This window comes from Companilactobacillus hulinensis (assembly GCF_003946555.1).
In the GTDB taxonomy this organism is placed as follows: Bacteria; Bacillota; Bacilli; order Lactobacillales; family Lactobacillaceae; genus Companilactobacillus; species Companilactobacillus hulinensis.
This window is the reverse complement of sequence record NZ_RHOO01000012.1, coordinates 1-57,671: the sequence shown is the minus strand read 5'-3', so window position 1 is coordinate 57,671 and position 57,671 is coordinate 1. Positions and strand designations below refer to the sequence as shown.

Here is a 57,671-nt window from a genome sequence, read left to right as displayed (position 1 = left end):
GCTTTTTGGATAATAACCAACTGATCCTAGATAAATAGCGTCGATAGCACCTTGGATCATATCTTTGTTGTTATTCTTGATTTCAATTTTGCCTATTTGATCGATATTGATCTTGCTGAATAGTCTCAAAAAATAAACTATTCGTTCCGGTATATGTAATCTGTGAATATCATCATCAAAATGATTGGAACAAATAATTCCACCTAAAACAACCGAAAAATCAAATCGACCTTCAGTTTCACCACCGACAACACATGAATCCATATTGGGCTGGACCCCGAATACTTGTAAAAGATGCATTTGCATAATATCAATCACAATTTGAGGATCATAACCATTCTCTATATATAGCAAAGCCTTAAACATGTCCTTATACCATTGGTCTGGTAATGGGGCATCCATAAAAGCGTTATGAAGTAAGTCAAAGAGAAAAGTTGCATAAGCATTTAATTCAATATCTTGAATAATCTCATCAAATTGTTTGATATCACTAGCTGAATTCAAATAAGACAATCCTTCATCTTTAACAACTCCCGTATAACTACCATACGAAAAGGTAATCACGGAACCAGAGATTTTCGACTTAGATCCCTGTGTTCCACGAACAAGAAAGGTTCTAAATCCATATTCCTTAGTAAGAATCGTAACCAGTGCATCTTTTTCACGATAGCGTTGTCTACGAACAACGATCCCAAAAAAACTAGTTGCTGCTTGATGCATTATTACTTAAGGTCCTTAACCGAATATCCAGCTTGATTCAAGAATAATGGATCATCACGCCAGTTCTTTTTAACTCTGACCCAAAGCTTAAGATTGATCTTCTCACCTAATAAATGTTCAATCTTAATACGTGAGCCGATACCGATATTCTTCAACATGCTTCCACCTTTACCAATGACGATTGGCTTTTGGCTCTCACGTTCAACATAGATACTTGCTTCAACTTGGAGTTTACCGGCAGCTGTACGTTGATTCATTGATTCAACAATAACAGCAATTGAATGAGGAATCTCATCACGTGTATCTTCGAGAATCTTCTCACGGATCAATTCACCGACAATGAAGTATTCAGGGTGGTCTGTAATTTGATCATCGTCATAATATTGTGGTCCAACTGGCAATGCCTTAGTCAATGAATCAATTAATTCATCAACGTTATTACCATTTGTAGCACTGATAGGAACGACTTCATCAAATTCCATTAATTGTGAATATTCACTGATTTGTGGTGCCATTTCATCCGGATTGATCATATCGATCTTATTCAGAATCAAGAATACTGGTGCTTTGACTTTCTTCAATTCTTCAATAATGAATTTATCTCCAGGTCCAGCAGCTTGTCCAGCTTCTGTCATGAAAAGAACCGCGTCAACTTCTTTAAGGGCTGAAGTAGCGGCTGAATCCATATATTGATCCAGGCCATTATGTGGTTTATGAATTCCTGGTGTATCCAAGAAAATGATTTGTCGTTCATCATCTGTATAGATACCTTGTATTTTATTTCTAGTTGTCTGTGCCTTAGGTGATGTGATGGCAATTTGTTCTTTGATGATACGATTCATAAATGTTGATTTACCAACATTTGGGCGTCCTACGATTGCTACGAATCCTGAGCGAAAGTTTTTATTATCCATATTTAATCCATATCCTTATCACTGAATGCCAGTGGCAAAATTTCTTTAAATGTAAACTCTTTATATTGATTAGTATTATTAGCTAAGAATACTGGTGTATCAGCCTTCATGAATTCACTCATGACTTGTCGGCAAGCACCACAGGGTTTCGACATTTCTGAAGTTCCATTAACGATAACGATGGCTTTGATTTCTTTGACACCTTCAGAGACGGCTTTAAATATTGCTGTTCTCTCGGCACAATTAGTCAAACCATATGAGGCATTTTCAATATTGACTCCGGAATATATTTTCCCGTCATCACATAAAATTGCGGCACCAACAGTGTAATTTGAATAAGGTGCATATGCATGATCCATTGCTTTAAACGCTATATCAAACAAATTCTGTTCGTTAATTTCCACTGGTTCAGTCTCCTATTTAGTTACTATTTTAATTGTTATTTTTTTAATCCATAAGCACTGAGAATTTTTTCTTGTAAACCAATCATTACTTTTTCATCCTCAGGCTTAATGTGATCGTATCCATTCAAATGAAGAATACCATGCACAATTGTGTAACCAAGTTCACGATCAAATGAATGCTCGTAATCTTTAGCATGTTCATCAACTATTTCAACACTGATGAATAAATCACCAAGATCCAATGGCAAATCTGGAATTTGTTGTTCCAAATAATCCAGTGAATCTTCACCATCGTTAATAGCAAAACTAATAACATCAGTTGCTCGATCAGTATCACGGTATTCTTTATTAATTTCATGAATCTTGTCTTTTGTAACAAAATGAATCGATAACTGTGTGTCGTCCTTTAACTCTAACTTATCAAAAGTGAACTTCACAATATCATTGACCCAATCAACACGCTCCTGATCAATTAAATTATCATCATTATAAATTTCTAAATCCATGTTTATCCCCATTACTTTTCAATTTTATCAGAATCATCATATGCATCGATAATTTCAGCAACTACCGGATGTCTAACAACATCAGCTGATGTGAAATCAACGAATTTGATATGTGGCAAGTTTTGTAATATCTTTTCAGCTTGAACCAGACCACTGCGTGCATTACGTGGCAAGTCAATTTGCGAAATATCACCATTTACGATCATTTTAGAATCAAATCCTAAACGAGTTAGGAACATCTTCATTTGTTCCCTAGTCGTATTCTGTGCCTCATCTAGTATAACAAATGATTCGTCTAATGTACGCCCTCTCATGTAAGCTAGAGGAGCAATTTCGATAACCCCACGTTCCAATAAGCGACCAGTGTGATCTGCTCCTATAATGGCATACAAAGCATCATAGATAGGTCGTAAGTATGGATCAACCTTTTCTTTTAAGTCTCCGGGCAAGAATCCCAGACTTTCACCTGCTTCAACAGCCGGTCTTGTCAGTACAATCCGCTTGACTGTACCCTTTTTTAGAGCAGCTACTGCCATGACAACAGCTAAGTAAGTCTTACCAGTACCAGCTGGTCCAATTCCAAATGTAATATCATTGTGATTAATGGCGTTGATATACTGTCTCTGACCAAAATTTCTTACTCTTACGGGTTTGCCGCTAAAATCCCTGATCAGTTCAGTCTTATACAAATCTTCAAAGTAATCTAGGGTTCCACGCTCTACCATCTTCATACCACTGACAATATCCGCTGAACCCAAACCAATTCCACTCTCAATTAACTTAATTAGCTTGGTGATCAATGTATAAGCCTTACTTACATCATCATGATCACCTGTAATATCCAGCCGTTCACCGAAAGCGTGAATTTTTACATTCATACCTTCTTCAAGTAATTTCAAGTTGCTATCATTGACTCCAAATAGACTGACCGCATCTTGTGGACTCTTTATTTGAATACTCTTCTTAAATTGCTCTTCATTTTCTGCCAATAAATACAACTCCTCCTATTATTACTTTGAATGATAGCACACGAATGTAAATTTTTCGTAAAAAAAAAGCTAAAACATAAAATGTTTTAACTTTCAGTCAACTATTAACGACGTTTCTTATTACGTTTACGAGCAGCCTCTGATTTTAACTTTCTCTTAACACTAGGCTTTTCGTAGAACTCGCGTTTTCTATATTCTTGAAGTGTACCACTTTTTGAGACAGAACGTTTAAAACGACGAAGAGCATCATCGAGCGACTCATTTTCATGAACGACAGTTTTTGACATATGATATCCCTCCTTCCGCTTTGAACGTAACTGCTCTATTTCTTTCACAGCTCATATGTTATTATAACAAAAAGAGTCCATTGTTCAAACATTTTTCTATATTTTTTTTAGGAGGAATTTTTATGAGCCAAAAATTGAATGTTTTTGTACTGTCAGATTCCGCTGGAGAGACTGCTGTACGAGTGGCTAAGGCAGCTTTTGCACAATTTCCGATGTTCGATACAGTTTATACAAAATATCCGTTTGTAAAGAATGATAATCACCTCAAAGAGATACTTTCGAAGGCAAATGAGAAAAAAGCAGTCGTATTGCACACCATCGTCTCTAAAGAACTCTGCGACATTATCAATACATATTGTCAGGATAACGGTATAACTTATTATGACATATTGAATCCTATAATAGGAACTTTTGGTCAAATCGTAAATGAGAAACCGATGCGTAAAAAAGGTTTGATACATAATCTTGATGATGAATACTTCGATATGATCTCAGCTATGGAGTTCACCGTTTCAAACGATGATGGTCGTAATCCTAAAGGGCTATTAGAAGCCGATTTAGTACTATTAGGAATTTCTAGAACATCCAAAACTCCATTATCACTATATTTAGCTAACAGAAATATTCGCGTTGCTAACCTACCTATTGGTCCAAAAACACAACTTCCTGATGAACTTTGGCAAGTTGACAAGTCTAGAATAATTGGACTAACAAATGATATGAATGTACTAATGAAGATTCGTCGTCAAAGAATGATTGCTTATGGATTGAATCCAGATACAACTTACTCAGACGAAAATGAAATTCAAAAAGAACTAGATTACTCAAATGATGTATATGCAAAACTAGGATGTCCAGTTATTAATACTGCCGACCGTTCAATTGAAGAGACAGCGGCATTAATTATGGAAAATCTACAAATCAATGGTTACAAAAAAGGCTAGTCCACGTGGGCTAGTCTTTTCGTTTACTTATTTTCAGCAATTAATTTAGTCTTCATATCAGGATCGAACTTTTGAGCACGCAACATGTCGATTTCAGCCTTAAATGGAGCAATGCCCTTCTTATCGTTCTCATCCCTCTTAACATAAGGTGTTTCCATAATTTTAGGGATAGATTCCAACTGTGGATGATGTGCGACATAATTCAAGGCATCGAATCCAATCGTACCGAATCCAATATCATCGTGTCTATCCTTGTGAGAACCACGTTCATTCTTCGAGTCATTTAGATGAATAACCGATAATTTATCCAAACCAACAATGTGATCAAATTCATTGAGTACACCGTCAAAATCATTTTTAACATCATATCCGGCATCACTCATGTGACAAGTATCCATTGTGACAGATAATTTGTCGTTATTTTGACAATGATCAAAGATATAAGCCAATTGTTCAAAGTTGATGCCTACTTCAGTACCTTTTCCTGCCATGGTCTCAATTGCGACACTGACTTTTTGATCAGGTAGAATAGCCTTGTCTAGTGACTGGGCAATCTGTTGCAAAGCTACTTCAGGGCCTTGTTTCAAGTGTGCTCCTGGGTGAAAACTGATGGCTTCAATACCTAATGCATCAGCACGTTCAAATTCATCGTGCATAAACGAAATTCCAAATGGCAATTTTTCAGGTTTAACCGTGTTACCAAGATTGACAATATATGGAGCATGACCGATAACATGATCAATCCCATACAATTTGAGTAAACGTTTACCTTCATCAATATTCATCTCAGAAATATCTTTACGGCGAGTATTCTGTGGAGCACCTGTAAAAATCATCATGGCATTTGCGCCATAACTATGTGCTTCTTTAGCAGAGCCAGCCAACATATCTGGAGCTTTCATTGCAACGTGTGATCCGATTATCATTGTTTTCTCCTCACTTAAATCAAATTAAAAAAACAGAACTGCTTTTATCTCTCACTACATATTATCTCAAACAATCATATGTTTGAAACAATATATTTGATAGTGTGAAAACAAAGCGTTCTGTTTTACGTTTAATATATATGTTTTTGATAGAAACGACCCAAAATCTTAACAGTATCCGTAACACTCACAAATGCATGCGGATCTGAAGAACTCATCGCTGTTTCGAGGTCATGCAATTCTGAACGAGAAATAACTGTGAATAAAATAGTTTTTTCCTCGTGTTTGTATGCACCTTCAACGTCATGAACAATGGTAATACCACGGCGCATCTCATTTTGAATCTCTTTAATAACGTTCTTAGGTTTAGATGTAACGATCATAACTTGGAGCTTTTGATCCTTGTTATAGATCATATCAATAACCTGACCATTAATAAAAATACTGATAGCACTGTACAGAGCATGAACCCAGCCAAATAACAGTCCAGCACACGAGACAATAAATACGTTAAAGATAATATTTATCGTTCCGACACTTTTACCAGTCTTTTTTCTTAAAATAATACCAACAATATCAATACCACCGGTTGAAATACCGTTACGCAGTGCCATACCTGTACCAAATCCATTAGCGACAGCACCAAAAATGGCACAAACTAGCGGATCAGCAGTTATTTTTGCTGTAGGAAAAATATGCATCATGATTGACGCAAATGCGACAGCAATAACTGTAAATACAGTAAAGTTATGATCGATTTTCTTCCAGGCCAGAATAAATAGCGGTGCGTTGAACGCAAAGTACATTATTGAGGTCGAAATATGAAACGGAAACCAACGCTGAGTAATTGTTGAAACCAGCTGAGCGGCACCAGTTACACCTGAACCATAGATCCCTCCAGGTGTCCAAAACATATTAACCGCGATAGACACGGCAATTGAATATAGAAATGCAACTGATATTTTGGATAAGTTTTGATGCCTTTCAATTAACTTATCTAATTCATCCATCTAAAATTTCTCCTAATCGAGCTACAGAGGTATACTCCTCATTCGCCTTCTAATATAAGATATAACCTAAACAATCTTAGCACAAATGAATATTTTTTCAGCCTATTTCCAATGTTTTTCGATAAAATCTCCCCTGCCACCGCTTTCTTCTAATTCATAGCGAGCAGGATTCTTCTCGTAAAATTGTTGATGATACTCGTCTGCAGGATAAAATGGTTCAACTGGCAGAATTTCTGTCACTATTGGATCATCGAATTTTTCCGCATCAGACAAGGCTTTCTTGGACTCTTCAGCAATACTTTTCTCTTCATTACTTCCATAATAAATAACTGGGCGATAATTATCTCCACGATCTTGGAATTGACCTCCAGCATCAGTTGGATCGGTAACTTGCCAATATGTGTCTACAAGTTGTCTATATGAAACAACATCGGCATCATAAGTTATTTCAACTGCTTCAGTATGTCCAGTAGTTCCCGTACATACTTGTTCATAGGTAGGATTAACAACATGACCGCCGGTAAAGCCTGATTCTACAGAGATAATTCCGGGTTGTTCATCAAATGGTTTGACCATGCACCAAAAACAACCTCCAGCAAATACAGCTTTCTTCTCATTCATTATTTATCGCCCTCCTCAACATATTTTTTATAATCTGAATAACCTTTTTGATCCATTTCCTCAAATGGGATAAACTTCAAAGCTGCAGAATTAATACAATATCTTAAACCACCAGTTTCCTTTGGACCATCGTTGAAGACATGCCCCAAATGTGAACCTGCGGCTTCACTGGTAACTTCTGTACGTTCATGACCAGTTCTCATGTCGGTACTTTCCTTCAATTCAGCAATTGGTTGACTGAATGATGGCCATCCACAACCAGCATCATATTTATGTGCAGATGAAAACAATGGCTCACCACTTGCAATATCTACATAAATACCTTTTTTATAAAAGTCATCATACTTACCACTAAAAGGCATCTCTGTGCCTCTATCTTGAGTTACATGTAGTTCTTCCTCATTAAGTCCCTTAAGACTTTTCTTATAATCATTTGCCAAATTAAACAACTCCTTTGCGTATGCTTATAAGTATACGCAAATAAAGTGCCATTTCTAGAATAATGCTCATATTTATTAAGACTTTATTAATAAAAAATGTGCTTAAATGCTGGATTACTTGATATTTTTCTAATAATCATCTTATCAGGTTCAAGAAACAGTTATATCTGCTATATTTAAGTTAGTAATTGGGGGAAGTAAAAATGAAAGTATATTTAATTAGACATTCAGAACCAGATTTTTCACAAGTCGATCAAGCCGGATACACTGGACTAGCAAGAGACTTAACACGCCTTACGCCATATGGAATCAAATTAGCTGACAAGACGGCACAAAATCCTATCTTTAACGACGTACAAATGATGCTGATATCGCCATACACACGTACAATGCAGACAGCACAAGAAATATTGAAATATAATAAAATTCCAACACAAGTGGAATTGTTGTTACACGAATGGCGACCGGATAAATCTGGTAAACAAGATGTTTCTAAAGAACAACTAGCACTTGCTTATAATGACTATCTGGATGGAACTCACAAATCTGATTTGGATTTTGAAACTAAAGACGAAGTAGTCAATCGGGTCAAATCTGTCTTGGACAGATACAAAGATAAATATTCATGTATTGCCTGTGTAACGCATGGTGGAGTTATGACACAGTTTACAGGAGACAGACAAACACCATTTTGTGGAATTTATAGTATTGACTACTAATCCCGCCTACGGTTGGAAGTGACGAGTCCGCTAGGGGACCGATTTAAGCCTGAGATACGGTCTTAAATCTCGATTTTGAACTCCGCAAAACAAGCGGATTTCAAAAATCGTCCTGTGCTGTAAGGCCGGAAAATCACCGACCAACAGAACTATCACAGCCGACTCGTCACTTCCACCTCCGGCTAATTTACTTCTAAACTACTTTATATATCGGTCATTAATGGCAATTTTCACATTATGGTATTTATACAATTCTTACTATCAATAAATCCAGCAGTATAAAATTATCAAGTTTACTATTCAGCTGAAGGTAAAAAAATAATTTATCAGCCGTGAAAGTACTATAGGAACGGTGGTTTACCGTTCTTATAGTACTGGACGAGCTTGGAGATTTGCGAAAGCAAAGCTTCAAGTCGAGTCTCCAGACCGCCTTTCGGCTGGAGACGGTCCCACGGCAGATGAATTATTTTTTTACCGGAAGTGAGAAGCAACCAAACAACCGAAAAAAAGCCCCCACAAGAAACTAATCTTGTGAGAGCCAATTTTTATCTAGTCTTTTGAAACACTCTTACTTACTTCAATACCAAGATCAACAAGTTGATTGTCAGCAACTTCTCTTGGTGCATGTGTCATTGGTTCTGTGGCATTTGAATTCTTAGGGAATGCAATCACATCACGGATATTATCTTTGCCAGCCAATAGCATAGCAAATCTATCCAAACCAATAGCCAAACCACCGTGTGGTGGGCAACCATATTGTAAAGCATCTAACAAGAAACCAAATTGTTCATAAGCCTTTTCTTTGGTGAACTCCAAAGCTTTAAGCATCTTCTCTTGAATCTTATAATCATGAATACGGATTGAACCTCCACCCAATTCATAACCATTAAGAACGATATCGTAACTTTGAGCATATGCTTTATGTGGATCTTCATCCAAATAATGTACATCCTCTTCATTAGGCATTGTGAATGGGTGGTGAGCGGCAGTCCAACGTTGGATACCTTCGTCATACTCAAACAATGGCCAGTTAACAACCCACGTGAAGGCAAATTCATTAGGATCATATAGATTTAAGTGCTTAGCGATGTCGGTACGTAAGTATCCTAGTGCATCAGCAACAATCTTTTTCTTGTCTGCAACAAACAATACTAAGTCATTGTTTTCAAGACCAAGACGTTCAACTAAGGCATCGTGTTGTGCAGTGATGAATTTAGCAACTGGTCCAGTGATCTTGTCATCATTGTACTTAAGCCATGCAAGACCTTTAGCACCAAAGCGCTTGATGTATTCTTGATATTCTTCAATGTTCTTTCTTGAATACTTGTCAGCATTATTCTTAACAACAATAGCCTTAACTTGGCCACCATTATCGATAGTACCTTTGAAGACTTTGAACTCAGTATCTTTGAAGACATCGTTCAAGTCTTGTAATTCCATTCCAAAACGAATATCAGGTTTATCAGAACCATAGCGAGCCATGGCGTCATCCCAATCAATTCTTGGGAATGGCAATTTAACATCGATACCCTTTTCGTCTTTCATAACACGGGCAATAAGTCCTTCTGTCACTGTTTGAATCTCTTCAGCTGACATAAAACTCATTTCCAAATCGATCTGAGTGAATTCTGGTTGACGGTCTCCACGAAGATCTTCATCACGGAAACAGTGAGCTAATTGATAATAACGGTCGAATCCACCGACCATCAACAATTGCTTAAATAATTGTGGTGATTGTGGTAAAGCAAAGAAATGTCCAGGATATACACGTGAAGGAACAAGATAATCACGAGCACCTTCTGGTGTTGATGGAGTCAAATTAGGTGTTTCAATATCAATGAATCCATTGTCATACAAATATTCGTGAACTGAATGCTTGATTTGAGCACGTGTACGAATAGCCTTTTGCATCTCAGGTCTACGCAAGTCAAGGTAACGATACTTTAACTTAGTCTCTTCTGAAGCATCGACATCATCAACAATTTCAAATGGTGGTGTAATTGACTTGTTTAATAATTCAACTGTCTCAACAACAACTTCAACTTTACCAGTTGGGATATTCTCATTAATAGCCTTTTCGTCACGAAGTCTAACTGTACCAGTAACGTTGATAACATACTCTGAACGTAATGATTCAGCGACTTCCAAAACATCCTTATGTTCAGTATTAAAAACTAGTTGTACAAAACCCTTGTAATCTCTTAGGTCGATAAAAATCAAACCACCAAGATCACGACGTTTTTGAACCCAACCATCTAAAGAAACTTTCTTGCCGACATGTTCTTCGGTAATGCTGCCGCAATAATCTGTTCTTTCTTCCATGTTTTATCCCTCTATCTTCTTTAATTCTTCTGCTAAATTATCTAATGAAACACTGATCTGATTACCAGTAGCCATATTCTTAACACTTGCAGTATTATTTTCCAACTCAGAATCACCAATAGTTACGGTGTACTTAGCATTCAAGTGATTAGCTGTCTTGAATTGTGCCTTCGTCTTTCTTTGTAAATAATCCTTCTCAGCTGAGAAGCCAGCACGACGGATATCTGAAAGAATTTTAACTGAGGCACGTTCAGCCTTTTCACCAATAGTTACGATATATACATCCAAGTTATCCTCAACATGAATATCTTCATCTTTTAGCAATAACATCAAACGTTCCATACCAAGTCCAAAGCCAATTCCAGGTTCTGGCTTGCCACCAAGTTCTTCAACTAAACCATTGTAACGACCACCAGCCAAGACAGTGATTTCTTTGTTACCAAATGCAGGATCAGTAACCATGAATTCAAAGATCGTATGGTTGTAATAATCAAGACCACGTACCATTGTTGGATCGACCACGTAATTAATATCAAGATCATCTAACAATGACTTTAAATATTCAAAACGTTCCTTAGAAGCATCATTCAAATAATCCAGAATTGATGGAGCATTTGCAACTAGCTTCTTATCGTTCTCGTCCTTACTATCAAGAATTCTTAAAGGATTCTTTTCTAGACGGGTCTTGGAATCATCACTTAATTGATCCTTGAATGGTGTGAAGTAATCTACTAAGGCTTGGTGATAATTCTTACGTGATTCAGGATCACCCAAAGTATTGATAGCTACCTTCAAGTTGTGTACACCAAGTTCATTCAAGAAATTCAATCCAACTGAGATGATCTCAACATCTAATTCAGGTGAATCTGAACCAAATGCTTCAAGACCAATTTGATGGAATTGACGTTGACGACCTGATTGAGGGCGTTCATATCTGAACATAGGTCCCTTGTACCAAACCTTATAAGGACGTTGGTATTCTGGTCCATAAAGCTTGTTTTCAACATACGCACGAACTACACCCGCTGTACCTTCTGGACGAAGTGCAATATGTCTGTCACCTTTATCTTTAAAGTCATACATTTCCTTTGAAACAATATCTGATGTATCACCAGATGATCGTTGGAAAACTTCGTATGATTCAAATATTGGTGTTCTGATCTCTGAAAAACGATAGCGACTAAAAACATTCTTGGCAACTGATTCTACATATTGCCACTTTTCCGATTCTCCGGGTAATATGTCAGCTGTACCCTTTGGTTTTTGATAACGCATAAAATCCTCCTTAGCGGTGAACACGAATACATATAAAAAAATACACCCTTGCCTAAATAAGACAAAGGGTGCATTTGCACGGTACCACCTAGTTAATTGCTACAGTTAACGCCTGCCAAACGATTGATGGAACGTCACTCAAATGAATTGCATACCTGATCTCAGCATCCAGGTTCTCTGTAGAGCAATTACTTATTTGATTAAGAACATATGTATAAATTAATCAAAAATCCCCTTGTTGTCAAGTCTATTAGCCTCTTGAAAGTGATTTCAGGAGATAATTTGTTAGATAACAGACAATTATTATAATAGGAAATACTTCTATCGGAAGTAATAGCAAAAGTAATCCTGCGACTACTCCTGGTTGTCTCATAATAGAAGTTAAACTAGCTGCGATCGTTACTGACACCAAAATGGCGGGAGTGAATGGCAAAATTGCTGACAAAGCAAATCCTGTTGCAGCACTAGAAAATATTGCAGGAAAAATCATTCCTCCACGCCATCCCAATGAAAAACACAAATTTGTGATTATAGCTTTCCCAATTCCAATCATAATCAAGAACCAAACCGATTGATCCATGGCTATTCTTGAAAACCCTAACAAGTTAGCCTCGCCAGAAAATTGATAATATGGCGATATCATACCGGCGCCACCAATGATCAATCCACCAACAATTGCCCACAGAACAGTTCTTTTGCTATTCCTAGTTAATTGCTTGCTCCACTTGCCAAGATTTTCAAAGAGCTTACCGAACAATATTCCAACTACCAATGCAACAGGAATCAATGCGAACCCTTGCCAGGTCCAAGCAATATTTTGGCGAAAATGAATTCCGAAGGTACTTTCATGTGGGAAAATCCTGTTCATGAATCCAAATCCGATCACTCCAGAAATAACGGTAATCGTGTATACAAAGATTTTTCTTCCTCGAACTCGAAAATCTCTAGTTGGTGCATCAAACGCCTTCCCAATTCCAGCAAATGGGGCGTAAAATACAGTTGATAGGATTGCACCGATTCCCATATTGACCAGTTCTTCACGTCGTTTGAGTGTTAACTTCATTCTATCTCCGACCCAATTGATCAATCCACCAAGAATACCTGACAATGCTGCTTCAGGACCCACACTACCACCAAATGACAACACAGTGATTGCATTGAAAAAGTTTTTTGAAATCTCATGAGTATATCTAATTTTGCCGGTAGTCTTATATTCACCGATAACCTGATTCATTGTTCTTGGATAACCAGGCATTCTACGTTGCTGAAATCCGATGATCAATCCGCCAACGATACAAATTATTAGTGGATAAAAAATCGTTTGGATATTTAACATGTTTGGAACGGTCTTCCAAATCAAATTAATCAGAAAGTTAACCAAAATAAGATAACCACCTGCCACTATGCCTACTAAAAAACCTAATAAAATACTATATAATAGAAAAACTAAATCAAATTTCTTCAATTTTTAACCATTTGCCCTCTAATATTTATGAAATATTACTCAATTTGTCATAATAATCAATATTATTACCTATAAATGTCAAGTTTCTGTGAATTTTTCACTTTCTTACTTTTAAGTTTAACTTTTTTTCAGTAAGATATACATATACGATAATCATTATAGCGACAACAAAGGAATCCTTTAAATGAAAAAGATAATAACTTTTTTAATTAAAAATAAGCTATTTGTTGCCATTGTTTTTTTAATTGCCTTATCGAGTTGGTCGACCGTAGCTTTGGCAAACGCTAATTCAATTGTTGTCGAGTCCGACTCAGTCAATGTTCGTATTGGTCCGGGACTATCCTACTCCAATATGGGTCAGGTAAAAAAAGGTGACAAATTAGCTATTTTAGCTGAAAAAAACAAATGGTACCAAGTTCGTCTTTCCGGAGATAAAATCGGTTGGGTTGCCAGCTGGTTAATTGACAATACTGAAGTCAGCTCCGCTACTAATAAAATCGGAATAGTCAAAGTACCCAATACCACCGTCTTCCAAAAGGATGATGCCAATAGTAATGTTCTAGGGACTATCGAACAGTCTCAAAAAGTTACTATTATGTATCAAGAACAAGAATGGTCACAGATTCTGTACAAAGGAACTGCCGGTTGGGTCAAGAGTCAATTCATTCAAGGTACGAATGAGACTTCTGGATCAAGTACCTCATCCAATTCCAATAATAGTGATATTAAAACTGTGACAGTTACCCAATCCAATACCAAACTGAGAATCGAACCAAACAGCAGCAGTCGAATTGTTAAAACTGCTAATGTCGGTAAGAAGTTCGACTACTTAAGCAAGAGTGGTAACTGGTACAAAGTTAGAGATAGTGATGGTTCAGTTGGATACGTTGCAAGTTACGTTGTAACTATCTCAGGTACTAAGAGTGCTGTTAAGTCAGCTGCTACGAATATCTCTGAAGCCACTATCGTCATTGACCCAGGTCACGGTGGTGATGACGTAGGTGCTGAATCAAAGAAGAAGACATACGAGAAGAACTTCACTTTGGCTTATACCAAAGCAATCAAAGCAGACCTTGAAAAGACTGGTGCCCGTGTTGTTCTTACAAGATCTGGTGATGATTCCAAATCACTTGGAGAACGTGCACGTCTTTCAAGTAAGATTGAAGCTGATGCATTTATTAGTCTTCACTTCGATTCAAGTGCTGATGCTAACGTTGGTACCGGTGTTACTACCTACTACTATGGCAAGAACAAAGATGGCACATTAGCCACTGATATCAACAAGCAGTTGAAGACACTTGCAATCAACAATCGTGGTACTCAACAAAAAGACTTGTATGTATTGCATTACAACAGTCAGCCATCGATCCTGATTGAATTAGGATATATTAATTCATCAACCGATTATGGTTATATCAAGTCTAATGCATACAAATCACAAGTTGCTCAAGCTGTAACAAATGGCTTAAAAGAATACTTCAAATAAAAGAACATGACAGAAGATCATTAAAGGAGCTGTAATCCAAAATCGGATTACAGCTCCTTTTTGAGTTAAGCGAGAAGAGTTATGTTCTGTCACTCGTCTACGCCTTTAAATGGTCTTTGATAAGACCCAATCTTTTACATCCCCATGGCTCAAATTAACTTTTTTAACCGAGCGTACTGAGAAATTATTTTTCTTATAAAATTTTACATTCTTCTGAGTATTGGTTTCCAAAATAATATTCCGATAACCTACTCGTTTCAAGTAAGGACTAATGTGGTTATTCAACATCTTGCTCCCGATACCTTGACCTCGTAATGATTTGTCAACAGCCAAATACTCAACTACACATTTTTTCTGACCTTCAACTTTATCAAACAAATCCTCAAATTTAAAAATATCGAATGCACTAATAGCATTGAATCCAACTTTAATTATTTGACCTAATATCTTCAAACCATCAACTGAAAAATAGTCCCAAGTATTGATTTGTCTACCACGATTGAATTGAATCAGTGCAACGGCCCTAGGTTTACCCTTACCATCGGCACCAACATAAACCAATCCTTTTTTCATAAAAACATCAACTTCCAACTCAAAATACTTTCGTAATAATCTATCAAACTTTGCGCTTGAACGGAATTCTTGTCGGAACATCTTCTGAGTTGTGATGTATTCCTTGAATGACTCTGTTAGTAATCTTATTATCTGGGGTTTATCACTATTCAACCCACTTCTAAAATCCAAAAAAATAGCCTCCCTTAAACATTCATGTACTAATGGTAGTCAATAAACTACATATTGTCCAATAGTATATGTAGATAACATAATTTAAAGAAATGCTTTTGAAAACTAAATTATATTGTTTAGTTCCTGTAAACTTTTGATTTGATGATCAACCTTAAAGTCAATCGTCTGATTGCTGATAAGAATCGTTTTGGCCCCAACTGTATTACCAAAATCAATATCGATCTTACGATCACCGATCACCCACAGATCATTAGTATCAAGTGAATGCTTTTCAATCAAGTATGTCAACATCTCAGGATCAGGCTTACGTACGTGACCATCTTCGGCACTAACCATCTCAACAAAGTAATCCGCAATACCTAATCGTTTGGCAACCTCAAAGATTGACGTATCACGATGTGTCACAATAAACTGTTGATATCCTTGTATCTTACAATACTCCAGTGCAATCTTCGCATGTGGCATCAACTTGATCTGATCATGGTATGACTTCTCATATAACTTATACGTCTTATAAAAAGTCTTTACCTTATCCTCATTTCCATCGACCAAATCACTGGCCAACTTTCTAACCGAAGTCTTTAGAGCCTCAGTATAGATGGAATCTTTTGAAATGCTTATATCAAAATTCTCTTTGAGGGACTTTTGTGTGGCCATAACTATTCCTGGATAACTATTAGCTAATGTTCCATCAAAATCCCAAATTATACTTCTCATTATATTTTATCGCTCCATTATTATCGTTACAGGACCATCATTAGTCAGCGCAACCTGCATATCAGCACCAAACTCACCTGTTTCTACGTGTAAATCATGATTCCTTAACTCATTATTAAATTGTTCATACTTCGACTTAGAGGTTTCAAAGTTACCAGCACCTGTAAAACTTGGGCGATTGCCCTTCTTCGTATCAGCGTACAGAGTAAACTGTGAAATTGACAAGATTTGCCCATCAATATCTTTGATAGATAAATTCATCTTGTCCTCTTCATCAGAGAAGACCCGCATATTAGCAATTTTTCGAGCCATATATTCAATTGTTTCATCGTTATCTTCATCCGCAAATGCTACCAACAAACAAAATCCTTGATCAATTTGACCAAGGATTTTGTTGTCTACACTAACTTTTGCTTCAGAGACACGTTGGATAACTACTTTCATTTTATTCAACCGTCCTTTTAATTTCGTAAACATCAGGAACATTCTTCAACTTCGAGATAATCTGATCCAAGTGTTCCTTATTATTGACCCCAACACTCACGTGAATAATCGCCATTTTTTCCTTATCAAGACGACCATTAACATTGATCAATGAATTAGTATTGGAATTGATAACTTGTAAGACTTCATTCAACAAACCATTTCTATTGAAGGCATAAATATCAAGTTCAGCCGTATAACGCTTCTCACGAGTAACATTGTTCCAACTAACTTCGATGAAACGCTTCTTAGCCTCTTCGCTCTGAACATTGGGACAATCAGCACGATGAATCGTTAATCCACGTCCTTTAGTAATATATCCAACGATATCATCACCAGGAATCGGATTACAGCACTTTGCCAAACGAATTAATAGATTATCAATTCCCTGAACTGAAATACTTGTATTAGCGTTTGTTTGTTCCTTTTTAAGCTGAGCACTCTCATTCGGCTTAGGAGCAGGTTTTTCATCAGTATTAGTGATGATTTTCTCCTCATTTTCCTTCTTCTCAGCTTCTTTTTTGTTATCTGGATCTTCACTCAATAATTTATGGATAACATTAATTGGAGATAGTTCCCCATAACCGACAGCGTTAAACAATTCTTCTGGATCAGTAAAATTAAATATCTTAATTGCGAGTTCCAGATGTTTCTTATCAAGATACTTTTTACTTGATAATGAACGATTCTTTAATTCTGTTTCTAACAACTCATGACCAATTCTAATATTCTCTTCACGGTCTTTAACTCTGAAGTAACGTTTGATCTTATTACGGGCTCTAGATGTATAAACCATCTGGACCCAGTCACGACTAGGTGTTGAATTGTCATTTGTTAGCATTTCGACAATATCACCATTCTTCAACTGATAATTCAATGGCACCATTCTACCGTTGACCTTTGCGCCAACTGAATGACTACCAACTTCAGTGTGAACTTGATATGCGAAGTCCAAAGGAATGGAACCCTTTGGCAACTCGCGGACTTCTCCTTGAGGTGTGAAGATATAAACTCTGTCATTAAAGATCTCACCCTTAACAGATTTCATAAAGTCAGCTGCATTATCAGAATTCTCCTGTAATTCTAGAATTTCACGGAAGACGTCGATCTTCTGTTCATTTTCATCCAGTTTAACACCTTCAAAATTACCTTCTTTGTATGCCCAGTGCGCAGCAACACCATATTCAGCAATCTCGTGCATCTTATGAGTTCTGATCTGTACTTCAAGTGGTTGACCACCAGGACCGATAATTGTTGTGTGCAATGATTGATAGCCGTTGGCCTTTGGTACCGCAATATAATCCTTGAAACGACCAGGAATTGGCTTCCACTTAGAGTGAATTGAACCAAGTACTGCATAACAATCCTTAACTGAATCCACGACGATTCGAATTGCTAACAGGTCATACAATTCAGAGAATTGTTTGTGTTTATCACGCATTTTCTTATAAATTGAGTAAATGTGCTTTGGACGACCATAAATGTCATATTTGATACCTAGAGCGTCAACACTTGTCTTAATATAATCAATGGCCTCAGTGATATATGCTTCACGTTGATCACGTTTACTATTCATCAAATGAACAATACGGTAGTACTGTTGAGGGTTTATATAATGAAGCGATAAATCTTCAAGTTCCCATTTGATCTTACTGATACCTAATCTATCAGCTAATGGTGCATAGATTTCCAGAGTTTCATTAGCGATACGACGTTGTTTATCTGGACGTAATGCTTTAAGTGTACGCATATTGTGCAATCTATCGGCCAATTTGACCATGATGACACGCAAGTCTTTGGCAGTAGCTAATAGCATCTTACGATGATTCTCTGCAAGTAATTCTTGATGAGAGTGATACTTGTACTTGCTGATCTTAGTAACACCATCAACGATAGTAGCCACTTGGTTGCCAAACAGTTCTTCTACGTCGCCAAGTGTAATATTGGTATCTTCTACAACATCATGCAAATATCCCGCTGCAACGGTATAAGGATCCATATGCAGAGATGCTAGAATCTGTGCAACTTGTGTAGGGTGAATGATATATGGTTCACCCGTGGCTCTCTTTTGTTCTTTGTGGACATACGCAGCAAAGTTATAAGCCTTATTTACGAATTCGACGTGCTCTTCATTCATGTATTCACGACAAATATCGAGAACTTGATCAGGAGTATAATCTTCATTCTTCTTCATTACCGTTCACCCCTTCGATTACATAAAAAGCACTCCAATTATATTGAGTGCTTTTCTTTACGTATTATTATGCTTTCTTTGGACTTAAAAAACAATCAATTTTCATTATCAAAAAGAAAATATAGCAAAATACTTAATACTAAGTAAATTCCTGATAGGAAATAGCCATAGCGTCCATACTTGACGAAAACACTGATGACAAATATTACTGGAAAAATTGCTAAATTAAAGAATGACAAATGATATTTCCTTGTAAACCAGCCAATGAAGCCGGCAAATATAACATTGATCACAAAAAATAGCCAAACGATTCGGTTAGTTCTACCTAGGTGAAACAACTTAAATAATATAGGCATAATAAAAACTAAAATAATAGATATTAGTGCAATATAAGTTGATTTGGATTTCTCAACTTTGTTCCAAAGATTCTTCATTTTCATTCCTCATTTTGAATTAAGTTCATAGTTATATGATAGCACTGATAGGAAGTACATTGGAGCAGTTTCGGCACGCATTATTCTCGGACCCAATCCAATAGAAATAAAACCATCATTCTGAAGATTGGATATTTCATCTGGGGCAATTCCGCCTTCTGGACCGAACACACAAATAACTGACTTGTGTGGTTTGTTTAATGATTGTGCCAGAATACTGTTTTCTCCCTCTTTAGCGGACTCTTCATATGCTATTAATTTCAAATCCTCAGTCGACTTGTTTAATTCACTAATATCTTTTAAATAAACAACTTCAGGTATGATACGGCGCTTTGACTGTTGTGCTGCATTCTTGGCGATTTCTTGCAAACGAGCCATTTTCTTCTCGACAACATTGGCTTTCCAATGCATTATCGAATATTTGGAATTGAAAAAGATAATCTTCTTAGCTCCCAATTCGGTTGACTTTTGAGTAATCCACTCGACTTTATCTTTTTTAGATAACGAACAAGCAACGGTAACATCGACCGGCATTTCAGTAGATGGCTTATTACTAATAGATGTATCAAATTGGATAGACTTATTGTCCACATCAATTTTACTAATAGTAGATTCAAACAATTCGCTATTCTCATCTACCAAATAAATAACATCCCCAACCTTGTGACGTAGTACCGTCGCAATATGTTTGTATATTTCTTTGTCAGTGACTACAAACGGTCCCTGTTTAATTGATTCATTAACGAAGTATTGCTCCATCTTGTTCCTCGATATCTTTTGTTCTCTTGCAAATCATTGTTGACCAACCTTTCAAATGAAGAACTTCAATAGCTGAGAAGCCATGTTCATTCATTTGATCAGTGATCAGCTTTTCCTTTTCATTAATAATACCAGATAAAATAACAAATCCCTTACTATTTAAATGAGATTCAATGTCTGGAATAAATTGTTGAATAACATCAGCTAGAATATTGGCCACAATAACATCAACTTTTCCATCAACACCGTCCAGAAGTGAATTCTCAAAAACTTCAATATCTTCACAGCCAGGATTCAACTTAATATTCTCTTTGGCGGCCTCTACAGCCTCAGGCGCTAGATCAAAAGCTTGGATATTCTTAACTCCAAGTTGACGAGCTTGAATAGAGAGAATCCCTGAACCAGTTCCAACATCGTATAGAGATTCCGCATTACCCAGAATCATTTCTAGTGCTTGCATGCAAGAAAATGTTGTGGGATGTGTCCCCGTTCCAAAAGACTTACCTGGATCCATAACAATAAGGTGCTCATCTTTATTCTCAGGTTGATAATCGACCCAGTTTGGAACGACTGTTAGATAGTGACTAATGTGTACAGGGTGATAATATTGTTTCCATTCGTTTTCCCATGAACTCTCATCGACTGAACTCTCCTGAATCTCAACACCATCAACATTAAAACCATAGTTTGACAAGTCATCGATTTCTTTGCGCAACTCAGTTACCAACTCTGGTCGATAACTGTCCTCATCAAAATAAGAATTGATCTTAGTTTTAACATCATTGTTATCATCGTCAATTATCTCGGTACCTTGCGCACCGATTTTCATAAAAGTATCAGAAATAATCTCTTCATTTAAGGTACTTGGAATCAGTACACTAATTTTTTTCCAAATCATAATTTGCCTCCATCTCATTAACCTTAAGATTACTAGAAAATGGCCATAAAAAAAAGACGTTTCTCGCGTCTTTACCCAATATATGATTGAACTTCGTTCATAAAGTTTGCTTCACGGTCTCGAATTACCGCACGTGCTTGTGCAACTTGTGGCTTATTAACCACATTTTGCTCGTAGTCTAAATAATTCAAAGCATCGATCAAAGCGACAAAATAGTTATTCAAACTGTCGTAAAACTTTGTATTCTCCAAATGATACTTTGAAACATAAGAGTTACCTAGCTTAATAAAACGTTTGATATTGTACACATAGTTATCTGCCAGACGAGAATATGTTTCATAAGTCAGAGCCTCACCTCTTTCAATCAGGTTCATCGTTTTGAAATATTCAACGAAGACATCTCTATATGTTAAAAATCTTTCTACAAAAACATTTGTTTCCAATACGTGAGTTCTCTCTGCATTCATGAAATTCATAAAATCCTCCACCTCTATTTCTTTTTTTATAATATATCATAAATTATTAATTATGCAAAGCATAATTTTATTCTTATACTATCATAAGAAAATATAAGTTTAATTATGAAATAATCGAAATAACGGCAAAGTCAGATAATTTGCTCTATTTAATGGCAAAAAAATAGGAACAGTAATCCAAAATCAGATCACTGTTCCCATTTGCCTTAATACTCAAAAGTTAAACGTATTTTGCCACGTTCTACTTTATTTATTATCAGTCTTTTTAATACCAGTTGCTTGCTGTCTCAAAGATTCATTATTTTTAAATAGCTTTTGCGCTTCTGATAGTTTTTCTGGGCTTTTTTTTATTTCTTGAGAAATCTTGCTGAAGTCATTATCAGCCGGATCAACCTCATGCTTGTGTCTAAAAAAACTCATGGTCATCGCTCCTTCATTTACAACGGTAACTATTATATAACAAGTCATAAAAATAATAACTTATTTATTTTCGATAATACAAATTATTTGGCAGAACAGCTCACTTTAAAAAATATATTAGTTTGTTATTATAGAAGATATACGAAGAGTTAGTTAGGTGGAATTATGAGTAAGAAAAAAAATAAAGTACAAAAAACATTAGTAGAAAAGATTCTCGATAAACAAAAAGTGGCGTATGAACCAATGACCTTCCCAACAAAAGCTGAGGGTGACACGCAAGAGCTTGTAAATGATGGCAGCGAGAAAGACGGCTATAAGATTTATAAGACCTTAGTTTTAACAGGAAATAAAACTGGCCCTATCGTTGGCATGTTGCCACTAGATAAACATATTAGCTACAAAATGCTAGCTAAACTTTCTGGTAATAAAAAAGTCGGCATGGTTCCATTAAAAGATTTGGTTAAAACAAGTGGATTTGAACACGGTGCAAACAGCCCTGTAGGTATTCGCTCACTACACAACTACCCTATTTACTTTGATACCGAAGCTGACGAAGCCGAAAAAATAATTGTTTCAGCTGGTAAAATTGGTCAATCACTGCTGGTTGAACCTCACGACTTAGCTAAATCAGTTAATGCTACATTTGGTACCTTTGCGGTCGATGAACCTGAGTAAAATATAATTTGATATTCCAAAAAGGGACCGAAGCAATTAAGCTTCGATCCCTTTATTTATTAAGCAGCTAGTTTAAGATTTGCAATAGCTTTTTCAATGGTTGTACCGTTACCAAAGCGATTGCTATTATTAATATCAACTGCTGTGAATAATTGATTATCTAAATCTAATAGAATTCTATATCTCATATTATTCACGCCTCCTTTTTGTTCCATCTCAAGAGGTAGCGATAGGTGCTACTATACTAGGGTGATTCACTATAGTCAAGTTTTTTCTCAGATTCTTGACAATTATCATTATAAGTAAGATTATATAGACACAAATTAACAAAGGAGAATTTAATTGACCGAAACACTTTTAAATATTTTAAAATGGGTTGTAATTATTGCAGTCGCCGGATTCTTACTGATTCATTTGGTTGTTCCAATGATCATAATTCTAGCAATTGCCGGCGTAGTATATTATCTATACCGTAGACACAAGGCAAATCAATATACAGCTGAGGGTCGCAAAAAAGTGAATTAAAAAATCGTAGCAAAACATGTTCAACTTTTGAGCATTAAGACAAGTAGAGAATCTGTGACATAACATAGCTTTCTCCGTTTAAATCAAACAAGACTAGCAATCCAAAATCGGATTACTAGTCTTGTTTATTTTAATGCCCAAAAGTTGACAATATTTTGTCACATTCTATTTTTTTATAACTAATTATTACCTTCAACATAAGGTACGCCTGCCTGGTCAGCAGCAAGGCGATGCAATCCTTCATCAATTGCATCCTCAGCATTACTAATATATACATTAATGAAGTTAATAACATCCCCATCAATCTCATCTTCCATATCCAATTGAGCAATCATTGGATTGATCATAGCAATATAAGATTCTGAATCATCTGAAGAATAATTACCTGTTCCCATGAAATAGAATTGACCTATGCTCATGAATATTTCTAATAGATCAAACTTGTAGTCACTATCAGGATCACCGTATTCGATCCATGGGTAACGGTCAGCTAATTTATTGAGAATTTCGATCAAGTCTAGGAATGAATCATATGCGTTAACATGTGCTTTCTTGTACTCATCAAATTCATCTTTAACAGCATCCTCATCATTTGTTGATTGGAACAAAATAGCTTGTTCCAACACAATGGCACTAATACCCTTCTTGGTAATTGGGCCATCAAACTTAGCGAATTCATAACTCAAATCATATAGAATTTGTGTGCAATCAAATGAAATATCTTTGTATGAAGCCAATTCGGCTTTATCATCAAAGTCATCAACCAAATTCAATTCTGTATTTACAGCAACCTCAATTTTTCCAACCCATTCATTAACTGCACCATATGTATTGGCGAAGTTCATTGAATTAGTCATTAGGTAATCTTCGAAAGTCATATTCTTATTGTCGTCCATTTGTTTTCTCCTTAGGATTCTTTTTGTCCGATGTAAACGAGATAACTACTAGCAATAAACCTGCTCCAGTGGCTGACCAAAGGTAATTAGTAGTAAACCAGCTGAAGATAAAACCCAATAGAGCAACGATCAACAGAAAGATACCTAAATATCTGTCGATTTTCATCAATAAATTCAAATTTTCTTCCTCTTTTGTTACCGTATTTCAAATAAAATAATACTATAATGGTACTATTGAACTAACTAGTATTATACATAAAATACGGGTGGAGGACTAGAAAATGGAAAAATCCGAAAGATTACAAATTTTAGATGAGCTTATTAAATTTAATACAGTAAATGGCAACGAAGAGGTAGTTGCCAACTACTTGAAAGATTTGTTTGAAAAACATGGTATTCAGACAGAATTAGTAAAATACGATAAAGGTCGTTATAACTTAATTGCTACAGTAAAGAACACTGATAGTCCCTTCTTAGGCTTTACTGGACATGAAGACGTCGTTGCCCCTGTTGATGAGAGCAAATGGAATTATAATGCCGCATTCAATCCAAAACATATCGATGGTAAAATCTTTGGTCGTGGAACATCTGACATGAAAGGCGGTCTAGCTGGTATGGCTATCGCCTTGATTGAATTGAATGAAGACGATTCATTTAAAGGAAATATTAAATTCATCGCTACAGTCGGTGAAGAAATTGGAGAATTTGGTGCTAAACAATTATCAGATGCTGGTTACGCTGATGACTTGAAGGCACTAATAGTTGGTGAACCAAGTAACTCTACTTCGAAACTAGTTACTGATAAACTTGCCGGCAGTGGTTTAATTAGAATTACCCAACCAAACCCAACAGTTTACGGTCGCCACTCAGTATTCTGTGCTCACAAAGGTTCAGTAACTTATAAAGTTATTTCCCATGGTAAGGCAGCACACAGTTCAATGCCCGAGGTCGGAATCAACGCCCTCGATAACTTGATTACCTACTATAATAAGCAAAAAGAATACTTCGGTAAATTACAGGATGCTGATGACGATGTTCTTGGTAAGACTAAACCATCAGTTACTGTATTCAAGTCCGGTGACCAAGAGAACACTATTCCAGACTATGCAGAGATGACCGTCAAAATTAGAACGATCCCTGAATACAACAATGATCAAATTATTGCTGAACTAAAGGACCTTATTAAGACAATCAACGACGCAGATCCAAGAATGAATCTTGAATTTGATCTCGAAAGTAGCAATTGGCCAGTTAAAACTGATTTGAATTCTAAATTCTTACAAATGGCACGTGACGCTTATAAAGAAGTTTGGACACAAGATGCTCTTGCTGTCGGCGCACCAGGTGGTACAGATGCTTCTCAATTCGTTGAAGCCAACCACGACCTTGAGGTAATTGTTGCTGGTCCTGGTAATGAAAGTGCTCACCAAATCAACGAATTTGTCTTTGAAGATGATTACTTGAAATTTATTGAAATCTACAAGTTAATTGCTCAAAAGTACTTCGCATAATCGTTTATTACTGAATAGTGTATTGAGGATTCATCATCTTCAGTACACTGTTTTTGTTTTCCGTAAAAATCGATATCTTGAGTAACCATTTACATTAGCATACTATTAAAGAGTATAAATAATTTGGAGGTCGATAAAATGTATTCTGCATCTGATAATCGTTACACAAATAAATCTGTCCGTCATGCTGGAAACACCGGATTAATGTTACCACCTATTTCACTAGGTCTATGGCGTCATTTCGGTAGTGCTGATCCATTAAGTGACCGTCGTGATGTAATCCTACATGCATTCGATAAGGGTGTCTTTCACTTCGATGTAGCTAATCACTATGGCAACGGCAAAAGTGGTTTTGGTAGTTCAGAGGAATTATTAGGACAAATCTTAAAAAATGATTTGAAACCATATAGAGATGAACTAGTTATTTCAACCAAAGTTGGTTATGAGATTCATGATGGTCCTTATGGTATCGGAACATCTAGAAAGTCACTTCTTCAAGGTATCAATGATTCTCTTGAAAGATTGAATCTTGATTACGTTGATGTTTACTACGCTCATAGATATGACGATAAGACACCCATTGAAGAAACAGTCCGTGCTCTTGACGATATTGTTCGTTCAGGAAAAGCTCTATATGTCGGTGTATCCAACTATGAAGTTCCAGAAATGAAACAAGCAATCGCCATGTTCAAAAAACTAGGTACCCCATTTGTCTTGGACCAAATGAGCATGAATATGTTAAACAATCATGTTGAAAATAGCGGTTTGAGTAATTTGCTCAAAGATAACGGTGCCGGAGCAATTGCCTACGGACCACTCTGTGAGGGATTATTATCAGACCGTTACCTAGATGGAATCACAGATAACTTCCGTATTCACCCAACCAATGCTAATTTATTAGATGACGGCAAAGAAGCACTGGTAGCCAAACTTAATAAATTGAATGACATTGCCAAGAATCGTGATCAAACACTTAGCCAAATGTCACTTGCTTGGCTTCTACGTGACCCAGTGGTTGCCAGTGTAATCATTGGTACTACTAATAATGATCACTTGGATGAAAATCTAAAAGCTTTGGATAATTTAACATTCTCAACTGATGAAGTTGAACAAATCAGTCAATTGATCAAATAAAAAATGAACTATATATCTGAATTAATTCAGTATATAGTTCATTTTTTTATTTCTTCAGATTATTACGATATTCATTCAAAATATCTGGCCAATCTGTTTGAATAGCGTTGATTCCCAGATTCAAGACTGCATCCCAACTTCGATCAAAGCCTTTTAGCAGTGCTAGATTATCATCTAAACCGCCAAACAAATCAGTTTTATCGTTCAACTTAATACTATTACACAAGAACATGTAATCGCCGTTTCGATACTTGTCAAACTCAGCAGCTCTCACAAATTCAAAATCATCTTCAGGTTCAATTATTTCAAATCCTACAATATTTAAGTTTGGATAATCCGCAATGATTTTTAGTTCTTCCAAACTTGCGATAATTGGGAAATACAAATACTGTACATGATGATTATTCAATTTTTCAAGATACTCTCGCTTAACCGGCGATTTCAGAACAAAATACTCGTGCATATCAATATACTTATCTAATTCTGGTAAAAATGTATCCCAATAGTTCCAAGATCTATCAATATTTAAGAAAATATCATGGTCGATATGGTTATATAAATAATCAAACGTCTCAATCTGCTTAGTTATTTTCTCACCTAATGAATTTCTGAACCTTTTTTCTTCAATCTCTTCAGTCGACAATGTATTAATATTACTTGTTTCACCTAATAGCCTTTTTTCTCCACCATCATGGAAAACAAAGAAGTCTCCATCCGTTGACATAGAAATATCAATTTCGACAATATCAGCATGCTGAAGGGTTGAGACTTTAACAGCATCACTAGTATTCTCAATAATATTTCCACCATGTGATCCACGGTGAACCAGAATAGAAAAGGCATTATCATGCAACTTTTGCTTAAACTTCCTATTGTTAACTTTCATTTTTTGTCTTCCTACCATTAAATAGATTCTTGATCGTATTCTTACCGTCTGCATAGACGAAGAAAAATACTAGTGAATTGATTGCCATTAATAGAACAGAGTAAACAAAGTTCAGGGCAATTCCTTCAATTCCTGACTCAGAACTAGAATTACTTCTAATAACTACCCCGACTGGCTTAGCAATTGGATTATATAGGAAAACCGATAAATCATAATCACTTAATTTACCATTAAAATTAATCGCCAACATAGCCAATACTGTCGGTAGAATAATTGGTAAGACAATCTTGATATAAGAATACAATGGCTTAGCACCTAATATCTTAGCTGCATCCTCCAATGACTGATCAACTCCATAATATGACGCCTTAAGGAATCTAAATGTCTTCGGCATCAGAACCACAACATAAGCAATCAGCATGATTACTAACGATCCAGTCAATACGTTGTTAAATACTATTGCATGGGGATGCGAGTATGTCATAACAAGTCCTAAAGCAAACATCAAACCTGGGAATACCCAAGGTATGTGAATCAGCATTTCTAAAATAGTTGAAAATCGGTTGCGATATTTGAAGATGAATCTGGCAATCACCATCATCATTAAAACAACTATTATAGAAGCTGCTGTTGCATAAAATACACTTGTTACAAATGGTCGATAAGCTGTATCACTTGTCAAAATCAATTGATAGTTCTCTAAACTAAAACTTTTCAGAGTAATATGTCTAGAGGAAATGGTCTGATAGTCAGTGAAAGAGAACAGCAATACAACTATCAACGGAATCGCATTTATAAAAGCAAATAGATAAGCTGTCAAATGTGATAACAGATTCAGAGGCTTGCTATGAATGTGCACACGCTTGATTGTTGTCTTAACTTTCGAAATAGAAAGGAAATTACCCTTGCGCTCATTTCTTTGAATTATATACAGCAAGACTAACTGCATCAAACCTAAGAAGAACGACAATACTGCTGCTAGTGTTCGTGACGATGGTCGCTGAGTAAAGGTCAAGATCAACGGACTAATAGTCTCAAAGTCCCTACCACCAATCATCAGCGGTGCAGCCATAGCCATCAAACCAGTTTGGAATAGCAGGATTGTACAAGTTAAGAAAATTGGTTTCAAAGTTGGAAAGACCACTTTAAAAAGAATTTTAAAATCAGATGATCCCAGACCACGTGCTGCTTCAATTGTTTGATAATCAATATTAGTAAAAGCATTTCTAAAAAAGATCATATATGTCGATGTACAAGCAAATGACATTAAGAACAGCACCGCTCCGTATCCTCTGAACCATGCAGGGTTCATATGTGGAAATATCGTCAGCAACGAAGTTGTAATGAAACCTCTTGAACCATAAGTAAACATATATCCGTTAGCAAGCATAACTCCACCAAATACTAATGGAATCATGTATGCAACTTTTAGGAGCTTTCTACCTTTAATATCAAAATACTCAAGAAACAATACTTCAAGGATTCCAATTATTGTTGTTGTCACAGGAAGTGTTACAGCTAATAAGAATGAATTCTTAATACCTCGAACGGCACGTTGTGAGCTAACGATTGCCTGTAATCGCTCAGTCGAAACTCCATCAGCAGAAAAGAAAACTGATTTGATGATTGAAAAGTTTGGAACCACCACAAATGCCAGGATAAACCATAGAAATGCAGCTACAAATAGAAACATCCCCAAATTAAATCGTTTTAATCTAATCATGAGATTTAACCTCGTCTGAATAGTTTAAAATATCATCCAAATTTACAAATACGGAAACCTCATCGCCAACTTCTAATCCATCTGTATTACTTTCACTCTGGAAGGATTGGAATTCTACACCATTTACCTCAATCTTATAATAAGCATACATACCATAGAATTCCTTCGAAACAATCTTGCCACTGATCAAGCCACGTTTTTCTTTCGACAAATAAATCTTTTCAGGACGAATATAAAACTTATTTGAACTTTCGAAACGTTTGGAATTCAGACCGATTGTCTCAAGATCCTCTTCTGAGAAGTAATTAGCATCACCAATAAATTTACAAACAAATTCAGTTTGAGAATGATTGTATATCTCGTCAGGTGTTCCAATTTGATCCAACTTACCTTGATTGAAGACAGCAATTCTGTCAGATAGCATCAATGCCTCTTCTTGATCATGGGTAACATAGACCATTGTAATATCGTATTTCTTTTGGAAATCACGAATATCCTTACGCAATGACTTTCTAAGTTTGGCATCCAGATTCGACAAAGGTTCGTCCATAACTAGAATCTTAGGTTTCTTGGCCAATGCACGAGCAATCGCAACACGTTGCTGCTGTCCACCAGACATATTTGACACATTCTTAGCAAGTTGCTCATCTGTCAAATCAACCATTTTGGCTAATTCAGCAACACGTTCTTGGATATATTCTTTAGGTTGTTTCTCAACCTTCAATCCAAAAGCAATATTCTCATACGCTGACATGCTTGGGAATAGCGCATAACTTTGGAACACCATACCAACTTGTCGTTCGTGAACAGGAACATCAGTTATGTCCTTATCATCGATCGTAATGACACCTCGACTCGTCTTTAAGAATCCTGCTAGAGCACGTAAAGTAGTTGTTTTACCACAACCTGATGGTCCTAATAATGTAAAGAACTCTCCTTCTTTAACATCAAAGGTTAAATCTGGAATGGCAACGAAGTCATTATATTTAATTTGGATATTCTTAAACGTAATCATCGAGTTATTGCTCCTATTTCAAAATATTCAATTCAATATTTTCAACCCATTTGGCTGTGTGGTCATTTACAAAACTATAATCAATCTTTTGAGGTGTTGTTTCTTTCATAACTTCTTTAACACGTGAGTTAATTGATGATTGTGCATCTTTATTAACTGGAGCTGTTCCGAATTTCTTAGCCCATTTACCTTGGAATTCTGAAGTTCCTAACCAGTCAACGAATTTCTTAGAACTTTCACTAACATGCTTCTTCTTCAAAATACCAACTTGTTCAACTGTTTGTGGTACACCGTATGGAGGATTTACTACACCTAACTTAACTCCTAGTTTTTGTTCTACAACTGGAATGTTACTTAAGAATGTGTATGAGTAATCAACATCTCCATTAGCTAATGCCGCAACTTCTGTTTGTCCTTCAGAAAGAATTGCACCATTCTTGAAGAACTTATCTAAATTATCCCAACTCTTAGCTGAAATATCTAATTTGCCACTCTTATCTTGGAAGTTCATAAGTTGTGTGTATACGACGGCATTGGATGTTGCTCCACCCAAGTTAGTTGGTACAATATACTTACCCTTTAAATCACTGTTTGTATAAAGGTCTTTCCAATCTTTAATAGCTTTGTTTTTCTTGATCTTGTCAGAGTTATAAATCATAAATACTCGTTGTTCTGACAATGGTGAGAATTTTGAATCTTTATCAATCAAGTTCTTATCAACTTTATCGATCCACTTAGGAGAATATGCTGAAAGCATGCCCTTCTTTTTAAGTGTTGCGAACATCATTTGATTCATACCAAAAGTTACATCGGCAACTGGTGCATCCTTTTCAGCAATCAAACGATTGAACAAATCGTTCCCACCTAAATCTACAACTTCAAGTTTGAAGCCTTTTTTCTTAGCTTCTTCCTTTAAGAAATCTCCACGTCCATTACTTACTGAGTTAGAGTAAACAACGATCTTCTCGTTTTTGGATGTGTCCTTACTTGCACTTTCGCCGGTCTTCTTTACCCCACAACCAGCTAAAATACTAAAAAATAGTGCAGAAACAAAGAATATTTTAAAAATGTTCTTCACAGTCTGTTCTCCCTTATAATGATTCAATATTTTTTCATCAAAAATTGAAACGTTTCAATTTTTGATGATATAATCATTATATGGAAATTCTCGCAGTCTTCAACAACTTTATTGTAAAGATTGTGTAAAGATTTCGATAAGCCTATCACACTAACCTTTCGGGAGGTCAATATGAGTAACGCTACTATCAGTGATATTGCAAAAAAAGCTCAGGTCAGCATCGGAACTGTTTCAAATGTTTTGAATAAAAAAGGTAATGTCAGAATTGAAACAATTAGAAAAGTTGAAGAAACGGCTAAACAACTTAACTACGTTCGCAATACAAATGCCCTATCCATTCGTCAAAAAGATTCAACAATTATTGCACTAGTGATGCCTCGATTAAATGAGCAAACTAGCGCATTATATTCGAATGTCTACCATGAATTGATTCTTAAAAACTTAACTTTGAAATTATATGAAACTAATTCAAATGTACAAGAGGAACGTGAGTGTTACAGACAGATCAATCAACAAAACTGTCGTGGAATATTCGTAATTAATCCAATTGCTTCTATAAAGGACTTAAAGTCTTGGATCGACGATCCCAGTAATTTGATAGTCCTAGCACCTCAATCTCAAACATTAAAAATTGATCTCTCACAAATAACAAAAAAAATAGACGGCAGAAAAACTGTCGTCGTTAAAGATGAATTATCATTTGGCTTTTATAAATATTTCGAAAACTTAAAGTGTATTTCAAATAACATGCGTACCATTTATCAGGAACTAGAATCTGTAAACAATGAATTTATCATTGTCTTCAATGATAAATTGGCTAACCGAATTGAAACTATGCTAGAAACTTCGCACAATACCACAACCAAGATAATTCTATTGACTTCACGAAACATCGTTTCATTCCAAGATAATCAAAATAAAACAATCTTCCATTATTCAGCAAATAAAATTGCTTTGGAATTCGTTAAGTTGCTTGGCCAAGAAGAATCTAACACAATAAATATTTACCAAATCGATTATGAACTGTTCCCCACTCAAGACTCAAAATCTGAATTAAATTTGCTCATGCTTGAAACACCATTTTCAAAAATACTAAGCGGACTACTGGCAGACTTCACTAATAAATATCAAGTCAAAATTAATATTTTTACTAAAGACTTCGATACAATGCGAGAAATACTAGCTGATAATAATTTAGAAAAGTATGACCTTATCCGGTTAGATATAAGTGATTTCAATTGGTATGGAAGACAAATATTCCAACCACTAGACCAATTTACCGAACTTGATCCAATAATTTCAAAAATGAGCAACTGGAAAAAATATATTTATATCAATAAAATCCCATACTCAATTCCACTGGATCCAAGTGTTCAGATGATGCTGTACCAAAAAGGTATCTTTAACAATGCTATCTTGCAAAAGCAATTTGCAGAAAAATTCGGTAAAGAGCTGTTGCCTCCATCAACATATCAAGAGTTGATTAATTTTGCCGAATTCATGGATGAATTAGACTTACCCGAGAAAGACAATTATTACCCAATTTCTCTGATCGACAGCACAAGTACCTTAATTGCATCAGAGTTCTTACCATATTACTATTCACTTGGCGGAAAAATAAAATATAATACTGGAATCTTTAGCTTCAATTCTGATGTATTCATCAAAACTTACAATATGTACCAATCATTGAGAACTCAAAGTAAAATCGAATCCAAATCATGGTGGGATTCCGAAACTGATGCCTTCAATAACAGGCAAACAGCGTTAGTAGTCGGATTCACCAATCACTTAAATAACATCGACCAGGTAAGTTATGGCATTGCACCTATTCCGGGAAACATTCCGGCACTGGGTGGTGGAGTAATTGGCATCAATAAGAATTCCACTCATACAGACGCTGCAATTTTATTCTTGCAATGGCTATACCAATATCAAATCCAACATGAAATTGCATTAATGGGTGGAGATGTTCCTGCGACTGATCTGTTCTTCGAACGCGAAATTTACGAACAATTTCCATTCCTTTCAAGTTCAATTGATCTCTACAATACTGGAATCAGGAAAACTAAAGTAAGTTCAGATAATCCTATCAATACACTATTATTTGAAAAATTGCTTGGGGAACAAATTCATAATGGAATAGTAAGCAATCTTGATGCAACCAGTGTGTTGGTCAACATCAATAATAGTTTGATTCAAAACTCTACTAATTTGGTTCGTGTAAATTAAAAGTACTCTCAATCAGCAAGGCATTCTCTTCCATTTATAAAACAAAGGAGTCATATCTCACTTGGATATTCCAATTCAAGTAAAATATGGCTCTCTTTTTATTCAACAAATATTATCAATTCTGGAGACGGAAACTCAAACCGTCAACTCAATCTGATTACCCTCAGGATCACAAACAACACTCTCGTAATAACCATCACCAGTAGTTCTAGGACCACTCAGATGACGATAACCATCAGCTTCAATACGAGCCGACAACGCATCAACAGCATCTTTAGAACCAAGTGACATTGCAAGGTGCATATATCCTAATGGAAATCCGTCTAGCTTCTTTAGATTCAAGTCTTCTCTTGTGCATACTTCCAATCTGGCTCCATCAGGAAATGTTAGAAATCTTGATGAAAAAGTTGAAACTGGATTATGATATTTTTCTGAAGATTCTGCTTCAAAATATGTTTCATAGAATTTAACAGTTTTCTCTAAATCTTTTACAAATAGTCCTACGTGTTCAATTTTCATACACAAGCCTACAACTTTCTATAGTGATATTTGTTAATGAATGTTGTCTTTTGATTCTTTCTCAAGATAATATTACCAAAGTCACTATGATTAATGGCATCTGGCAAGGTTTGAAGCTCCATTGCCAAACTGCTGTATTCATGTTGCTCTTCTTTATCAGCATGTACTGGATCAGCTGTAAAAATAACCAAGGCATTAAGGTCTGAATACAAATCAACTGCTCTACCGTCGGCTTGAATAGTTGCGGCCTTACCACCGTTTGTTACATAAATATCATCAAATTCTACTTTGCCATTTTGATTGTTCAAAGTCTTAAGTGCTTCACCCAATCCTTCAGGCTCTCTGAAATCATAAGCACCATTAACTTCTAACATCTTCCCAGTTGGTACTTTTTCATCATCAACATCCAAGATTTGGTCAGCGTTGATTTGAACTTCTTGTGAATCAACAGATTCAGAATCAGTAACGTTGAAGTATACGTGGCAAGTTGGATTGAAAATGGTATCTTCATCACTTACTGCATCATATTTGATTGTTACTTCATCATCATCATTCAATGAGTAAGTAATCATAAGATCAATATTCCCAGGAAAATCATCATCAGCTGATTTAATGATCAACGACATACATACGGCATTATTCTTCTCATCAATAGTGCCCTTGTAATTCTTAGTTTGAATACCATTGTTACCACCATGTAAAAGATGTGTTTGCTCATTTGGTGTCATTTGAACTTTCTTACCGTTCAACATGAAACTGGCACCACCAATACGTCCAGCCACACGACCAACGTTCTTACCAATATTATAAGTTTCTTTTACATAATCATCTAATGTATCTAAATGTTCTATCAAAGAATGATACTCGCCATTCTCCAATACCTCAAAGTTCTGCCAAGCAGCTGCATAAGTCAACAATGTTATACGAGTTTTGTTCTTGTTCTCAATAACATATTGATATGCGTCCTCTCCATTAACTTGTCCTACTTTTTTCTCTGTTACTGACATATCCTCACGCTCCAAATTATCCCAAGGCTTGCTTGATATTTTCTAATGTTAATTTTGATGTATCTGTAAAGTTGATGTCAGCTTCATGTAATAGTTCTGGATCACCAATACCAATTGATGTTTCCCCTGCACCATTGATAGATTTGATTCCGGCTGTTGCATCTTCAATACCGATACATTCTTCTGGTTTCAATCCGAGAATTTCAGCACCACGAGCAAAAATCTCTGGATCTGGTTTACCATGTTTCAAAGTAGCTGGATCAACACGATTCTCAAAGTATTTGGCTAATCCCAATTGCTCCAATACCAAAGGTGAATTCTTTGATGCAGAAGCAAGTGAAAGTTTGTAATCATGTTCTTCTAGATCCTTCATGAAATCAGCAATACCAGGTAGAATTGCACTAGCATCCATCCCCTTTAACAGGTTTAGATAGTTAGTGTTCTTTTCTGCTGCATACTTTTCTTTCTCATCTTCAGTATAAGCGTTTTCTTTGCCGCCGGCTTTCAAAATTAGATTCAATGAATCCATACGGCTAACACCTTTAAGATTGTTAGCCAATTCATCTGTCCATGTTACTCCAAGTTCTTCAGCTAATTGACGCCATGCTTTTGAATGATATACCGATGTATCAGCGATAACACCGTCTAAATCGAATACGAAACCTTTGATCTGTTCAAAATTAACCATAATATAATACTCTCCTTTTAAAATAATTAATGGAAGCGCTTGTCATATATTTAATGAAAATTTAAGCGCTTACTACTGTCTTAAATAAAAGAGCCGAGACTAATACAGTCCCAGCCCTCAATTAATTTTAGTTTGTATCTATTTCAGTGCAACAGGCTTATCGTCAACTTTAATTTCAAGTGGATCACCTGAGATTAATTTGATATCTGAACCATTTCTATCAACACTTACTTCGATAACTCGGCCTCTGAAGACTTGTCTAAATGAATAACTGTCCCATTTCTTTGGCAAGAATGGCTTATAGCTAAGTGTTCCGTCAGCATGCACCCTCATTCCAGCGAAACCTTGAACCATAGCGATCCAGCCACCAGTCATTGAAGTAATATGCAAACCGTCAGCGGTATCATTATTATAGTTATCTAAGTCCAGTCTAGCTGTTCTCTCATATAATTCAACTGCTTTTTCATCGTAGTGAAGATCCGCAGCCAATACAGCGTGAATTGCAGGTGAAAGACTTGACTCGTGAACTGTCATTGGTTCATAGAAGTCAAAGTTTGATTTCTTCTCTTCTTCTGTGAAGTCATCGATGAAATCATAGATTCCTTGTAGAACATCACCTTGCTTAATGTATGGTGAGCGTAGGATCTTGTCCCATGACCAATGTTGATTGATTGGTAATTGATCTGCAGGGATTGCACTAACTGGTTCGAGATCCTTGTCCAAGAATCCATCATGCTGTACAAAGATGTTAAGATCTTTGTCATATGGTAAGTACATTTTGTCTACAATATCTTGCCACTTAGCACGTTCTTTTGCAGTAACATTTAACTTCTTAGCTTGTTCATCGGTTACTTCTGAAAGGATCTCAAGTGTGTACTTCAATGTCCATTGAGCTAATAAGTTAGTATCCCAGTTATTATCAACGTTATTCTCATATTCATCTGGTCCAGTTACACCATGAATCATATATTGATCATTGCGCTTACTGAAGTGAACACGGTCAGCCCAGAAACGACTGATTTCTGTAAGCATCTTGCTACCTTCATTAAGAACAAATGACTTATCACCTGTGTATCTTGTGTAGTTATAGATGGCAAAGGCAATATCACCATTACGGTGAATTTCTTCAAAGGTGATTTCCCATTCGTTATGGCATTCAATACCATTGAATGTAACCATTGGATATAAGGCACCTTTTAGTCCTTGTTGTTGAGCATTGATATAAGCACCATCAAGTTGTTTGTATCTGTACATCAATAAGTTACGTGTAACTTCTGGCTTAGTAATTCCCAAATATACAGGTACACAGAATGCTTCCGTATCCCAATAAGTAGCCCCACCGTATTTTTCACCAGTGAATCCTTTTGGACCGATATTCAAGCGAGCATCTTCACCATAATATGTTGTGAATAATCCGAATAGATTGAAGCGCATACCTTGTTGAGATTCTGGATCACCATCAATTTTAACATCTGATTGATTCCAACGTTCTGCCCAAATATTTTCATGAGCAGTTAATAATTCATCATATGATTGTGAAGAAACTTCTTTTGATAAACTGTGCATTGCATCAGATAATTCTTGAACCGTATCGTAGTCTCTTGATGTTACAACGATAACACGCTTTTCAAGAATTGCTGTTTCGTCTGGTTCAAGTGAAATAGCAAATGTTTCACTTGTTTCCTTACCATCAACGACTTCTTTATCGACACTTTCCATGACTGTGACGTGATTCATTTCCATACCAGAAGTGAATCTTGGTGTACCGAAGTTATTTGGCTTTGTTTCAGCAACAATGCTATCTTCGTCAATATTCAATACTTCCCAGAAGTGCTCATCGTAGTTCGCATCTTCATTTTTAACATTTGAGTCAAGTGATGAAATAGCTTTTACGTCGACGTTTTTATCAGACAAGTTCTTGAAACTTACCTTTTGAACTGATAATTCTTTTTGAGCAACACTCAAGAATCTTTCAAAAGTAAATTCTACTTTCGCATCACCTTTAGTTACAACAAATGATCTAGTTAAAACTGCATCTTTCATATTCAAATCAAGTTTGAAGTCAGAAATTTCATCCTTGTACAAATCAAGTTTCTCACCATTGATCAAGAAATTGATTTTAATGAAGTTGACTGCATTGATAACTTTACCAAAATACTTAGGATAACCATTCTTCCACCAGCCAACACGAGTCTTGTCTGGGTACCAAACACCAGCTAAATATGAACCTGGTAGGCTATCTCCTGAATAATCTTCTTCAAAATTGCCACGCATCCCCATGTAACCATTACCAATGCTTGTCATGCTTTCTTGAAGGCGTTTATTAGTTTTGTCTAACTCATGTGTAACAACATTCCATGGGTCAACTTCAAATATCCTCTTCATTTAAAATGTTCCTCCTATGAACACATACTTTAATTAAATAATTGTTTCGCCTGTCTCATTATCGAAGTAGTGAGCCTTTGTCATTTCAAGTGCCATTTCGATATCTGTACCTGGCTCATGGTGATCACGTGAATTAACTTTGGCAATAAACTCTGAATTTCCAACTTGTGAATAAAGCATTGATTCAGCACCAAGTAATTCTGAAACCTTAACTCTAGCTGTAATTTTATCGTCTGCGAATGTTTGTAGCGCAATTTGTTCAGCGTGAATATCTTCTGGACGAATACCAAATGTTAATTTCTTACCATCATATCCCTTAGCTTTCAAGGCCTTTAAGTGACCTTCTGGAACTACTAGAGATAGATCGTTGCCATCTACAATTCTGTCTCCTTCCAAAGTAACATCGAAGAAGTTTGTAGCTGGTGATCCGATGAATCCAGCAACGAACTTGTTAGCTGGTTGATTATATAATTCCTTAGGTGTACCAACTTGTTGAATCTTACCATCGTTCATGATAACGATTCTGTCGGCCATAGTCATAGCTTCAACTTGATCATGGGTAACATAAATGAAGTTACGTCCTAGTCTTTGGTGCAATTGAGCGATTTCTGTACGCATTTGAACTCTCAACTTAGCATCCAAGTTTGATAATGGTTCATCAAGCAAGAACAAGTTAGCGTCACGAACAATGGCACGTCCTAAGGCAACACGCTGTCTTTGACCACCTGAAAGAGCACTTGGCTTACGTGCCAAAAAGTCAGTCAATCCAAGAATCTTTGCAGCATTATCAACACGTTTCTTAGTATCTTCCTTATCATGCTTACGAATATTCAATCCAAATGCCATGTTATCGTAAACTGACATATGTGGATACAAAGCATAGTTCTGGAAAACCATGGCGATATCACGATCTCTAGGTGCAACATCATTCATGACCTTGCCATCAATTTTGAAGTCACCCTCAGTAATATCCTCAAGTCCGGCAATCATACGAAGTGTAGTTGATTTACCACATCCAGATGGGCCAACGAAAACGATGAATTCTCCATCTTTAATATCCAAGTTGAAATCAGTAACTGAGTAATCTTTGTTTCCAGGATAACGTTTAGAAATATGTTCCAAATTTATAATTGACATTTTAAGTACTCCTTTTATTTTTCAGCTCAAGGTCAAATTCAACGGCCTAATAATCGAACAAAATAATTAATTGGCAGCTAATATTAATTTAGTTCCCCCAACCCCAAAACGATTATTGCTAAATAATTTTTAAGTATTAGTTTCTTACTACGCTTTTTATTATTATGCAAATCATCACCCGTTGCAATCGCTTTCATCATGTTACCGATAACAACTTTCATAACTGGTCTAAATGTTTAGTAATTTTATTTATACGTTAAGTTTGTCGTCTCCAGGTCTGATAATACTTGCTCACTATGCGGACCGATCCGAGCCTTAAATTCGGTCTCGTGTCTCGGTTCAGGGCCTTACCAAAAATCGGTAAGGCTCTGAACTCGACCGGTTGCGTGAGAGCAAGCTCTAACGCAACTTTCATAGCGAACAAATATTATCAGCCCTTACGACTAGTTTTGTTTTTCATATAAAAAAGGGAGTTGTACCTCGTTTGGCTGTAGAAATGCCAGACTGAGGTACAACTCCTTTATATATATTAACTAAAAACTCAAATTAACCATGGTTGCTGTGCAATTTTCAAAACTCTAAATCACATCCATCAGTTAAATCGCTAATCAATACCGAATAGTCGGAAGGACTTAAAATAATCTCCAGCTATGACAGTGGTGTTATGGCTTTAGCCATTACAGCACCAGACGAGTTTGTAGACTTACAAACTTCGTAAGTCTACAAATCGAGATCCAAGACCGTACCTCAGGCTTGGGTCGGTCTGCATAGCAGGTGATTATTTCAAGTCCTGGAGACGGGTAGCTAAACTAACGAATATAACTTTATATCGAACGTTCAAACATAACCCCATCAAATGGCGCTAGTTCAAGTTCGCTAGTAAGCTTAGTAATTGAAGTATTTGATAATCTCAGTTGCCAGTTTTCAGTAACTAATTCATCTGGCAGATTGATTGTTTGTGCCGTATCACTCAGATTAGTGATGATAACAAATTGTTTATCCTTATTTGTTCTTGTATATGCAAAGACATTCTTATCATCAGGCAATATCAAATCATAACTGCCTTCAATGAAAGTTGGTTCCGCTTTGCGTATTGCAATCATCTCTCGATAAAACTTCAATACCGAATGATTATCAGATTCTTCTGTAGCCACATTAACCGTAGAAGTATTCGGATTGACTTCCATCCATGGTGTTCCTGTAGTGAACCCGGCCTTAGCATCGGAATCCCATTGCATAGGTGTCCGTGAATGATCTCTAGTCCAATGAGTTATTTCGTTCAATGCTTGTTGTGGTTTCTCACCTTTTTCAAGTAATTGGTTATATCTCCATCTAGATTCATCGTCATCCACTTGATCAATTGAGGTGAACGGATAATTAGTCATTCCCAACTCTTGGCCTTGATAAATAAACGGCGTTCCTTTAAGAAAGAAATAAGACATAGCAATGGCAGTTGCTGACTTAACAGTCTCATTACCAAGTATTGTATTAATACGAGGATTATCGTGATTTTCATAGTACAAAGCATTCCAACCACTGTTCTCCTGATCCTTTTGCCAACGCGAAAGGACCTTTTTCATCCCTAAGACATCAATACGTTCTTCACCAGGATTACCTTTGCGAACATTGTGTTCCAACTCAAAGATCATATTAACGTAGCCTTTTTTATTAGGGTCAGTCCAATTAGGAGCCTGCTTACTAGTGACACCACTGGCTTCCCCAACTGTCATAATATTGTATTGATTGAAAATATCGCGCATTTCAGCCATATAATCATCAATACCTTTGACATTCATAAAGGCTGACCACGGATCGTCCTTAGGATCATAATCCCAAGGTTCCTTTTGAATGTGACTGATGGCATCCATTCTGAATCCGTCGATTCCAAGTTCCAACCACCAACGAATCATTTCGTAAATTTCTTCACGCATCTTAGGATTACGCCAATTCAAATCAGGCTGTTGTGGAGCAAAGACATGGAAATATGCTTGTTGCGTTGTCGGGTCATAGGTCCAAGTAGAATTACCAGAGAAACTAGTCCAGTTATTGGGCATCTTATCCGGCATTGCGTCAGCCCACATGTAATAATCTCGGTACGGATTATCCTTGGACTTTTTACTCTCAATAAACCATGGATGCTGATCACTAGTGTGGTTAACAACCAAATCAAGAATTATCTTGATACCGTTAACATGCGCTTGCTTCAGCAATTCTTCGAAGTCAGCCATAGTTCCGAATTCTGGTTGAATACCTTCGTAATCAGAAATATCGTAACCATTATCAACATTCGGTGACTTATAGATTGGATTTAACCAAATAAAATCAATACCTAGTTTTTTTAAGTAAGGTAACTTTTCAATAATACCTTGAATATCACCGATTCCATCACCATTTGAATCTTTAAAGCTACGTGGATATACCTGATACCCAATAGCATTTTTCCACCAGGGTTGTGACATTTAACCCACCACCTTAACAACAAATGACTGCCAAGGTTTCAAAGTCAAGTTATCTAATGACTTGATCTCAGCATCATAATTTTGAATAATCATTTCACCAGGTTTGATATCTGGTAAATGTAACACATGCTCATTATTAGAGAAATTATTAACTATCAGCCATGATTCGCCTTGATAATGACGCTCATATGCGAAGACTTCCTTATCGGTCTTCAATAATTCGAAGTCTCCCCAAACAATAATAGGATTATCTTTTCTAAGCTGAATCAACTTCTGATAAGTATAGAAAATAGAATTATTATCTACGAGTGCATCTTGAACATTGATCTGTTTGTAATTTGGATTCACTGGAATCCATGGTGTTCCACTTGAAAAACCGCCATTAACAGACTCATCCCATTGCATTGGAGTTCTAGCGTTATCACGACCTTTGACATTAATTGAATGGATCAGGTCCTTTGGATCGTAGCCTTCAGCTAAACGTTCCTTGTACATATTGCGACTTTCAATGTCAGATACTTCTGAAATATCTTTGACCGTTCTATTAGTCATACCAATCTCTTCACCTTGGAAGATATAAGGTGTTCCTTTAAGCATATGTAATAGAATTGCCAACATTTTAGCACTTTGAACACGATATTCCTTATCATTTCCCCAACGAGAAACAATTCTAGGCAAGTCGTGATTATTCCAGAATAATGAATTCCAACCGTCATTGTCCAATTCATTTTGCCATTTAGCAAAGATACGCTTCAAATCCTCGACATCAAATGGCTTCAGATCCCACTTGGATTTGCCAGGCTGCTCATCCAACCCAACATGTTCAAATTGGAAGACCATTCCTAGTTCATTACGCCTAGGATCAGAATACAGTTTGGCAATTTCAGGAGTCGCGCCCCAAGTCTCACCTACTGTAAGCAGATCCTTACCATGAAAGGTATTCTTGTTCATTTCCTGAAGGTATTCATGCAAGCGTGGCCCATTACCAGTGATCTTTTTATTAGGAACTTTCCCAATCAAATCAATAACGTCCATTCTAAATCCGCCGATTCCTTTGTCGATCCAGTAATTCATCATGTCATAAACCTCATGACGAACCTTCGGATTCTGCCAATTCAAATCAGGCATCTTTTTACTGAACAGATGCAAGTAATATTGATTGCTTGCCGGATCATATTGCCATGCAGTACCCGAAAAAGTCGATTGCAGGTCATTAGGGGCACCACCATCAGCAGCCGGATCTGCCCAAACATAGTAATCACGATATGGATTATCTTTACCCTTTTTGGCTTCAACAAACCATTTATTCTCATCTGAAGTATGGTTAACGACAAGATCCATAACAATTCTAATATTACGTTTCTTCGCCTCGGCAATTAAGTTATCCATATCTTCCATAGTTCCGAATTCATCCATAATGCCACGATAATCAGCAATATCATACCCATTATCGTCATTAGGCGATTTATAAACTGGTGAAAGCCAAATGGCACCGATCCCTAGTTTTTTCAAATAATCCAATTTACTAGTAATACCCTTTAGATCACCAATACCATCACCATTTGAATCTTTGAAACTTCGTGGATAAACCTGATATACGACAACTTGTTGCCACCAATGCTTGTTTTCCATTTTAAATCCTCCAAAAAATTAACACTTAGTTATTAGTTCAAGATTACGAATCCTTTTGGTTGAAGAGTGAAATTATCACCAAAGTTTTCGGCCAGATTACTCAATAATAATTCGCCATCAACTAGCACTACTTGTGCTTTATTTCCAGTATTGAAAATACCAGTAATTGTTTTACCATTCAATTCACGTGTCAAAGTCAAAAGTCCTTTGTCGTCTTGAGAAACATCCCAATCCATTGATCCTTCTGACATAACTTGATGATTAGTCTTACGGAATGAAATCAAGTCCTTGAAGAAGTCATACATCTTGTGGTCTTGATCTTTTTCATCCCAAACCATACATTTACGGCAATCAGGATCATCCGTACCGGTCATTCCATATTCATCACCATAATAAACACATGGAACACCAGGTTGAAGATATGTGAATCCTAGTACTTGTTTTTCAAGATCCTTGTCATCACCAGCAACAGTCAATAAACGAGCTGTATCATGTGAGTCCAGCACATTGAATTGAATTTGGTTAGTTTGTTTGCGATATAACATCAGTTGGTTATTGATTTCTGAAACAACCTTAGGAATGGACATTTCTTTCTTGATAAAGAAGTCCTTGATTAAATCTGTATAAGCATAATTCATAACGGCACTGAATTCGTCACCATTTAGCCAGCTTTGTGATGAGTGCCATACTTCACCAAGAATATAGAAATCTTTTTTAGCTGCATCACAAGTACGACGGAAGTCCTTCCAGAATTCATGGTCGATTTCGTTAGCAACATCTAGTCTCCAAGCATCGATATCGAATTCTTCGATCCAGTACTTAGCAATGTCTAATAGATACTTCTTAGCTTCTGGATTAGCGGTATTTATCTTAGGCATATGAGGTGTTGTTGCAAAGACATCATAGGTAATATCATGGGCATCTTCAAAGTCTTTGCCTTCTTCATATGATACTGGGAATTTGTTGATATGGAACCAGTCGGCATATTTAGAATTCTTGCCATTCTTAACAACATCTTGCCATTGAGGAGAATTGTCACCCATATGATTGAAGACAGCATCAAGCATTACTTTGATTCCACGCTTGTGACACTCTTCAACTAACTTCTTGAATAGCTTCTTATCACCGAAGCTTGGATCTATTTCCATATAGTCGATCGTATCGTATTTGTGGTTTGAATGTGCCTTAAAGATTGGACAGAAGTAGACACCATTGATACCTAGATCAACTAAATGATCAAGATGGTCGATAACCCCTTGTAGATCTCCTCCAAAGAAGTCTTGTCTGGCAGGATCTTTTGAACCCCATGGCAATGTACCTTCTGGGTCATTTGACTTATCACCATTGGCGAATCTTTCAGGGAATATTTGATACCAGACAGTTTTCTTAACCCAATCAGGAGCTTTGAAACGATCTATTTCATGGAAGTAAGGCATTCTGAAGTAATTATTTCCCTTGTGTACTGACTTATCATTATATGGGAATGCACCTTGGTCACCGTAAAGGATCTCAGTACCATCACGACCAACCACTTGGAAGGCATATGACATACGATTGAATGGTTCTTTTGTTTCAAGCTCCCAATAATCAAACAAATTGGTTGAGAGAGTTAATTTCATTGGAACAGGTTTTTCATTCCATTTTTCTTTGTCCATAGAATATGTATCACCATGAAGAAGATTGACGGCGATTGCATCTCCTCTAGCTGTTCTGATGCGTAAGTGCATCAAGTCTTTCTTATATAAAAATGCGTATTCACTATCGGGACGATGATAAATTGCTGCTGTATTCATTAAAAATTTCCACCTTTTTGTAATATTAATAAGAAAAAGGGCCTTGCATCAAAGAAATTCAATACAAAATGTAGTGAGTTAATTTTATGCAGGCCCTAAATTTATTTATAAATTCGAGTTGCTGATAAATCCTGTCTAACTATTTAACTGAACCAGAAGTGATACCCTCTACATAGTACTTTTGCATGTAAATGAATAGCAATGTAATAGGAATAGCGATAAGCACACACCCGGCTGTAAATGACATAAATAGTGAGTTAGCGGTTGTCTTGGTCATCATTGAATACAATCCAATCGCAACCGTGTAATCCTTAACATCATCACCCATGATGATCTTAGCGAAGATGAAGTCCATCCATGGTCCCATGAATGCCATCAAGGCTGTATAAACAATGATAGGTTTTGATAGTGGCAATGTGATCTTAGTAAAGATCTGCCACTTGTTGGCACCATCGATCATGGCTGATTCATCAAGTGCCATTGGAATAGTATCAAAGAATCCTTTGGCAACGTAGAAACCAAGTGCTGCACCAGCTGAATAGATAAGAACCAAAGCTACTAAGCTTTGTGTTAGATCCAAAGCCTTCAAGATGTAGTAAACGGCGATCATACTCATGAATCCAGGGAACATGTTCAATACCAAAGCAATCTTCAAGAATGGTCTTCTCATCTTGAAACGTAATCTTGATAATGAGTAAGCCATAGCGATTGTAATGAATGTTGACAACAAGCAACTGAATGTTGCTACAACAAATGTGTTAATGAACCAACGAACAAATGGGAAGTTCCCTGTTGAATCTGATAATAGTTTTGTATAGTTCGATAATGTAAAGCTCTTAGGCATGATGTATGGAACAAAGGCTCCACCTTCAGCTCTAAAACTTGTTAAAACAATCCAGACGATTGGGAATAGCCAGATAATAGACATAATTATTAGGATGGCATATACCAAGAAACGAGTATTTCTTTTTTTTGCTCTGTAATTTGTAGTTTTCGCTTCCATAATCTAACCCTCCTTGTAAGAATTCGTATGAGTGTATGCCCAAAGACTGAACACCGCTGATAAGATAAAGATCAAAATACCAATAACTGAAGCTAAGTTATAATCCATTGTATTAACGGTCAAGTTGTACAACCATGTAACAAGCAAATCGGTTGAACCGGCACCGTAGTAATTTGAGTTTGATGGTCCACCACCAGTTAATAGGAAGATAACATTGAAGTTATTGATGTTTCCGATAAACTGTTGGATCAATGATGGCATCATAACGAATAGAATCTGTGGGAATGTGATCGACTTGAAGATTTGGAACTTATTGGCACCATCCATCTCGGCGGCTTCAATTTGTTCTTGATCCAAGTTTTGAATAATACCTGTTGAGATCAACATTGTTGTTGGAATACCGATCCACATATTAACCATGATAATTGAGAACTTAGCTAATGTTGGATCTGATAAGAATGGAATTGACGTTGAGATAACGCCCCAGTTCTTCAACATAGCGTTGATAGGACCAGCATCATTCAATAAGTTATGCATAACAAGTAATGAAACGAATTGTGGAACAGCAATTGTGATAACGAAGATTGTTCTCCACATTTTCTTTAACTTGATACCTTTTGTATTAATAAGTAGAGCTAGGATAACTCCGAAGAAGAAACATGTGATTGTTGCGAATACAGCCCAAATCAATGTCCAGCTTAGAACTGGGAAGAATGTTGAAGCCATATCACCAGTAATAACATTACCGAAGTTACTGAAACCTACCCATGTAAACAAGTTCTTGGGTGGTAAGTGAACGTGATCGTAATTTGTAAAAGCAATTGAGATCATGTATAGCAATGGCAAAATCGTGAAGAATAATACACCTAACAATGGAACAGTCATCAATGTAATATGGAAACGTTCATTGACTAAGCTACTCAAGTCCTGCTTAAGTGTTGCTACAGGTTCTCCGGCAGCCTTTGTTTCATATATGTGACGTGCACTCCTCAAGTTGATGATATACATTGAAATCATCACGATACATAGTAGAATTGCGGCAATTCCGAAAAGGAGAAGCAACATTGAGTTGTCACCCTTTTGTAGAACATCGATACCTAAGTTAGTATCATAATGCAATCCTTGTTTCTTTGTTCCTAAAGTTTGTAACATTGCTAGAGCATGAATACCATTTTGGATAAACCATGCGAAGAAGCCTATTTCGACTGCTAAGAAGATACAACCTTTGAGGATTTGTTTATTGGCAAAGTTGGCAGCACCCATGATGATGAATGACAGTTTCATGCCAATGTCGCCTTTTTTAAACAATTCTCTGTATGTTATATGTTGTTCTCCGTACCTTTTTTTAAACATATAATCGCACCCTTACTTTCATTTGAATCCCTCTGTGTGAATCAAACTGAATAATTTCTGAATATAACTTGGTGAAAGGAAGATTCCTGCACCTCCCACAGATAACAAATGTGGCACCAAGTACTCAGGCCTAGTACCACATCTGTTATCCTAAGAAAGCTAAGAATCTAATCAGCTTTCACTACTCGTGAATGAGTTTTAAAAACCAACATAGTTTCTACCGCTCTTAATTATTTAGATTTCTTTGAAGTATCTTTAACAAATTTGTTCAACTTGTCTTGATATTGTGAAGACTTGATCTTGCCCTTGTATGTATCATTGATCAATGAGTCCATTGGAGGCCAGAATGAAATGATTTCTGGTAACTTAGGCATAACAACTGTATGGTTAGCATCTGACATTTCTAGAACTGACTTAGCAGTTTGATCTTTTTGTACTTCTGATAGTGCTTGTGCCTTCTTGTTTGTTGGTACAACACCGTTCTTTTCAAATTCAACCTTTTGTGTAGCTTCGTTACTTAAGTATTTAGCAAGTGCTAATGAAGCAACTGGTGATTTAGTTTGTTGGTTAACACCATAAACTTTAACACCCAAGAATGCCTTCATTTGTGTATCACCATTACCGAAGTTAACTGTTGGATATGCGGCAACTGCCATGTTCTTGCCAAGAGCTTTCTTAACATCGTTCTTTGACCATGGACCTGAAAGGAATGCATCAATCTTACCTGATTGTAAGTTTGATAGTGCAGCATCACTTGTTTGTACAACACCTTTGTTTTGCTTTTGTGAAGCAATCCATTGTAGAACTTGAACACCTTGTTCATTGTTGATGTTTGTACCCTTTAGATCTTCACCGTTTGAACCATAAATTTGATCTCCGTTACTTAGGAATAATGGAGCAAAGATATAGTTGGCACCGGCATCACCGAAGTTTGTACCTAATTTACCTTTAGAAGTCATTGTGTCCCAGCTCTTAACATCCTCTGCTGAAAGCTTTGACTTATTGTAATAAAGAACTTGTGATTCAACACCATAAGGGAATCCGTAAACCTTGCCCTTATATGTAACACCATCAACAGCTGATTGAATATCATTATCCTTAATAGTTGTTGTGTTCTTCTTACCTACTGGATATAGCAATCCGGCTTCTGCCATTTGACCAATTTGATCATGTGGCATCATGAAGACATCGGCAGCTTTTTCAGGATCCTTTGAAACATCCTTCATAGCATCGGCTGATGAACCAGATTTAACAGTTACGTGAATCTTTGGATTAGACTTCTCGAACTTCTTGACTTGGCTCTTGATAGCAGCGACATGCTCTGTATCGATCCAAACCTTGATATCACCCTTCATTTCTGTACCACCAGCGACAGGCTTGCTATCACTGCTGCTGCTACTCTTGCTGCCACAACCAGCTAATGTCATAAGTGACATGCTGACGATCAAGCTTCCAAGAAGTAACTTTTTCCAATTCTTCTTCTTCATTTCTTTTCCCTCCTATAACTTTCGTAACTCATAATGCATATCGATTACACTTTTTATATTAAACGATTTTCGTACCTTTGCAATCGCTTTCAGGATGTTACCGATAACAAGATTTGTAACTCAATATAAATTTGGCTTTGTTTACTAAACATTACCTTCAATAATTACTGGGCCATAGTTGATCTCAACGATACCATGACGTACAGTAACTGGTTTACCATCCACGAGATTACTGTATTCTCCATCAGGTAATGCGACTCTAACATGTCCACAATTACCTTTAAGTGTGAAGATACCTACTCGTTGTTTGTTTACTAACTTAAAGTCCACTTTGACGATATCATTCGACTCAGCTGTTACTTCATATGCACCAGCATATTGAATTTGCGCTTGACTCAACTCATGCATACGAACAATTAGGTCACTTAATTCAACTTCATGCTTGTCCCAATTCAACTTGTCTGATTCGAATAAATCAGGTTTGTGTGACATACCATACTCTTGACCAGCATATACCAGAGTTGATCCTTTCTGGAATTCAGAGAATGCTGTCCAGTTGATCAAATCATTCTCATTAGGGAACAAATCATGAGCACGATCATTATCGTGGTTCTCTAAGGCACGCATCTTAATATAGTTTGCAGGATATATAAGTTCTTGATTATTTAAAGCCTTAACATATTCGTCTAGTTCAATCTTACCGTCAATATAGTCATGCCATGTTTGATTAATATCATAATCATAAGCGTAGTCGAAAGCCTGGTAGCTCTCACTATCTGTAGACATCCAGAATCCCTTGTCACGTTGAACTTTGATGTAGTCTCCACCAGTTGTTTCAGCTAACCAGAGAACATTGGCTTTAACCTTATTGACGCTCTCACGTGCTTGCTCCCAGAACTTGATAGGAACTTGTGGTGCAACATCACAACGGAATCCGTCAACTACCTTAGCATATTGTTCAAGTGTCTCAATTTGATACTTCCAGAGATCAATGTTGCCGTAATCTAGTTCAGCGACATCTGTCCAATCGGGGTTCTTAGGGAATAGTTTGCCTGAATCATCACGCAAGAACCATTCTGGATGCTCCTTCAATAGAACAGAATCACGTGAAGTATGGTTATAAACAATATCGATCATGAGCTTCATACCACGTTTGTGGATCTCATCTGCCAAATATTCAAAGTCATCCCATGTACCAAGTGCGGGATCAATTGCACGATAATCCTTGATAGAATACGGAGAACCCAAGGTTCCCTTTCGATCTACTTCACCAATTGGATTGATTGGTAATAACCAAATATAATCAGTTCCTAACGACTTGATACGATCCAAGTCGGGAACAACTGCACGAAGTGTACCTTCCTCAGTATGATTACGGACAAAAATACAGTACAACTGCTTAGATCTTAATTTAATGCTGGTATCATCAGCCATTGATTTCTTCCTCCTCTTTTACTAGTGCACAACAGCCCCATGGCTCCAAGTGCACGACTTGACCTGTTACATCGACCTTTTGATTAGCAAGTGCCACTTTTAGATTCTTGTTAGTTGGCAGAACATAATCAATCGGTTTATCTGAATAATTGATAACAACGATTCCGTAACTATCATTAATAGTACGTTCGTAAGCCAAAATATCCTTATTAGTTGCCAACAAACAGTAGTCACCTTGACTAAATAGCGATGTTGACTTCAATCTCAACAATTTTTGATAGAAACTAAGCATACTGTTGTCATCTGATACTTCCGCTTTGGCACTTGCAGGAAGCTGCTTAGCCCAATTCCAAGGCTGGACATTGGAGAAGCCGCCAAACTCTGAGTCATCCCATTGGAATGGTCCACGAGCAGTCATTTCATCTTCTTCGTTTAACAGTGCCAAAATATCGTCATCATCGAATTTCTGCGCACGTAAGTTATCGATCAACTCGACTGCACGCTGATCATCGAAATCATCAACACTTTGATACTTCAATCCATGCTGCCCAATTTCTTCACCATAATATATGATAGGAATTCCACGTTGCAAGAACATCATCATAGCCAAAGACTTCTGTAATTTCGGATCATCAGTAGGTAGATTCAACCTATCAACGAAGCGACTGACATCGTGATTACCCCAAGTTAATGCAGGATAACTAATGTTGGCAAGAACGCTCTCCCAATCAACAAATGTCTCCTTGAAGTGATCCAGTGAGAACTTACGTGGTTGGAAGAATCCTTTGACCTTTGAATCATCATCGTAAACTTCACCATAATTGTTAGAAGAAACAATTACATCGCACTCGTCTTCTTCAGGTCTTGTATACTCTGCGGCTTGATGTGAATCAGCTGATGAAGCTTCACCAAACAAGAATGTATCAGGATTTTGTTCCTTAACTTCACTTACGAAACCACTGAGATATTGTTTAACTTCTGGTAGTTTGGCATAGAATGTATCATCTGTTGGATACTTACCACTCTTCAATGACATTTGCTTCAAATTGGCCTTAGCCATATGTATGAAGGCGTCCAATCTGAATCCATCAACACCTTTATCGACCCAGAACTTAGCAATATCCGCCATCGAACGTTGAACCTCAACATTCTTCCAGTTCAAATCAGGCATCTTCTTATCAAATAGATGGAAGTAATAATTATTACTTTCTGGACTAACCTTTGTCCAAACACTTCCACCGAAGAATGAACCCCAGTTATTAGGTTCATGACCATTGACACCTTTTTGCCAGATGTAATAGTCCTTAAAGATACTATTAGGATTGCTGAGGGCATCCTTAAACCATGGATGCTGATCAGACGTGTGATTAATAGGTAGATCTAGGATTACGTGTAAATCACGTTCGTGAGCTTCCTTGATCAATTGCTCAAAATCATCTGTCGTTCCAATACTTGGATCAATTGCAAAATAATTTGATACATCATATCCATTATCGATTTGTGGTGAAACAAAAATTGGATTAAGCCAAATTGTGTTGACACCAAGATTCTTGATGTAATCTAATCGCTTAATTATCCCCTGTAGGTCTCCAATTCCGTCATCGTTAGTGTCTTGAAAACTTTTGGGATATATTTGGTAAATAATCGCATTATCATACCATTTCATAGTAATTTCCTCCCCTATTTTAAAAAGACGCCCGGATTGTTCCGGTAAGCGTTTTCAAAATATGCTTAAGCCCAGTATAGAAAAAGAGACCTTGCATATACAAGGTCTCTTTCCATGTTACCGATAACAGATTTCTAGTCTCGCAATGTACCACCAAGACTTATTTTTGGCTCAAAAATCAAATTTCCAGGAGAAGCATTTGTTTTGATCTTATCTAACAAGTTCTCTCCACAGGCGCTGCCCATTTCAATAATTGACTGTTTGACTGTAGTGATTTTGGGTGATGCTACTTGATTAAGGAATACACCGTCAAAGCCAGTGACTCCATAATCGTCTGGTACTTTGCCGCCACATCTAGATATTGCACGTTCAACACCCATTGCAAGGCGATCGGATGCACAGATGAAGGCAGTATTTTGTTGAATTTCATCCCAATGTGAGCGAATGAATTCTTCTGATAAATGACTATGATTGCCGAATCTATGTAATTCTGGAATCATTTGATTCTCTTGAACTTGTTGAATATAACCAGCCTCTCGAGAATATTCAAACGATTCCTTACTATCTATACCTATATAAACTAAATGTTCATAACCTTTTTCCAAAGCAAGTCTTGCCATACGATAAGTTCCTGCTTTGTTATTAGTATCAACGAAATCTAACCCGTAACGATTCTCACCGAACATTATTACTGGTTTATCTAATTTCTGGACCCATTCCAAGTCACCCTTGCGCATACCAGTGATGATATACCCATCACAATTACCTATACCAAAATTACGACGTGTAACCAATTGAAGTGAATATTGATGAAGATCTAGTGTCTTCGCTACACCAACCATCAGGTTCATAAAATATGGTTCTGTAGTATCAATATCTTCCAGAATACATAACTTGATGATCCTTGTAGAATTGTTCACTAACGCCTTTGCAATCAAATTTGGTTGATAATCCAGCTCTTTCATTGCCTGATATACCAATTGCTTTAATTCATCTGTAACTTTGTCTGGATGATTAATAACACGAGAAACAGTCATTTTTGAAACATTAGCACGCTTGGCTACATCCATTAATGTTGCCATATCAGACACTCCCCAAATAACAAATTTGTTACCAAGTATTATTATACCAATTGATTAATAAATGTTCATTATATATCGAGAAATTAAAAAGACCTCAACAATGTGATAACAATGTTGAAATCTTTATATATTTAGAAATCATATTTGGTTTTTTGCTTGAAGATATGTGTTCTGATCCAAGGAATTACCCAGTAATCCAAACCAATTTTACCAGCGTTGAAACCAGCAAAGATAATGAACATTTCAAAGAAAATGTATTCTGGATTAACTGATATAGCACCAGCTAAAAGATATGAGAAGTTCATCATCAAACCAAAAAATGTGGCAGCGGTCGTTAAACAACCAAAAATCAAACCTAATCCAACTAGGAACTCACCCCAAGGTACAATAAAGCTGATCACACCGTTGTTAGGTAAGATAACATGTTGAACCATGCTATTGAACCAAGGATATAAAACGTTACCCTCTGGACCCTTAACAGGGTTCTTAATAACGCCCATCAACATTCCTTGAGCTGAGAAACCACCTGTGATTTTACCCCAGCCGGCTATTGCCCACTCAAAACCGAAATAAATTCTGATAATTGCTAGAACAATTGAAGCATATTTGCTTTCACGTAAAAATTTAACCATTTCATTCACCCCTTCTACTATTATGAAACATTTTAAATAATACTACTTTGTGATTATATAAACAATGAATCAATACTTTATATATTAAATTCATTATTTTAAGTTAAAAGTGTAATAGTAGTCAGGAATAATTTTTAATTTAATATTTTTTTGAAATTTAATCTTAATGATTGAATGCCACAGCCTGCATACCCTTTGTACATCATAAATACTTGATAATCATTCTTGACCACGTCAAAATGAGGCACCAAAGGGGTGATAATATGGTATTTTATATCATTGCTTTATTTTTATTCATGACACAATGCTTTTTAATGATTTTTACCTTTTTTAACGACAAACATACTACTAATAACAACAATCATAAGAATGAAGGCTTTTTCTACATAGTATTGATACCTTGCCTCAACGAAGAAAAGGTAATTGGAAATACCTTGAATCAATTGATCGATCTAAATATTTCAAAGCACATTATCGTTATTGATGACGATTCAGATGACAACACGGTTGCGGTTGCTGAAAACATATCTGGTCCGATCTCAATTCTAAAACGTACCAAGCCAAATGCCAGAACCGGCAAAGGAAGTGCTCTTAATTCTGCCATACCGCTTATCAAACAGTTAATGGAAGAAAAAAATCTCGATGCTACTAAAACAATTATCGGTGTGATGGATGCCGATGGTGTTCTAAGCTACAATTCTGGTGATGAATTAAACGCCGCATTTGTTGATAAAAGTGTAGCCGCAGCGCAACTTCGTGTAAAAATGAAATCACCAAAGACAATACTACAAACATTTCAGGATATTGAATTCTTTGTAATCAATCATTTAACACAACTATTCAGAAGTTACATAGACGCCGCTGCCTTATGCGGAAATGGACAATTCTTCAGGGCTTCATCAGTCTTTGAGCGCCTTGGAGATCATCCATGGGGTGACGCTTTGTTAGAAGATTATGAACTAACATTAAGAATGAAATTAAAAGGATTAAAAATAAAATACATCGGTAATGCCTATGTGGATCAAGAAGCACTCACAAGTTTGAAAAAATTAGTTATTCAACGTGCTCGCTGGTCACAAGGTGGATTCAACTGTTGGGTATACTTGAAAAAGGTTCTAACATCAAATATCATGTCAAATTTACAAAAAATGGACGTAATTTTGTTCTGTATTATGCCAATACTCAATATACTGTCCGACTTTGCAATAATTTTTTATACATGCAAGTTCTTTATGATTGGATCAAGTGACTTGATCAGAACTGCAATTGCCCTATTCTTCTTATCTGTTCTAGGATTATTGTTTGGAGCGCTATTTACAGAACTCTACATTGAAGAATTAAAACGAACTGAAAAAAAAGGTGTGGTAATTTACCACACCGACTTCTTGAATGATAGTTCAAATATTTTTAAAAGAATCAAAGCTATTGCTCTTGTTTCCTATATGTACGTTGTTTTCTTTGGAAGTTTAATGATTTCCATTATACGTTTATCTGAGAAGAACAATAGTTGGGTCAAAACCAAGCGTATTTAACTACGTTTCTTCTTCCAATTCAAATACTCATATAATATGAATCCTATTAGAATGCTCAATAACAAACAAGGTAAATAATAGTTAGGAATAAAGATACTCTTACCAATTATTTGGAAGATTACTGATTTAAACATCGCAATCACCTCTAACTTGATTTATGGAGATTGTTGCATGTTTAAACACATAATTCAAATAAATTAAACTATACAAAAACAGTGCTTTGACTTCTTAAGTCCCAGCACTATTTTTGATTAACTTTATAAATTAATTGGTTTTCAATAATTTGGCATGTTTTACGTCTTCAATAGTCTTAGTACCAGCTAATTGCATGATCGTCTTCAATTCATCGTTAAGATGCTCAACAACAGAATATACACCATCAGCACCACCAAGAGCTAATCCATATATAACTGGTCTTCCCATGGCAACCATATCAGCACCACTAGCCAATGCTTTGAACACGTGTGATCCGCGACGAACACCACTATCAAAGATAATTGGAACTCTGTGATTAACAGCTTTGGCAACATCAGTCAAAACATCAAATGATGCTGGTCCACCGTTTAATTGACGGCCACCGTGATTCGACACTTGGATACCATCCGCACCAGCACCAATTGCAAGTAGAGCATCCTCTGGACTTTGAACACCCTTAACAATAACGGGTAATCCAGCAATATCCTTAATTCGTTGAACGTCAGCCGGACTGATCTTTTGAGCAGCAGCAGCATAAATCTCACCGATACCTTTACCTTCTCCATCGCCTTCGCTGAATTTAGTTAAGTTAGCCATTGGAATTGGGAATTGGAAGTCATTAATGATATCTGACTCACGATAACCATCAACAGTGGCATCAGCAGTTAAAACAATAGCTTTAGCACCAGCCTTTTTGGCTTCTTTTAGCAAACTTTCGTTGAAAGTCCAATCTTTACTCATATAAAGCTGGAAGAATTGAGGAGCACCATTTCCAGCTGCCATTGTGTCAGCAATTGAAGTTGATGAATAAGTACTTTGCTCCATCAAAGTTCCAGCTTTGGCAATACCCTTTGCCGTGTCAATTTCACCCTTAGCATGTGCCAACCCTTGTGCTGCGGTCGCAGTCATCATAATGGGTGTCTTAACATTAATGCCAAAAAAGCTTGTATTTGTTTGTGGATCCTCAATATCACTCAAAACATGTGGGATAATCTGGACATGATTGAATGCTTCAGTATTTGCCTTTAACGTCCAATTGTCCTCTGAACCACCAGCAATATATCCGAAACCACCCTTAGGGATGATTTTTTCAGCTCTAGCTTCCAAACTCGGTAGGTTTAGAACATCAATCATTTTTTCGTTATCATTTTGAAAATATCCATTTGTTTCTGTCATTTAATAACCCTCCAATTTCTAAGTCGTGATCATATTAGACTTAGATATACACATTGGCAACAATTCTTTCTCGATGTTTGCCATTGTGCCAAGGATTAGTATTCTGTTGTATTGATTATACTTTCTGTTTCCGCCTCCGATTGCAAGAATTTTACCTTCCGTGGGACCGGTTCGAGCCAAGGTCTCTCACCTCGACTTTAAGCTTTGCTTCGCAAATCTTAAAGTTCGTCCGTGGCTTTCGCCACCTCACGGCAGGTAAAATTCTTGCAATCTCCGGCTAATGTACATTCTGGAATTAACTAAATATACAATATCTTAAATGATTATTTGTCCACTTCACATTCATAGATATTCCAACATCTTTTTAATTACTAACGTACTTAGATTTTGTACGAACTTTTTATGTTCATTCAATATAGAACATGCAAAAAAAAGCGGAGGAGGAAAGCAATTTGAACCAGCAGTGGCAGTGTTGTTGAACGGTGGTCTGCCGTTCTTACAACACAGGGCAATAGTGAAATCCGTGGTCTATGCGGAGTTCACTATTGAGACTTCAGACCGCACTTTGGCTGAAGTCGTACCCCAGTGCGCCCGGCATGGGCGCTAACTTGGTGGTGAAAGTCCACTGTGAGCCGTAGTAGTCGGAATCACTAGCTAAGG

General features: G+C 36.5%; 54 protein-coding genes (1 of these 54 running past the window's edge). 9 read left to right on the top strand and 45 right to left on the bottom strand.

Translation table 11 applies throughout. From position 1 onward, the window contains the following. From recO to rpsU, 6 genes are all read right to left on the bottom strand, one after another. Nucleotides 1-720, bottom strand: partial view of a DNA repair protein RecO gene (gene recO, locus EKM66_RS07610; protein WP_125763257.1) — the 5' portion only. The gene continues 39 nt to the left of window position 1, outside the view; only the first 720 of its 759 coding nucleotides appear in the window; its start codon is at nucleotides 718-720; its stop codon lies off the left edge, out of view. Between the two features lie 2 nt (nucleotides 721-722). Continuing rightward, nucleotides 723-1,634, bottom strand: a complete 912-nt coding sequence (gene era, locus EKM66_RS07605; protein ID WP_125763255.1) for a GTPase Era — start codon at nucleotides 1,632-1,634, stop codon at nucleotides 723-725. Between the two features lie 2 nt (nucleotides 1,635-1,636). Continuing rightward, on the bottom strand, nucleotides 1,637-2,038 hold the full coding sequence (locus EKM66_RS07600; protein ID WP_125763253.1) for a cytidine deaminase: 402 nt from the start codon (nucleotides 2,036-2,038) through the stop codon (nucleotides 1,637-1,639). A gap of 35 nt (nucleotides 2,039-2,073) precedes the next feature. Then, complete coding sequence (gene ybeY, locus EKM66_RS07595; protein ID WP_125763251.1) at nucleotides 2,074-2,544, bottom strand: rRNA maturation RNase YbeY; 471 nt, start codon at nucleotides 2,542-2,544, stop codon at nucleotides 2,074-2,076. 11 nt (nucleotides 2,545-2,555) lie between these two features. Beyond that, the gene (locus EKM66_RS07590; RefSeq protein WP_125763249.1) at nucleotides 2,556-3,533 is read right to left on the bottom strand and encodes a PhoH family protein; all 978 of its coding nucleotides are present in this window, start codon (nucleotides 3,531-3,533) and stop codon (nucleotides 2,556-2,558) included. A 104-nt stretch (nucleotides 3,534-3,637) separates the two neighbouring features. Next, nucleotides 3,638-3,820, bottom strand: a complete 183-nt coding sequence (gene rpsU, locus EKM66_RS07585; RefSeq protein WP_125763247.1) for a 30S ribosomal protein S21 — start codon at nucleotides 3,818-3,820, stop codon at nucleotides 3,638-3,640. A 122-nt stretch (nucleotides 3,821-3,942) separates the two neighbouring features. On the opposite strand from rpsU, the gene EKM66_RS07580 reads away from it, so the two are divergent. Continuing rightward, a complete protein-coding gene (locus EKM66_RS07580; protein WP_125763245.1) occupies nucleotides 3,943-4,764 on the top strand; it encodes a pyruvate, water dikinase regulatory protein in 822 nt (273 codons plus the stop codon). A 23-nt stretch (nucleotides 4,765-4,787) separates the two neighbouring features. On the opposite strand, the gene EKM66_RS07575 is transcribed toward EKM66_RS07580, so the two are convergent. The 4 genes from EKM66_RS07575 to msrB all read right to left on the bottom strand — a co-directional run bounded on the left by EKM66_RS07575 (nucleotide 4,788) and on the right by msrB (nucleotide 7,761). Next, nucleotides 4,788-5,690 carry a deoxyribonuclease IV gene (locus tag EKM66_RS07575; protein ID WP_125763243.1) on the bottom strand — a complete coding sequence of 301 codons (903 nt, stop codon included), beginning with the start codon at nucleotides 5,688-5,690 and terminating at the stop codon, nucleotides 4,788-4,790. Nucleotides 5,691-5,821: 131 nt separating this feature from the next. After that, entirely contained in the window at nucleotides 5,822-6,700 is an 879-nt protein-coding gene (locus EKM66_RS07570; protein WP_125763241.1) for a YitT family protein, read from the bottom strand. A gap of 102 nt (nucleotides 6,701-6,802) precedes the next feature. Next, on the bottom strand, nucleotides 6,803-7,321 hold the full coding sequence (msrA, locus tag EKM66_RS07565) for a peptide-methionine (S)-S-oxide reductase MsrA (protein ID WP_125763239.1): 519 nt from the start codon (nucleotides 7,319-7,321) through the stop codon (nucleotides 6,803-6,805). Next, complete coding sequence (gene msrB / locus EKM66_RS07560; RefSeq protein WP_125763237.1) at nucleotides 7,321-7,761, bottom strand: peptide-methionine (R)-S-oxide reductase MsrB; 441 nt, start codon at nucleotides 7,759-7,761, stop codon at nucleotides 7,321-7,323. Before msrB ends, msrA begins: the two co-directional genes overlap by 1 nt. A 203-nt stretch (nucleotides 7,762-7,964) precedes the next feature. On the opposite strand from msrB, the gene EKM66_RS07555 reads away from it, so the two are divergent. After that, a complete protein-coding gene (locus tag EKM66_RS07555) occupies nucleotides 7,965-8,480 on the top strand; it encodes a histidine phosphatase family protein (RefSeq protein WP_125763235.1) in 516 nt (171 codons plus the stop codon). A gap of 549 nt (nucleotides 8,481-9,029) precedes the next feature. Here the strand turns inward: EKM66_RS07555 and aspS are convergent. The 3 genes from aspS to EKM66_RS07540 all read right to left on the bottom strand — a co-directional run bounded on the left by aspS (nucleotide 9,030) and on the right by EKM66_RS07540 (nucleotide 13,458). Next, nucleotides 9,030-10,802: an aspartate--tRNA ligase gene (aspS, locus tag EKM66_RS07550; RefSeq protein WP_125763233.1), complete on the bottom strand. Its 1,773-nt coding sequence runs from the start codon at nucleotides 10,800-10,802 to the stop codon at nucleotides 9,030-9,032. A 3-nt stretch (nucleotides 10,803-10,805) separates the two neighbouring features. Next, on the bottom strand, nucleotides 10,806-12,077 hold the full coding sequence (hisS, locus tag EKM66_RS07545) for a histidine--tRNA ligase (RefSeq protein WP_125763231.1): 1,272 nt from the start codon (nucleotides 12,075-12,077) through the stop codon (nucleotides 10,806-10,808). A 250-nt stretch (nucleotides 12,078-12,327) separates the two neighbouring features. Beyond that, on the bottom strand, nucleotides 12,328-13,458 hold the full coding sequence (locus EKM66_RS07540; protein WP_125763229.1) for a chloride channel protein: 1,131 nt from the start codon (nucleotides 13,456-13,458) through the stop codon (nucleotides 12,328-12,330). A 268-nt stretch (nucleotides 13,459-13,726) separates the two neighbouring features. Between EKM66_RS07540 and EKM66_RS07535 the strand changes: the two genes are divergently transcribed. Further along, nucleotides 13,727-15,028 (top strand): N-acetylmuramoyl-L-alanine amidase, encoded by a 1,302-nt coding sequence (locus EKM66_RS07535; protein WP_125763227.1) that lies wholly within the window; start codon nucleotides 13,727-13,729, stop codon nucleotides 15,026-15,028. A 105-nt stretch (nucleotides 15,029-15,133) separates the two neighbouring features. On the opposite strand, the gene EKM66_RS07530 is transcribed toward EKM66_RS07535, so the two are convergent. The 8 genes from EKM66_RS07530 to EKM66_RS12570 all read right to left on the bottom strand — a co-directional run bounded on the left by EKM66_RS07530 (nucleotide 15,134) and on the right by EKM66_RS12570 (nucleotide 22,156). After that, nucleotides 15,134-15,772: a GNAT family N-acetyltransferase gene (locus EKM66_RS07530; RefSeq protein ID WP_125763225.1), complete on the bottom strand. Its 639-nt coding sequence runs from the start codon at nucleotides 15,770-15,772 to the stop codon at nucleotides 15,134-15,136. A 105-nt stretch (nucleotides 15,773-15,877) separates the two neighbouring features. Then, on the bottom strand, nucleotides 15,878-16,492 hold the full coding sequence (locus EKM66_RS07525; RefSeq protein WP_125763223.1) for an HAD-IA family hydrolase: 615 nt from the start codon (nucleotides 16,490-16,492) through the stop codon (nucleotides 15,878-15,880). 6 nt (nucleotides 16,493-16,498) lie between these two features. Next, on the bottom strand, nucleotides 16,499-16,936 hold the full coding sequence (dtd, locus tag EKM66_RS07520) for a D-aminoacyl-tRNA deacylase (RefSeq protein WP_125763221.1): 438 nt from the start codon (nucleotides 16,934-16,936) through the stop codon (nucleotides 16,499-16,501). Nucleotide 16,937: 1 nt separating this feature from the next. Continuing rightward, on the bottom strand, nucleotides 16,938-19,169 hold the full coding sequence (locus EKM66_RS07515) for a RelA/SpoT family protein (RefSeq protein ID WP_125763219.1): 2,232 nt from the start codon (nucleotides 19,167-19,169) through the stop codon (nucleotides 16,938-16,940). 443 nt (nucleotides 19,170-19,612) lie between these two features. Beyond that, on the bottom strand, nucleotides 19,613-20,362 hold the full coding sequence (locus EKM66_RS07505; RefSeq protein ID WP_125763215.1) for an RsmE family RNA methyltransferase: 750 nt from the start codon (nucleotides 20,360-20,362) through the stop codon (nucleotides 19,613-19,615). Continuing rightward, entirely contained in the window at nucleotides 20,343-21,260 is a 918-nt protein-coding gene (gene prmA, locus EKM66_RS07500) for a 50S ribosomal protein L11 methyltransferase (protein ID WP_164505088.1), read from the bottom strand. The genes EKM66_RS07505 and prmA overlap by 20 nt, the downstream gene beginning before the upstream one ends. 71 nt (nucleotides 21,261-21,331) lie before the next feature. Then, on the bottom strand, nucleotides 21,332-21,736 hold the full coding sequence (locus tag EKM66_RS07495) for a hypothetical protein (protein ID WP_125763211.1): 405 nt from the start codon (nucleotides 21,734-21,736) through the stop codon (nucleotides 21,332-21,334). A gap of 246 nt (nucleotides 21,737-21,982) precedes the next feature. Next, on the bottom strand, nucleotides 21,983-22,156 hold the full coding sequence (locus EKM66_RS12570) for a hypothetical protein (RefSeq protein ID WP_164505087.1): 174 nt from the start codon (nucleotides 22,154-22,156) through the stop codon (nucleotides 21,983-21,985). Between the two features lie 165 nt (nucleotides 22,157-22,321). Here EKM66_RS12570 and EKM66_RS07490 point away from each other — a divergent pair, with 165 nt between their 5' ends. Then, entirely contained in the window at nucleotides 22,322-22,831 is a 510-nt protein-coding gene (locus EKM66_RS07490) for an aminoacyl-tRNA deacylase (RefSeq protein WP_125763209.1), read from the top strand. Nucleotides 22,832-22,890: 59 nt separating this feature from the next. On the opposite strand, the gene EKM66_RS12865 is transcribed toward EKM66_RS07490, so the two are convergent. After that, a complete protein-coding gene (locus EKM66_RS12865) occupies nucleotides 22,891-23,019 on the bottom strand; it encodes a hypothetical protein (RefSeq protein WP_263854129.1) in 129 nt (42 codons plus the stop codon). A gap of 154 nt (nucleotides 23,020-23,173) precedes the next feature. Between EKM66_RS12865 and EKM66_RS07485 the strand changes: the two genes are divergently transcribed. Further along, nucleotides 23,174-23,356, top strand: a complete 183-nt coding sequence (locus tag EKM66_RS07485) for a hypothetical protein (RefSeq protein ID WP_125763207.1) — start codon at nucleotides 23,174-23,176, stop codon at nucleotides 23,354-23,356. A 179-nt stretch (nucleotides 23,357-23,535) separates the two neighbouring features. Here EKM66_RS07485 and EKM66_RS07480 read toward each other — a convergent pair whose 3' ends face one another. Together EKM66_RS07480 and EKM66_RS07475 are read right to left on the bottom strand one after the other, a co-directional pair. After that, on the bottom strand, nucleotides 23,536-24,252 hold the full coding sequence (locus EKM66_RS07480; RefSeq protein ID WP_125763205.1) for a hypothetical protein: 717 nt from the start codon (nucleotides 24,250-24,252) through the stop codon (nucleotides 23,536-23,538). Further along, the gene (locus tag EKM66_RS07475) at nucleotides 24,239-24,430 is read right to left on the bottom strand and encodes a hypothetical protein (protein WP_125763203.1); all 192 of its coding nucleotides are present in this window, start codon (nucleotides 24,428-24,430) and stop codon (nucleotides 24,239-24,241) included. The genes EKM66_RS07480 and EKM66_RS07475 overlap by 14 nt, the downstream gene beginning before the upstream one ends. A gap of 103 nt (nucleotides 24,431-24,533) precedes the next feature. Here EKM66_RS07475 and EKM66_RS07470 point away from each other — a divergent pair, with 103 nt between their 5' ends. Next, nucleotides 24,534-25,763 carry a M20/M25/M40 family metallo-hydrolase gene (locus tag EKM66_RS07470; protein WP_125763201.1) on the top strand — a complete coding sequence of 410 codons (1,230 nt, stop codon included), beginning with the start codon at nucleotides 24,534-24,536 and terminating at the stop codon, nucleotides 25,761-25,763. 138 nt (nucleotides 25,764-25,901) lie between these two features. Further along, complete coding sequence (locus tag EKM66_RS07465) at nucleotides 25,902-26,897, top strand: aldo/keto reductase (RefSeq protein WP_125763199.1); 996 nt, start codon at nucleotides 25,902-25,904, stop codon at nucleotides 26,895-26,897. 46 nt (nucleotides 26,898-26,943) lie between these two features. On the opposite strand, the gene EKM66_RS07460 is transcribed toward EKM66_RS07465, so the two are convergent. From EKM66_RS07460 to EKM66_RS07445, 4 genes are read right to left on the bottom strand one after another with little or no spacing between them, the layout of a single operon-like run. Next, nucleotides 26,944-27,783 carry a glycerophosphodiester phosphodiesterase family protein gene (locus EKM66_RS07460; protein WP_164505086.1) on the bottom strand — a complete coding sequence of 280 codons (840 nt, stop codon included), beginning with the start codon at nucleotides 27,781-27,783 and terminating at the stop codon, nucleotides 26,944-26,946. Next, complete coding sequence (locus tag EKM66_RS07455; RefSeq protein ID WP_125763195.1) at nucleotides 27,773-29,506, bottom strand: ABC transporter permease; 1,734 nt, start codon at nucleotides 29,504-29,506, stop codon at nucleotides 27,773-27,775. The genes EKM66_RS07460 and EKM66_RS07455 overlap by 11 nt, the downstream gene beginning before the upstream one ends. Beyond that, nucleotides 29,499-30,521 (bottom strand): ABC transporter ATP-binding protein, encoded by a 1,023-nt coding sequence (locus EKM66_RS07450; RefSeq protein ID WP_125763193.1) that lies wholly within the window; start codon nucleotides 30,519-30,521, stop codon nucleotides 29,499-29,501. Before EKM66_RS07450 ends, EKM66_RS07455 begins: the two co-directional genes overlap by 8 nt. 13 nt (nucleotides 30,522-30,534) lie before the next feature. Continuing rightward, entirely contained in the window at nucleotides 30,535-31,599 is a 1,065-nt protein-coding gene (locus EKM66_RS07445; RefSeq protein ID WP_164505085.1) for an extracellular solute-binding protein, read from the bottom strand. Nucleotides 31,600-31,770: 171 nt separating this feature from the next. On the opposite strand from EKM66_RS07445, the gene EKM66_RS07440 reads away from it, so the two are divergent. Next, on the top strand, nucleotides 31,771-33,831 hold the full coding sequence (locus EKM66_RS07440; protein ID WP_125763189.1) for an extracellular solute-binding protein: 2,061 nt from the start codon (nucleotides 31,771-31,773) through the stop codon (nucleotides 33,829-33,831). 135 nt (nucleotides 33,832-33,966) lie between these two features. On the opposite strand, the gene EKM66_RS07435 is transcribed toward EKM66_RS07440, so the two are convergent. The 15 genes from EKM66_RS07435 to EKM66_RS07365 form a co-directional block, all read right to left on the bottom strand. Beyond that, a complete protein-coding gene (locus tag EKM66_RS07435; protein WP_125763187.1) occupies nucleotides 33,967-34,350 on the bottom strand; it encodes a VOC family protein in 384 nt (127 codons plus the stop codon). Between the two features lie 8 nt (nucleotides 34,351-34,358). Further along, nucleotides 34,359-35,357, bottom strand: a complete 999-nt coding sequence (locus tag EKM66_RS07430) for an aldose epimerase family protein (protein ID WP_125763185.1) — start codon at nucleotides 35,355-35,357, stop codon at nucleotides 34,359-34,361. 16 nt (nucleotides 35,358-35,373) lie between these two features. After that, nucleotides 35,374-36,045 carry a beta-phosphoglucomutase gene (gene pgmB, locus EKM66_RS07425; protein ID WP_125763183.1) on the bottom strand — a complete coding sequence of 224 codons (672 nt, stop codon included), beginning with the start codon at nucleotides 36,043-36,045 and terminating at the stop codon, nucleotides 35,374-35,376. Nucleotides 36,046-36,183: 138 nt separating this feature from the next. Next, a complete protein-coding gene (locus EKM66_RS07420; RefSeq protein WP_125763181.1) occupies nucleotides 36,184-38,430 on the bottom strand; it encodes a glycoside hydrolase family 65 protein in 2,247 nt (748 codons plus the stop codon). 33 nt (nucleotides 38,431-38,463) lie between these two features. Continuing rightward, a complete protein-coding gene (locus tag EKM66_RS07415) occupies nucleotides 38,464-39,567 on the bottom strand; it encodes an ABC transporter ATP-binding protein (RefSeq protein ID WP_125763179.1) in 1,104 nt (367 codons plus the stop codon). 824 nt (nucleotides 39,568-40,391) lie between these two features. Then, nucleotides 40,392-42,026, bottom strand: a complete 1,635-nt coding sequence (locus tag EKM66_RS07410) for an alpha-amylase family glycosyl hydrolase (RefSeq protein ID WP_125763177.1) — start codon at nucleotides 42,024-42,026, stop codon at nucleotides 40,392-40,394. Beyond that, nucleotides 42,027-43,658 (bottom strand): glycoside hydrolase family 13 protein, encoded by a 1,632-nt coding sequence (locus EKM66_RS07405; protein ID WP_125763174.1) that lies wholly within the window; start codon nucleotides 43,656-43,658, stop codon nucleotides 42,027-42,029. Between the two features lie 32 nt (nucleotides 43,659-43,690). Continuing rightward, a complete protein-coding gene (locus tag EKM66_RS07400; RefSeq protein WP_125763172.1) occupies nucleotides 43,691-45,451 on the bottom strand; it encodes a glycoside hydrolase family 13 protein in 1,761 nt (586 codons plus the stop codon). Nucleotides 45,452-45,590: 139 nt separating this feature from the next. After that, a complete protein-coding gene (locus EKM66_RS07395; RefSeq protein ID WP_125763170.1) occupies nucleotides 45,591-46,454 on the bottom strand; it encodes a sugar ABC transporter permease in 864 nt (287 codons plus the stop codon). Between the two features lie 3 nt (nucleotides 46,455-46,457). After that, nucleotides 46,458-47,807, bottom strand: coding sequence for a carbohydrate ABC transporter permease (locus EKM66_RS07390; protein WP_125763168.1), 1,350 nt, complete (start codon nucleotides 47,805-47,807; stop codon nucleotides 46,458-46,460). A gap of 230 nt (nucleotides 47,808-48,037) precedes the next feature. Beyond that, the gene (locus EKM66_RS07385) at nucleotides 48,038-49,294 is read right to left on the bottom strand and encodes an extracellular solute-binding protein (protein WP_125763166.1); all 1,257 of its coding nucleotides are present in this window, start codon (nucleotides 49,292-49,294) and stop codon (nucleotides 48,038-48,040) included. A gap of 144 nt (nucleotides 49,295-49,438) precedes the next feature. Beyond that, the gene (locus EKM66_RS07380; protein ID WP_125763164.1) at nucleotides 49,439-50,728 is read right to left on the bottom strand and encodes an alpha-amylase family glycosyl hydrolase; all 1,290 of its coding nucleotides are present in this window, start codon (nucleotides 50,726-50,728) and stop codon (nucleotides 49,439-49,441) included. Next, entirely contained in the window at nucleotides 50,721-52,394 is a 1,674-nt protein-coding gene (locus EKM66_RS07375) for a glycoside hydrolase family 13 protein (protein ID WP_125763162.1), read from the bottom strand. Before EKM66_RS07375 ends, EKM66_RS07380 begins: the two co-directional genes overlap by 8 nt. A 134-nt stretch (nucleotides 52,395-52,528) precedes the next feature. Beyond that, nucleotides 52,529-53,476: a LacI family DNA-binding transcriptional regulator gene (locus EKM66_RS07370; protein ID WP_125763160.1), complete on the bottom strand. Its 948-nt coding sequence runs from the start codon at nucleotides 53,474-53,476 to the stop codon at nucleotides 52,529-52,531. Between the two features lie 131 nt (nucleotides 53,477-53,607). After that, nucleotides 53,608-54,108, bottom strand: coding sequence for a DoxX family protein (locus EKM66_RS07365; RefSeq protein WP_125763158.1), 501 nt, complete (start codon nucleotides 54,106-54,108; stop codon nucleotides 53,608-53,610). 263 nt (nucleotides 54,109-54,371) lie between these two features. On the opposite strand from EKM66_RS07365, the gene EKM66_RS07360 reads away from it, so the two are divergent. Beyond that, nucleotides 54,372-55,640 carry a glycosyltransferase family 2 protein gene (locus tag EKM66_RS07360; RefSeq protein WP_164505084.1) on the top strand — a complete coding sequence of 423 codons (1,269 nt, stop codon included), beginning with the start codon at nucleotides 54,372-54,374 and terminating at the stop codon, nucleotides 55,638-55,640. Here the strand turns inward: EKM66_RS07360 and EKM66_RS12565 are convergent. Next, nucleotides 55,637-55,774, bottom strand: a complete 138-nt coding sequence (locus tag EKM66_RS12565; protein WP_164505083.1) for a hypothetical protein — start codon at nucleotides 55,772-55,774, stop codon at nucleotides 55,637-55,639. The two genes, EKM66_RS07360 and EKM66_RS12565, sit on opposite strands and share 4 nt — an antisense overlap. A 130-nt stretch (nucleotides 55,775-55,904) precedes the next feature. Next, nucleotides 55,905-57,011, bottom strand: a complete 1,107-nt coding sequence (locus tag EKM66_RS07355; RefSeq protein ID WP_125763154.1) for a lactate oxidase — start codon at nucleotides 57,009-57,011, stop codon at nucleotides 55,905-55,907. Nucleotides 57,012-57,671: the final 660 nt, after the last annotated feature.

What these genes read in the sequence shown, in the direction of transcription:
- era (WP_125763255.1), bottom strand. Translation starts at nt 1,634, where the DNA reads ATGGATAATAAAAACTTTCGCTCAGGATTCGTAGCAATCGTAGGACGC.
- ybeY (WP_125763251.1), bottom strand. Translation starts at nt 2,544, where the DNA reads ATGGATTTAGAAATTTATAATGATGATAATTTAATTGATCAGGAGCGT.
- rpsU (WP_125763247.1), bottom strand. Translation starts at nt 3,820, where the DNA reads ATGTCAAAAACTGTCGTTCATGAAAATGAGTCGCTCGATGATGCTCTT.
- EKM66_RS07580 (WP_125763245.1), top strand. Translation starts at nt 3,943, where the DNA reads ATGAGCCAAAAATTGAATGTTTTTGTACTGTCAGATTCCGCTGGAGAG.
- EKM66_RS07575 (WP_125763243.1), bottom strand. Translation starts at nt 5,690, where the DNA reads ATGATAATCGGATCACACGTTGCAATGAAAGCTCCAGATATGTTGGCT.
- EKM66_RS07570 (WP_125763241.1), bottom strand. Translation starts at nt 6,700, where the DNA reads ATGGATGAATTAGATAAGTTAATTGAAAGGCATCAAAACTTATCCAAA.
- msrA (WP_125763239.1), bottom strand. Translation starts at nt 7,321, where the DNA reads ATGAATGAGAAGAAAGCTGTATTTGCTGGAGGTTGTTTTTGGTGCATG.
- EKM66_RS07555 (WP_125763235.1), top strand. Translation starts at nt 7,965, where the DNA reads ATGAAAGTATATTTAATTAGACATTCAGAACCAGATTTTTCACAAGTC.
- aspS (WP_125763233.1), bottom strand. Translation starts at nt 10,802, where the DNA reads ATGGAAGAAAGAACAGATTATTGCGGCAGCATTACCGAAGAACATGTC.
- hisS (WP_125763231.1), bottom strand. Translation starts at nt 12,077, where the DNA reads ATGCGTTATCAAAAACCAAAGGGTACAGCTGACATATTACCCGGAGAA.
- EKM66_RS07535 (WP_125763227.1), top strand. Translation starts at nt 13,727, where the DNA reads ATGAAAAAGATAATAACTTTTTTAATTAAAAATAAGCTATTTGTTGCC.
- EKM66_RS07525 (WP_125763223.1), bottom strand. Translation starts at nt 16,492, where the DNA reads ATGAGAAGTATAATTTGGGATTTTGATGGAACATTAGCTAATAGTTAT.
- dtd (WP_125763221.1), bottom strand. Translation starts at nt 16,936, where the DNA reads ATGAAAGTAGTTATCCAACGTGTCTCTGAAGCAAAAGTTAGTGTAGAC.
- EKM66_RS07515 (WP_125763219.1), bottom strand. Translation starts at nt 19,169, where the DNA reads ATGAAGAAGAATGAAGATTATACTCCTGATCAAGTTCTCGATATTTGT.
- EKM66_RS07505 (WP_125763215.1), bottom strand. Translation starts at nt 20,362, where the DNA reads ATGGAGCAATACTTCGTTAATGAATCAATTAAACAGGGACCGTTTGTA.
- prmA (WP_164505088.1), bottom strand. Translation starts at nt 21,260, where the DNA reads ATGATTTGGAAAAAAATTAGTGTACTGATTCCAAGTACCTTAAATGAA.
- EKM66_RS07495 (WP_125763211.1), bottom strand. Translation starts at nt 21,736, where the DNA reads ATGAATTTCATGAATGCAGAGAGAACTCACGTATTGGAAACAAATGTT.
- EKM66_RS12570 (WP_164505087.1), bottom strand. Translation starts at nt 22,156, where the DNA reads ATGAGTTTTTTTAGACACAAGCATGAGGTTGATCCGGCTGATAATGAC.
- EKM66_RS07490 (WP_125763209.1), top strand. Translation starts at nt 22,322, where the DNA reads ATGAGTAAGAAAAAAAATAAAGTACAAAAAACATTAGTAGAAAAGATT.
- EKM66_RS12865 (WP_263854129.1), bottom strand. Translation starts at nt 23,019, where the DNA reads ATGAGATATAGAATTCTATTAGATTTAGATAATCAATTATTCACAGCA.
- EKM66_RS07480 (WP_125763205.1), bottom strand. Translation starts at nt 24,252, where the DNA reads ATGGACGACAATAAGAATATGACTTTCGAAGATTACCTAATGACTAAT.
- EKM66_RS07470 (WP_125763201.1), top strand. Translation starts at nt 24,534, where the DNA reads ATGGAAAAATCCGAAAGATTACAAATTTTAGATGAGCTTATTAAATTT.
- EKM66_RS07465 (WP_125763199.1), top strand. Translation starts at nt 25,902, where the DNA reads ATGTATTCTGCATCTGATAATCGTTACACAAATAAATCTGTCCGTCAT.
- EKM66_RS07460 (WP_164505086.1), bottom strand. Translation starts at nt 27,783, where the DNA reads ATGAAAGTTAACAATAGGAAGTTTAAGCAAAAGTTGCATGATAATGCC.
- EKM66_RS07455 (WP_125763195.1), bottom strand. Translation starts at nt 29,506, where the DNA reads ATGATTAGATTAAAACGATTTAATTTGGGGATGTTTCTATTTGTAGCT.
- EKM66_RS07450 (WP_125763193.1), bottom strand. Translation starts at nt 30,521, where the DNA reads ATGATTACGTTTAAGAATATCCAAATTAAATATAATGACTTCGTTGCC.
- EKM66_RS07440 (WP_125763189.1), top strand. Translation starts at nt 31,771, where the DNA reads ATGAGTAACGCTACTATCAGTGATATTGCAAAAAAAGCTCAGGTCAGC.
- EKM66_RS07435 (WP_125763187.1), bottom strand. Translation starts at nt 34,350, where the DNA reads ATGAAAATTGAACACGTAGGACTATTTGTAAAAGATTTAGAGAAAACT.
- EKM66_RS07430 (WP_125763185.1), bottom strand. Translation starts at nt 35,357, where the DNA reads ATGTCAGTAACAGAGAAAAAAGTAGGACAAGTTAATGGAGAGGACGCA.
- pgmB (WP_125763183.1), bottom strand. Translation starts at nt 36,045, where the DNA reads ATGGTTAATTTTGAACAGATCAAAGGTTTCGTATTCGATTTAGACGGT.
- EKM66_RS07420 (WP_125763181.1), bottom strand. Translation starts at nt 38,430, where the DNA reads ATGAAGAGGATATTTGAAGTTGACCCATGGAATGTTGTTACACATGAG.
- EKM66_RS07415 (WP_125763179.1), bottom strand. Translation starts at nt 39,567, where the DNA reads ATGTCAATTATAAATTTGGAACATATTTCTAAACGTTATCCTGGAAAC.
- EKM66_RS07410 (WP_125763177.1), bottom strand. Translation starts at nt 42,026, where the DNA reads ATGTCACAACCCTGGTGGAAAAATGCTATTGGGTATCAGGTATATCCA.
- EKM66_RS07405 (WP_125763174.1), bottom strand. Translation starts at nt 43,658, where the DNA reads ATGGAAAACAAGCATTGGTGGCAACAAGTTGTCGTATATCAGGTTTAT.
- EKM66_RS07400 (WP_125763172.1), bottom strand. Translation starts at nt 45,451, where the DNA reads ATGAATACAGCAGCAATTTATCATCGTCCCGATAGTGAATACGCATTT.
- EKM66_RS07395 (WP_125763170.1), bottom strand. Translation starts at nt 46,454, where the DNA reads ATGGAAGCGAAAACTACAAATTACAGAGCAAAAAAAAGAAATACTCGT.
- EKM66_RS07390 (WP_125763168.1), bottom strand. Translation starts at nt 47,807, where the DNA reads ATGTTTAAAAAAAGGTACGGAGAACAACATATAACATACAGAGAATTG.
- EKM66_RS07385 (WP_125763166.1), bottom strand. Translation starts at nt 49,294, where the DNA reads ATGAAGAAGAAGAATTGGAAAAAGTTACTTCTTGGAAGCTTGATCGTC.
- EKM66_RS07380 (WP_125763164.1), bottom strand. Translation starts at nt 50,728, where the DNA reads ATGGCTGATGATACCAGCATTAAATTAAGATCTAAGCAGTTGTACTGT.
- EKM66_RS07375 (WP_125763162.1), bottom strand. Translation starts at nt 52,394, where the DNA reads ATGAAATGGTATGATAATGCGATTATTTACCAAATATATCCCAAAAGT.
- EKM66_RS07370 (WP_125763160.1), bottom strand. Translation starts at nt 53,476, where the DNA reads ATGGCAACATTAATGGATGTAGCCAAGCGTGCTAATGTTTCAAAAATG.
- EKM66_RS07365 (WP_125763158.1), bottom strand. Translation starts at nt 54,108, where the DNA reads ATGGTTAAATTTTTACGTGAAAGCAAATATGCTTCAATTGTTCTAGCA.
- EKM66_RS07360 (WP_164505084.1), top strand. Translation starts at nt 54,372, where the DNA reads ATGGTATTTTATATCATTGCTTTATTTTTATTCATGACACAATGCTTT.
- EKM66_RS12565 (WP_164505083.1), bottom strand. Translation starts at nt 55,774, where the DNA reads ATGTTTAAATCAGTAATCTTCCAAATAATTGGTAAGAGTATCTTTATT.
- EKM66_RS07355 (WP_125763154.1), bottom strand. Translation starts at nt 57,011, where the DNA reads ATGACAGAAACAAATGGATATTTTCAAAATGATAACGAAAAAATGATT.